The 57,671-nt window shown below is 66.8% G+C and carries 46 protein-coding genes (2 of these 46 cut by a window edge); 30 read left to right on the forward strand and 16 right to left on the reverse strand.

The window, feature by feature from the left end; translation table 11 throughout:
* The 4 genes in view from pgaA to QTI04_RS21290 are tightly spaced (at most 29 nt apart) and all read left to right on the forward strand, a layout consistent with a single transcriptional unit that may run on beyond the window.
* Positions 1-1,016: the final stretch of a poly-beta-1,6 N-acetyl-D-glucosamine export porin PgaA gene (gene pgaA, locus QTI04_RS21275; protein WP_286617481.1), read on the forward strand. The gene continues 1,033 nt to the left of window position 1, outside the view; only the last 1,016 of its 2,049 coding nucleotides appear in the window; its start codon lies off the left edge, out of view; its stop codon occupies positions 1,014-1,016.
* On the forward strand, positions 1,013-2,818 hold the full coding sequence (gene pgaB / locus QTI04_RS21280) for a poly-beta-1,6-N-acetyl-D-glucosamine N-deacetylase PgaB (RefSeq protein ID WP_286617482.1): 1,806 nt from the start codon (positions 1,013-1,015) through the stop codon (positions 2,816-2,818). Before pgaA ends, pgaB begins: the two co-directional genes overlap by 4 nt.
* Positions 2,819-2,847: 29 nt before the next feature.
* Positions 2,848-4,101, forward strand: coding sequence for a poly-beta-1,6-N-acetyl-D-glucosamine synthase (gene pgaC, locus QTI04_RS21285; protein WP_286617484.1), 1,254 nt, complete (start codon positions 2,848-2,850; stop codon positions 4,099-4,101).
* A gap of 16 nt (positions 4,102-4,117) precedes the next feature.
* On the forward strand, positions 4,118-4,630 hold the full coding sequence (locus QTI04_RS21290) for a PgaD family protein (protein ID WP_286617486.1): 513 nt from the start codon (positions 4,118-4,120) through the stop codon (positions 4,628-4,630).
* Positions 4,631-4,645: 15 nt separating this feature from the next.
* Here QTI04_RS21290 and fabI read toward each other — a convergent pair whose 3' ends face one another.
* The 5 genes from fabI to QTI04_RS21315 are packed head-to-tail and all read right to left on the reverse strand — an operon-like array spanning position 4,646 to position 10,447.
* A complete protein-coding gene (gene fabI / locus QTI04_RS21295) occupies positions 4,646-5,434 on the reverse strand; it encodes an enoyl-ACP reductase FabI (RefSeq protein ID WP_286598172.1) in 789 nt (262 codons plus the stop codon).
* Positions 5,431-6,618 (reverse strand): acetate/propionate family kinase, encoded by a 1,188-nt coding sequence (locus QTI04_RS21300; protein WP_286598173.1) that lies wholly within the window; start codon positions 6,616-6,618, stop codon positions 5,431-5,433. The genes fabI and QTI04_RS21300 overlap by 4 nt, the downstream gene beginning before the upstream one ends.
* Before the next feature lie 58 nt (positions 6,619-6,676).
* Complete coding sequence (locus tag QTI04_RS21305) at positions 6,677-7,642, reverse strand: phosphate acetyltransferase (protein WP_286617609.1); 966 nt, start codon at positions 7,640-7,642, stop codon at positions 6,677-6,679.
* Positions 7,643-7,655: 13 nt separating this feature from the next.
* Positions 7,656-9,875, reverse strand: a complete 2,220-nt coding sequence (locus tag QTI04_RS21310; RefSeq protein ID WP_286617487.1) for a TerB family tellurite resistance protein — start codon at positions 9,873-9,875, stop codon at positions 7,656-7,658.
* Positions 9,875-10,447 carry a GNAT family N-acetyltransferase gene (locus QTI04_RS21315; protein ID WP_286617489.1) on the reverse strand — a complete coding sequence of 191 codons (573 nt, stop codon included), beginning with the start codon at positions 10,445-10,447 and terminating at the stop codon, positions 9,875-9,877. Before QTI04_RS21315 ends, QTI04_RS21310 begins: the two co-directional genes overlap by 1 nt.
* Before the next feature lie 120 nt (positions 10,448-10,567).
* Between QTI04_RS21315 and QTI04_RS21320 the strand changes: the two genes are divergently transcribed.
* From QTI04_RS21320 to QTI04_RS21370, 11 genes are all read left to right on the forward strand, one after another.
* Positions 10,568-10,813, forward strand: coding sequence for a hypothetical protein (locus QTI04_RS21320; RefSeq protein WP_286598177.1), 246 nt, complete (start codon positions 10,568-10,570; stop codon positions 10,811-10,813).
* Positions 10,814-10,822: 9 nt separating this feature from the next.
* Entirely contained in the window at positions 10,823-11,869 is a 1,047-nt protein-coding gene (locus QTI04_RS21325) for a hypothetical protein (protein WP_286598178.1), read from the forward strand.
* Positions 11,870-11,893: 24 nt separating this feature from the next.
* On the forward strand, positions 11,894-12,292 hold the full coding sequence (locus QTI04_RS21330; protein WP_286598179.1) for a response regulator: 399 nt from the start codon (positions 11,894-11,896) through the stop codon (positions 12,290-12,292).
* Positions 12,293-12,509: 217 nt separating this feature from the next.
* On the forward strand, positions 12,510-14,570 hold the full coding sequence (locus tag QTI04_RS21335; protein ID WP_286617490.1) for an ATP-binding protein: 2,061 nt from the start codon (positions 12,510-12,512) through the stop codon (positions 14,568-14,570).
* 42 nt (positions 14,571-14,612) lie between these two features.
* On the forward strand, positions 14,613-16,874 hold the full coding sequence (gene pflB / locus QTI04_RS21340) for a formate C-acetyltransferase (protein WP_286617492.1): 2,262 nt from the start codon (positions 14,613-14,615) through the stop codon (positions 16,872-16,874).
* Between the two features lie 18 nt (positions 16,875-16,892).
* Positions 16,893-17,750, forward strand: a complete 858-nt coding sequence (pflA, locus tag QTI04_RS21345) for a pyruvate formate-lyase-activating protein (protein WP_286598183.1) — start codon at positions 16,893-16,895, stop codon at positions 17,748-17,750.
* A gap of 30 nt (positions 17,751-17,780) precedes the next feature.
* Positions 17,781-19,376 (forward strand): aspartate:alanine exchanger family transporter, encoded by a 1,596-nt coding sequence (locus QTI04_RS21350; RefSeq protein ID WP_286617493.1) that lies wholly within the window; start codon positions 17,781-17,783, stop codon positions 19,374-19,376.
* A gap of 27 nt (positions 19,377-19,403) precedes the next feature.
* Positions 19,404-20,399, forward strand: a complete 996-nt coding sequence (locus QTI04_RS21355) for an SLAC1 anion channel family protein (RefSeq protein ID WP_286617494.1) — start codon at positions 19,404-19,406, stop codon at positions 20,397-20,399.
* Between the two features lie 143 nt (positions 20,400-20,542).
* Positions 20,543-21,493 carry an electron transfer flavoprotein subunit alpha/FixB family protein gene (locus QTI04_RS21360; protein ID WP_286617496.1) on the forward strand — a complete coding sequence of 317 codons (951 nt, stop codon included), beginning with the start codon at positions 20,543-20,545 and terminating at the stop codon, positions 21,491-21,493.
* Positions 21,490-22,161: a hypothetical protein gene (locus QTI04_RS21365; RefSeq protein WP_286598189.1), complete on the forward strand. Its 672-nt coding sequence runs from the start codon at positions 21,490-21,492 to the stop codon at positions 22,159-22,161. The genes QTI04_RS21360 and QTI04_RS21365 overlap by 4 nt, the downstream gene beginning before the upstream one ends.
* A complete protein-coding gene (locus QTI04_RS21370) occupies positions 22,158-22,778 on the forward strand; it encodes a hypothetical protein (protein ID WP_286598190.1) in 621 nt (206 codons plus the stop codon). Before QTI04_RS21365 ends, QTI04_RS21370 begins: the two co-directional genes overlap by 4 nt.
* A gap of 17 nt (positions 22,779-22,795) precedes the next feature.
* Here the strand turns inward: QTI04_RS21370 and QTI04_RS21375 are convergent, their stop codons facing one another.
* A complete protein-coding gene (locus QTI04_RS21375; protein WP_286598191.1) occupies positions 22,796-24,499 on the reverse strand; it encodes a SulP family inorganic anion transporter in 1,704 nt (567 codons plus the stop codon).
* Between the two features lie 186 nt (positions 24,500-24,685).
* Between QTI04_RS21375 and ppk2 the strand changes: the two genes are divergently transcribed.
* Positions 24,686-25,552 carry a polyphosphate kinase 2 gene (gene ppk2 / locus QTI04_RS21380; RefSeq protein WP_286598193.1) on the forward strand — a complete coding sequence of 289 codons (867 nt, stop codon included), beginning with the start codon at positions 24,686-24,688 and terminating at the stop codon, positions 25,550-25,552.
* Positions 25,553-25,566: 14 nt separating this feature from the next.
* Here the strand turns inward: ppk2 and QTI04_RS21385 are convergent, their stop codons facing one another.
* Together QTI04_RS21385 and QTI04_RS21390 are read right to left on the reverse strand one after the other, a co-directional pair.
* Positions 25,567-26,028, reverse strand: a complete 462-nt coding sequence (locus tag QTI04_RS21385) for a universal stress protein (protein WP_286598194.1) — start codon at positions 26,026-26,028, stop codon at positions 25,567-25,569.
* Positions 26,029-26,171: 143 nt separating this feature from the next.
* A complete protein-coding gene (locus QTI04_RS21390) occupies positions 26,172-26,759 on the reverse strand; it encodes a BRCT domain-containing protein (RefSeq protein ID WP_286598195.1) in 588 nt (195 codons plus the stop codon).
* Positions 26,760-27,007: 248 nt separating this feature from the next.
* Between QTI04_RS21390 and QTI04_RS21395 the strand changes: the two genes are divergently transcribed.
* Complete coding sequence (locus QTI04_RS21395; protein ID WP_286598197.1) at positions 27,008-27,571, forward strand: YSC84-related protein; 564 nt, start codon at positions 27,008-27,010, stop codon at positions 27,569-27,571.
* A 69-nt stretch (positions 27,572-27,640) separates the two neighbouring features.
* On the opposite strand, the gene QTI04_RS21400 is transcribed toward QTI04_RS21395, so the two are convergent.
* Positions 27,641-28,624 carry a tripartite tricarboxylate transporter substrate binding protein gene (locus QTI04_RS21400; RefSeq protein ID WP_286598198.1) on the reverse strand — a complete coding sequence of 328 codons (984 nt, stop codon included), beginning with the start codon at positions 28,622-28,624 and terminating at the stop codon, positions 27,641-27,643.
* A gap of 77 nt (positions 28,625-28,701) precedes the next feature.
* Here QTI04_RS21400 and QTI04_RS21405 point away from each other — a divergent pair, with 77 nt between their 5' ends.
* Positions 28,702-29,586 (forward strand): LysR family transcriptional regulator, encoded by an 885-nt coding sequence (locus QTI04_RS21405; protein ID WP_286617497.1) that lies wholly within the window; start codon positions 28,702-28,704, stop codon positions 29,584-29,586.
* Here QTI04_RS21405 and QTI04_RS21410 read toward each other — a convergent pair.
* Genes QTI04_RS21410 through QTI04_RS21430 form a run of 5 tightly spaced genes read right to left on the reverse strand, consistent with a single transcriptional unit; the run spans position 29,574 to position 34,537 of the window.
* Positions 29,574-30,437, reverse strand: coding sequence for an amidohydrolase (locus QTI04_RS21410; protein WP_286617499.1), 864 nt, complete (start codon positions 30,435-30,437; stop codon positions 29,574-29,576). The two genes, QTI04_RS21405 and QTI04_RS21410, sit on opposite strands and share 13 nt — an antisense overlap.
* Positions 30,434-31,567: an NAD(P)/FAD-dependent oxidoreductase gene (locus QTI04_RS21415; RefSeq protein WP_286617500.1), complete on the reverse strand. Its 1,134-nt coding sequence runs from the start codon at positions 31,565-31,567 to the stop codon at positions 30,434-30,436. Before QTI04_RS21415 ends, QTI04_RS21410 begins: the two co-directional genes overlap by 4 nt.
* Positions 31,567-32,748 carry a CoA transferase gene (locus QTI04_RS21420; RefSeq protein WP_286598202.1) on the reverse strand — a complete coding sequence of 394 codons (1,182 nt, stop codon included), beginning with the start codon at positions 32,746-32,748 and terminating at the stop codon, positions 31,567-31,569. Before QTI04_RS21420 ends, QTI04_RS21415 begins: the two co-directional genes overlap by 1 nt.
* Positions 32,745-33,608: a CoA ester lyase gene (locus QTI04_RS21425; protein WP_286617501.1), complete on the reverse strand. Its 864-nt coding sequence runs from the start codon at positions 33,606-33,608 to the stop codon at positions 32,745-32,747. Before QTI04_RS21425 ends, QTI04_RS21420 begins: the two co-directional genes overlap by 4 nt.
* The gene (locus QTI04_RS21430) at positions 33,605-34,537 is read right to left on the reverse strand and encodes a dihydrodipicolinate synthase family protein (RefSeq protein ID WP_286617502.1); all 933 of its coding nucleotides are present in this window, start codon (positions 34,535-34,537) and stop codon (positions 33,605-33,607) included. Before QTI04_RS21430 ends, QTI04_RS21425 begins: the two co-directional genes overlap by 4 nt.
* 144 nt (positions 34,538-34,681) lie before the next feature.
* On the opposite strand from QTI04_RS21430, the gene QTI04_RS21435 reads away from it, so the two are divergent.
* The 5 genes from QTI04_RS21435 (at position 34,682) to QTI04_RS21455 (ending at position 41,584) form a co-directional block, all read left to right on the forward strand.
* The gene (locus QTI04_RS21435; protein WP_286617504.1) at positions 34,682-35,677 is read left to right on the forward strand and encodes a tripartite tricarboxylate transporter substrate binding protein; all 996 of its coding nucleotides are present in this window, start codon (positions 34,682-34,684) and stop codon (positions 35,675-35,677) included.
* Positions 35,678-36,042: 365 nt separating this feature from the next.
* A complete protein-coding gene (nirB, locus tag QTI04_RS21440) occupies positions 36,043-38,574 on the forward strand; it encodes a nitrite reductase large subunit NirB (RefSeq protein WP_286617505.1) in 2,532 nt (843 codons plus the stop codon).
* Positions 38,575-38,594: 20 nt separating this feature from the next.
* Entirely contained in the window at positions 38,595-38,936 is a 342-nt protein-coding gene (gene nirD / locus QTI04_RS21445; RefSeq protein ID WP_286598211.1) for a nitrite reductase small subunit NirD, read from the forward strand.
* Between the two features lie 90 nt (positions 38,937-39,026).
* On the forward strand, positions 39,027-39,839 hold the full coding sequence (locus tag QTI04_RS21450; protein WP_286598213.1) for a formate/nitrite transporter family protein: 813 nt from the start codon (positions 39,027-39,029) through the stop codon (positions 39,837-39,839).
* 8 nt (positions 39,840-39,847) lie between these two features.
* Positions 39,848-41,584 (forward strand): bifunctional protein-serine/threonine kinase/phosphatase, encoded by a 1,737-nt coding sequence (locus QTI04_RS21455; protein WP_286617506.1) that lies wholly within the window; start codon positions 39,848-39,850, stop codon positions 41,582-41,584.
* A gap of 73 nt (positions 41,585-41,657) precedes the next feature.
* Here QTI04_RS21455 and QTI04_RS21460 read toward each other — a convergent pair whose 3' ends face one another.
* Positions 41,658-42,182: a hypothetical protein gene (locus tag QTI04_RS21460; protein ID WP_286598215.1), complete on the reverse strand. Its 525-nt coding sequence runs from the start codon at positions 42,180-42,182 to the stop codon at positions 41,658-41,660.
* Positions 42,183-42,286: 104 nt separating this feature from the next.
* Between QTI04_RS21460 and QTI04_RS21465 the strand changes: the two genes are divergently transcribed.
* The 5 genes from QTI04_RS21465 to QTI04_RS21485 all read left to right on the forward strand — a co-directional run bounded on the left by QTI04_RS21465 (position 42,287) and on the right by QTI04_RS21485 (position 48,911).
* Complete coding sequence (locus QTI04_RS21465) at positions 42,287-44,200, forward strand: winged helix-turn-helix domain-containing protein (RefSeq protein WP_286617508.1); 1,914 nt, start codon at positions 42,287-42,289, stop codon at positions 44,198-44,200.
* 98 nt (positions 44,201-44,298) lie between these two features.
* Positions 44,299-45,213, forward strand: coding sequence for a DUF3883 domain-containing protein (locus tag QTI04_RS21470; RefSeq protein ID WP_286617510.1), 915 nt, complete (start codon positions 44,299-44,301; stop codon positions 45,211-45,213).
* A 27-nt stretch (positions 45,214-45,240) separates the two neighbouring features.
* Positions 45,241-45,687 (forward strand): DUF411 domain-containing protein, encoded by a 447-nt coding sequence (locus QTI04_RS21475; RefSeq protein ID WP_286598218.1) that lies wholly within the window; start codon positions 45,241-45,243, stop codon positions 45,685-45,687.
* A 234-nt stretch (positions 45,688-45,921) separates the two neighbouring features.
* The gene (locus tag QTI04_RS21480; protein WP_286599250.1) at positions 45,922-47,370 is read left to right on the forward strand and encodes an ATPase domain-containing protein; all 1,449 of its coding nucleotides are present in this window, start codon (positions 45,922-45,924) and stop codon (positions 47,368-47,370) included.
* Positions 47,367-48,911 (forward strand): ATP-binding protein, encoded by a 1,545-nt coding sequence (locus QTI04_RS21485; protein ID WP_286617511.1) that lies wholly within the window; start codon positions 47,367-47,369, stop codon positions 48,909-48,911. Before QTI04_RS21480 ends, QTI04_RS21485 begins: the two co-directional genes overlap by 4 nt.
* 88 nt (positions 48,912-48,999) lie before the next feature.
* Here the strand turns inward: QTI04_RS21485 and QTI04_RS21490 are convergent, their stop codons facing one another.
* Complete coding sequence (locus QTI04_RS21490; protein WP_286617513.1) at positions 49,000-49,500, reverse strand: hypothetical protein; 501 nt, start codon at positions 49,498-49,500, stop codon at positions 49,000-49,002.
* Positions 49,501-49,728: 228 nt separating this feature from the next.
* Here QTI04_RS21490 and QTI04_RS21495 point away from each other — a divergent pair, with 228 nt between their 5' ends.
* Together QTI04_RS21495 and QTI04_RS21500 are read left to right on the forward strand one after the other, a co-directional pair.
* Positions 49,729-55,527 carry a HAMP domain-containing protein gene (locus tag QTI04_RS21495; protein WP_286617514.1) on the forward strand — a complete coding sequence of 1,933 codons (5,799 nt, stop codon included), beginning with the start codon at positions 49,729-49,731 and terminating at the stop codon, positions 55,525-55,527.
* Positions 55,518-57,671 carry the 5' portion of a response regulator gene (locus QTI04_RS21500; RefSeq protein ID WP_286617516.1) on the forward strand. Its footprint extends 75 nt past the window's final position, so 2,154 of the gene's 2,229 nt are visible here — the first part of the coding sequence; its start codon is at positions 55,518-55,520; its stop codon lies off the right edge, out of view. The genes QTI04_RS21495 and QTI04_RS21500 overlap by 10 nt, the downstream gene beginning before the upstream one ends.

Raw genomic sequence — 57,671 nt, forward strand, 5'->3', positions numbered from 1 at the left:
GCGTGCAGCAGGTGGATTCGGACACGCGCCGACATCGCCTGCTGCGGGCCGAGGAGCGCCTGGCGCCGCTGCTGGAGCAAGGCGCGGACATTCCACGCGTGCAGCAGGTGCGGCGGGAACTCGACGCCGCAATGGGCCCCAGCGTGCGATTCGAGCTGGGAGGCAGGCACACCGACAGCCAGGCACTTCAAGGGCCCGGAAACGGCGGGGAGGTCAGCCTTCAGGTCGAGTCCTCGACCTTTGGGGGCACATGGCGGCTCATCGGCCTGGCCGACAGCAGCTCCGACTCACTGGAGGAAGGGCGCGCCAAGCGCCATCGCGTCGGCGGCGGGGTGCAGGCGCGCTGGCCCGATTGGAAGCTGAATGCGTTGGCATGGTCGCAGACGGGCTCCCTGAACACTTCCGGCGGTTCGCTCGCCGCCCAGTGGGAGCCCACCGATCACTGGACCTTCCTGGCGGACGCCGCGAAGCATTCGCCGGACACCCCGTTGCGCGCAGACTTCCACGGCATCACCGCGGATGCGGTGCGCGGCGGCCTGCGCTATGCGTGGAACGAATCGACGGAGGCGGGCCTGAAGGCGCAGTACATGGACTTCAGCGACGGCAACAAGCGGGATCAGGTGACGATCGACGGCACTCTCAAGCTGCTCGATCGGCCGCACCTGGACGTCACGCTCAAGCCGCGCGTCGAATGGCAGCGCAACAGCTTGCTGGTCACGCCGTATTTCAATCCGAAGGAGTCATGGCTGCCTTCCATCGAGGCACAGGTGGAACATGTCATGTGGCGCGTCTACGAGCGCACACTCCTGCAGCGGCTGCGACTGACCGTGGGCATGTTCGAGCAACGCTTCTTCGGCGGAAACGCGGTGGGCGGCGCCGCGTATGAACAGACTTGGCGCCACGATCCCTGGACCGAGCTGACCTGGGGCATCGAGTGGGCGAGCAACGTGTACAACGGCCAGCGCGAGCGCACCCTGAACGGCTACCTGAAGCTTGAACACAGGTTTGGAAGATGAGCGCGAACCATGTCATGAACACCGCGATGTACGCGCTGGCGCGCGTGCTGTTGCTGGTGGGCGTGTGCATTGCGGTGCGGCCCGCCTTGGCGCAACAACCATCGTCGGTGTCGGCATCGACGCCGACCTTCGCAAGTGTCGCCCTCCATGACGTGGTCGATTCCAAGGGGGAACTCGACGATGACGCGGTCACCACCGACCGCTTGGTGAGCTTCTTCGACTGGCTGGTCGGCAACGGATGGACCGCGGTCTCGCTCGATGACATCGCGCGCGCGGGTCGCGGCGAGGACGCGCTGCCGGCCAAGGCCGTGCTGATCACTTTCGATGATGGCTACCGGAGTCTGTACACCCGCGTCTATCCGTTGGCCCTGGCCTACGGCTTCCCGATCATCGCGGCGCTGGTGGGCAACTGGATGGAGCCGCCCGCAGGCTCGATGGTGAAATACGGCAGCCGCATGGTCCCGCGCGAGCGCTTCATCACCTGGGATCAGGCGCGCGAGATGCAGCGCTCGCGGCTGGTTGAATTCGCGCTGCATAGCCAGGCGCTGCATGCTGAAGTCGTCGGCAACCCGCAGGGCAACACCATGCCCTCGGCGGTGACGCGCAGCTACGTTCCCGGCGTTGGCTACCAGAGCGAAGCCGACTTTGCAGCAGCATTGCGCGCCGACCTTGCGAGCGGGCGCGCCATGCTGCAGCGCGAACTGGGCCGCGCGCCGCGTGCGTTGGCCTGGCCCTACGGTCGCTACAACGCCCTGGGCACGCAATCGGCGCGCGACCTGGGCTTCGAATTTGCTCTCGTGCTCGACCGGGGGCCCGCATCCTTGAACGAGCCTTTGAGACTGGTCCGCTACCTGCCCACCTACAACCCGCCGCTGCTGGAACTGGCGCAGAGCCTGCGGCCCGATCCGAACGAAAGACGCGTGGATCGCCTGGTGTGCCTCGACCCGGCCGCCTTGTGGGCCGGCGATGAGGTCGCCAGCAATGAACGCCTGGGTCGCGCGATCGAACGCGTGCGCGCACTGGGCGTGACCGGCCTCGTCGTCGATGCGGTACGCCACGACGCGCAGGGGCGAATCACCGCCGCCTGGTTTCCGACAGGCGAACTGCCGCTGGCGGGAGACTGGCTCTCGCGCGTTGCGTGGCAAATGCACACGCGCGCCGACGTGAAGGTCTACGCCCGTCTGCCTCACCGCCGGGCGCTCGCCGCGTTGGGCGACGAAGCGCGCGTGCAGCGCCTCTATGAGGATCTGGGCGCACTGGTGCCATTGGACGGCTGGCTGCTCGAAGACACCGGGCCGCTGGCGCAGCCGGTGCGCTTCGACGATCCGCCGCCGCTCTTCGAGCATCGTCCGGGCATTCCCCTGAGTTGGTCCGCGTGGGTGGTGCGCGAACGGCGACGTTCGATGCTCAAGGCGCTTGGCCGCACCGACGGGCCGGACGCACTGGGGTGGAGGGCTTTCGCCGCCCTGGATGCCGCCCGACCCGGACTGGAGTTGCTGTGGCTCGCGCCGACGCGCGCCGTCGCCGCGCCGCACCCGCTGGCAGAAATCAGCCTGGTGCCAACTGGCTTCGGCGATCCGGTCGCTGACAACCGCCTCGCGCGTGTCGATCCCACGCTCTTGAGCTGGTTCACCGGCTCCGCACCGCCCGATGCACGCCTGCTCACCCGCAAGGCCGTCGACTTCCAGCGCCACGGCGGCGTCTCGCTGGGCTGGTGCCCCGACGATCCGGTCGCCGACATTCCTGCAGCGGCCGTCGCGGCGCCCGGGGTGTCGGCGTCCATCTTCCCGCTGCGACGTTGACGCGGGAGCTCACTGCGAGAGCGAAACCAATGAGCCTTCACGACGTCATCTCCACTTTCTGCTTCGGCTATCCATTCGTGATGGCGTTGTACTGGATGAGCGGCGGCTTGCTCTACGTCTGGCTGCGCGGCCGCCATGAACCGCGGCCGGAGGACCCGCCGCCGCTTGCGGACTACCCGGGGGTGTCGGTGCTGGTGCCCTGCCATAACGAGGAGCGGCAGCTGGCCGAGACTTTCGGGGCACTGTCGCGAATCGACTACCCGAACTTCGAGGTCATCGCGATCAACGACGGTTCCACCGACCGGACCGGCGCATGGCTTGAAGCCCTGATCCCGCAGATGCCGACGCTGCGCGTCGTACACCTGGACAGCAACCAGGGCAAGTCCACTGCGCTGAACGCCGGCGCACTGGCCGCTCGACACGAGTTGCTGGTATGCATCGACGGCGATGCGCTGCTCGAGCCGCACGCGCTGACGTGGATGGTGCGTCGCTTCCAGACCGACGCAAGCATCGGCGGGCTCACCGGCAATCCGCGCGTACGCAACCATGCAACGCTCCTGGGACGCCTGCAGGTCGGCGAGTTTTCGTCCATCGTGGGGCTCATCAAGCGAGCGCAGACCGTGTACGGATCGCTCTTCACTGTCTCCGGGGTCATCTGTGCCTTCCGCAAGCGCGCGTTGCAGGACGCCGGCTGGTGGTCGCGCGAGGCGCTGACGGACGATGTCGATGTGAGCTGGCGCATCCAGCTCGCCGGCTGGCGCCTGGCCTTCGAGCCCAAGGCGATGTGCTGGATCCTGATGCCGGAGACTCTGCGCGGACTGTGGCGCCAGCGTGTGCGATGGAGCGAGGGAGGGACAACGGTCATGATCAAGGTCCTGCCATCGCTGTTGCGCCGCCCGCGCCTGTTGCCGGTATGGGTCAACTTCGTGGTGGCGATCGCCTGGGCCTACGCGGTCGGGATCGGCTTTCTGTTCTGGGTCGCCGTTCCGCTGTTCGCACATTGGGGACTGAGCTTCCCGGAATTCTGGCCGGCCTTCGGCCCCTACCCGCGCGACTGGGGCCAGATTCTCGCGCTGACTTTCCTCGCGCAGGCCGTGACCAGCGTGGCGATCGACGAACGCTTCGAGCGCGGGATCCACCGGTCGTTGTTTTGGCTCGTCTGGTACCCCCTGGTGTTCTGGGTTGTCCAGGCCCTGGCGTCGATCGTCGGGGCCCCGCGAGCCATCTGGCATCTGGGCCGGATGCGCGGCACCTGGGTCAGCCCGGACCGGGGCCTGCGCTGACCTTCAGGAGGATGCAATGAATCGAGAGACGCCTGTCGACACCACTCAGCGAGACGGCGAGCCCCCGGTCGGGCCGGCGCCGCCGCAGCAATGGCCGCCCCGAATCCCGCGGACGCACGCGCCGTGGTGGATGCGCATGCGAGACCTGGTGCTGACCATCGCGGTCTGGCTGGCTTACCTGTGGATCCTTCGCAAGCCGATCGTGATCGTCATTGGCTGGTTCAGCCCTGGACTGGAGGCGTTCCTCAGGAAAAAGATCGATATCGCGTTCACGGTGGACCTGCGGCCCTACGTCTGGATTGCCGCGGTCCTCGTGGCCTGGCTCGTCTTGTCAGGAGTACTCCGTCGACGAGACCTGTCACGGCAGGTGGACGCCGAGCACAACGTGCCACCGTTGCCTCCCGAGCAGCACTTCGCGATCGCGGGTGTGCTCGTGTCGAAACTTCCGGTGTGGCGCGAGTCGCGCTGCCTGCGTGTGCACTTCGATGAAGGTCGAATCACGAGCGTGACGGTGACGCCGTCTTCGTGACTCACCCGGGCACCATCACCCCATGATGTTCACGCCGCCATCGACGAACAGCGTCTGCCCGGTCAGCCGCCGCGCATACGGCGTCGCGAGGTAGGCGCAGGCAAAGCCGACATCGTCGATGTCGACCAGTTCGCCCACCGGCGCGCGGTTCGCGGCCTCGGTGAGCAGCAGGTCGAAATCCTTCAGGCCCGAGGCGGCGCGCGTCTTGAGCGGGCCGGGCGAGACCGGATGCACGCGGATGCCCTTGGGGCCGAGTTCGTAGGCGAGGTAGCGGCATGTCGCCTCCAGCGCCGCCTTCACCGGACCCATCACGTTGTAGTTGGGCACCACCTTCTGCGCGCCGAGGTAGCTCATCGCGATCATGGTGCCGCCCTCGGTCATCAGCGGCGTCGCGAGCCGCGCCATCCGTACGAAGGAGTGGCATGACACGTCCATCGCACGCCCGAAGCCCTCCGCCGAGCAGTCGAGAAGACCGCCCTGCAGGTCGGCCTTCGGCGCGAACGCGATGGAGTGCACGAGGATGTCCAGCCGCCCCCACTGGTCTTCGATGGTCTTGAACACGGCTTCGAGTTGCCCCGGTTGCTCGACGTCGAGCGGCAGCACGATGGGCGCGTCCAGCTTCTTCGCCAGGGGCTCGACATGCGGGCGCGCCTTCTCGTTGAGATAGGTGATCGCCAGTTCGGCACCGAGGCTGCGGAATGCGTTCGCACATCCGTAGGCAATGGAGTATTCGTTGGCGATGCCCACCACGAGCGCCTTCTTGCCGGCGAGGACGGGGTTGTGCTGAGGCGACATGGATCTCATCCTCGTGCGAGCAAGTCCCGCGTGTGTCGGGCGATCATCAGTTCTTCATTGGTTGGGATCACCCATGCGGCGACGCGGCTGCCCGGCTTGCTGATGCAAGGCCCCCGGCTCGCGTTGGCATCGGGGTCGAGTTCGATGCCGAGCCATGCGGCCTGCCGGCAGATCCGCTCGCGCACCACGGTGGCGTGTTCGCCGATGCCCGCGGTGAAGACGATGGCATCGAGTCCACCCAGCGCGGCCGCGAGCGATCCGAGTTCGCGGCCGATGCGGTAGATGAAAAGGTCGACCGCCACCTTCGCCTGCGGCCGGTCGGATTCGAGCAACTCGCGCATGTCGCTCGACACGCCGGAGACGCCGAGGAGGCCGGACTGGCTGTAGATCAGCTTCTCGATGGCGCGCGCATCCATCCCGCGCTCGTCCATGAGGTAGAGAATCACGCCCGGGTCCAGCGCGCCGCAGCGCGTGCCCATCGGCAGGCCATCGACGGCGGTGAAGCCCATGGTGCTGGCGACGCTGTGGCCGGCCAGCAGGGCACACATGCTCGCGCCGTTGCCGAGGTGCAGCACGACCGTCTTCCCGCTCGCGGCGCGCGCATCGAACTTCGGCAGCACCGATGCGATGTATTCGTACGAGAGCCCGTGAAAGCCATAGCGCCGCACACCTGCGTCGGAGAACTCCTTCGGCAGCGCGAACATCTGCGCCACCGGCGGGTTGGAGCGATGCGCGGCGGTGTCGAAGCAGGCGACCTGCGGCAGATCGGGGGCGCGCTGGAGCAGGGCGCGGATCGGCTCCAGGTTGTGCGGCTGGTGCAGCGGAGCGAGCGGAACCAGCTTCTCGAGCCTCGCCACCACTTCGCTGTCGACCCGCACCGGCGCCGCATAGTCCATGCCGCCGTGCACCACCCGGTGGCCGACTGCGGCCAGCCTGTGCTCATGGCCGTGCGTGGATCGCAGCCACTCGACGATGTGCACGATGGCGCCATGGTGGTCCAGCTTCGCGTCGGCATCCCAACGCTTCTCGGCGACCTGCTTGCCGGCCGCGTCCTTCCCCACGAAGCGCGGCGCGGCGGTGTACAGACCCGAGACCTGCCCCCCGGCGACAAAGGGCAGATCGCCCATGCCCGCGAACAGCGAGAACTTGAGGCTCGACGAGCCTGCATTGAGAACGACGATTGCATCGCTCATTCGGTAACCTCCTTGCTTCGCACTGCGGTGCGAGCGCCTTCGGGCGGCCGGGCGGCGCTCATGCAATCACCTTCGCCGAGTTCTCGCGCCGCGCATGCACGACCATCACCGCGACGGCGCACGAGGCGAGGCGGGCGGTCACTGAATCGGCGCGGCTGGTGAGAATGATCGGCACCTTCGCGCCCAGCACGATGCCGGCCGAGTCGGCATGCGCGAGAAAGCTCAGGCTCTTGGCGAGCATGTTGCCGGATTCGAGGTTGGGCACGATCAGCACGTTCGCCCGCCCGGCGACCGGCGAGACGATCTTCTTGATGCCTGCGGCCTCCAGGTCGATCGCGTTGTCGAGCGCCAGCGGCCCATCGAGGATGCCGCCCGTGATTTGCCCGCGGTCGGCCATCTTGCACAGCGCCGCGGCCTCGACCGTCGAGGGCACCTTGGGATTGACGGTCTCCATGGCCGACAGGATGGCCACGCGGACCTCGGTCTGGCGCAGCGCACGCGCCAGGTCGATCGCGTTCTGCACGATGTCGACTTTCTCTTCGAGCGTGGGCGCGATGTTCACGGCCGCGTCGGAAATGATCAGCGCGTCCTCGTGCGAGGGCACGTCCATGACGAAGCAGTGGCTGATGCGGCGCGCGGTGCGCAGGCCGGTGTCCTTGCGCACCACGGCGGCCATGAGCTCATCGGTGTGCAGGCTGCCTTTCATGAGGGCCTCGGCCTTGCCGGCCTGCACCAACTCGACCGCCTTCGTGGCGGCGGCATGGCTGTGCGGCGCGTCCACCAACTCGCAGCCTGAAAGATCGAGCTTGTTCTCCTTTGCCACGGCTTCGATCTTCGCCCGCGGCCCGACGAGGATCGGCCGGATCAGGCCCAGCCGTGCGGCATCGAGCGCGCCGGAGAGCGAACTCGCGTCGCACGGATGAGCCACCGCCGTGGCCACGGCTTCGAGCGATCTCGCGAATTCGATGAGGCGGTCGTACTTGTCGTGACTCATGGATAACCTCCGTGTTTCGGGCTTCTCAATGCGGTGCGGGCGCTCATGCGGCCCTGCGCGGCCGCACCGGCGCATCGAGGGACAGGATGCTCGCCACGCGGCGAAAACGCTCTTCCTGGTGCGCCGTGGGCTTGCCGCGCGCACTCGCCACTTTCCGCGCCGCCTCGAAGCCTTTGCGGCGCTGATGCATCTCGGGCACGAGCCCGGGCAGGGCGGCGATGGCGCGCTCCTCGTCGAGCGCGACCACGAAGGCCTGCCGTTTCATTGCGGCCTTGACCGCTGCGAGCGATGGACGGTGCTCGGGCTCCATCTCGTCGATCATTCGCCGCATCAGGTTGTAGGGACGCTCGTCGACCACGTTTTCCTCCCGGCGCACGTACAGCAACAGTCGTGCCCACGCATCCACCACGGTGCCGGTCTCGAACTGGGATTCGATCTCCTGCCGCTTGAGTCGCTTGAGTTCGTCCTGTTCCCAGGTGGCCGATTTCGGCCCGCGCCGGCCCAGCGCATCGCCGCCGAGGCCGACTGCCGCGGCCAGCCACGGCGCCTCGTAGATCGCTTTGAACATGCGCTCGGACATCTCGTCGCGCACGTCCCGCACGCGGTCGAGCGATTGCTCGATGCGGCCGGAGACTTCGCGCTCGGCCTTCGTGAAAGGGTTGTCGGGCGCGGCAGCTCGGCGGTTGGCACGCACGTTCTCGGCCATCGCCTGCACCCAGAACATCCATGGATTGAGGTTCGACAAACCCCAGCGCTCCATGCGCGAAGGGTTGGCGGCGCGAGCCGCCTCGGCGCTCGCTTCGCTCGTCATGGCCTTGACCAGCGGCGAGGCGAAGGTGTCGTAGAGCCCTTGGTTGATCTGGGCCACCCGGTCGACCACCTCGAAGGCCTGTTCGTCCTTGCGCCCGTCATCGAAGGCGAGGATGTCATCGATGGTGCGCGGCACGAACTGGATCAGGTAGCGGCCTTCGAGGTAAGCGAGCCCGGGCATGTCGGGCTGCGTGTCCTGGATCACCGCCTCGTAGAGGCCGGGCGGCAGCGTCTCGATGAGGTCGAGCGCGCTGGCCAGCTCGGAGGTCTCGCGCTTGGCCACGCCGGCTGAGACGAAGATGCCCAGGTGGCCGATCTTTTCGTGCAGGCAGTAGACGATGGTCTGCTCGTTCAGGCGGATCTCGTCCACGCTCGCATAGGCATCGGGAATCCAGTTGAGCGCCTGCTGCGGTGGCGTGATGTTGTCGCCCCAAGACGCGAACACGACGATCGGCGTGCGGATGTTGCGGATGTCCACGCGATGCTTGCCGTCGAAGGACTCGACCTCACCGGCCGAGAGCTTGTTGCCGACGAAGAGGTTCTTAGTGATCCACTCCATCTCCTCCTTGTTCATGAGGAAGAGACCGCCCCACCACTTCTCGAATTCGAGAAAGCGCTCCCGCTCGGTGTCCACCTGCGCATACAGGTTGTAGAGCTTGGACCAGTAGGTGTTCGAGGGATTCAGGCTCTCGAAGTTGTTGACCAGATAGGCGCCGTCGAACTTGCCGTGGCCCAGGTCGCCGGCGAGCGAGGCCAGCCAGGTGCCGCCCATCAGACCGCCCGAATAGCGCATCGGGTTCTTGCCCTCGACGCCGGCCCAGTACGACACGGGCGAGCCGGCCAGCAGGATCGGGCCGACCTGCTGGGGTGCCAACGCCGCGAGCATGATCAGCGCCCAGCCGCCCTGGCAATTGCCGATCACGAAGGGCTTGCCGTCGGATTCGGCATGCAACTCGTTGACCTTCTTCATGAAGGTGATTTCGGCGGCGCAGACCGATTCGATGGTCTGGCCCGGCATCGGGTACGGAAAGAACATCACGAAGTAGCAGGGGTGGCCGTGCTGCAGCGCGATGCCGATCTCGCTGTCCATCTTGAAGCCGCCGATGCCCGGCCCGTGGCCCGCGCGCGGATCGATCACCACGAAGGGCCGCTTCTTCGGGTCGGTCTTGGCGTGGCTCGCATCGGGTTTGATGCGCACCAGCGCGTAGTTGGCGGGCTTCGGAAGCTCGCGCGCGTCGAGCACCATGTCGTAGTCGAAGACGAGGACCGGCGGCTTTCCAGATTTCGTGTGTTCGAGATATTGGTTGCCGCGCTCGCGCAGCACGTCCATGGTGAGGATGCTGCGCTGCCAGGCGTCGATGCCGTACTCGGCGGCGGCCTGCGCGGCCTTCATCGGCCACAGCGCGGACAGTGCGGAACGGGAGAGGTCGGGGGGAGGGGATTTGCTGGCCATCAATGCGCTCCTTGGATCGAAGGGCCATCGTCCTCGCCCTTTGTTTCAGAACCGTGGCGGCAATCCATGTGCACGTGGGTCACGCTGCCTTCGCGCTTCAGTTGCAACGGCAGGCCGCTGGCCTTGAATACTGCCAGCATCGGCGTATTGTCTGCGAGCACTTCGGCCTTCAATGTATCGAGGTGCGACGCCTTGGCGATCAAGGCCAGATGGCGCATCAGCAGCTTGCCGATGCCCAGCCCCTGGTGCGGATCGTCGACCGCGAAGGCCATCTCGGCGCATCCCGGCTCCGACACGATGTAGCGACCGCCGCCCGCGATCGCCGGCTGGCCGTTTTCCTCCAGTTCGGCGGCCAAGGCAACGTGGCTGACGAAATCCACCTCCATGAAGTAGGCAATCTCGCGCTCGCTGAAGCTGTGCTTGGGCGAAAAGAAGCGGCGATAGATGGAGGCCTCGCCGATGCGGCCGACCGCCGCGAGCATGGATTCGCGATCCGAAGGCTTCAGTGCGCGGATGCGCACGGGGCGGCCGTCGCGAAGGGTTTCGAGCGCAAGGTACTCTGCTGCGTTCATGGGTCGGTCCGGGGGGTGCGCGTCAGCTTGCGCCTTCGCCGCCGGGTGTGGGAATCCAACCAAAGTAGGATTTTCGCCCCGTCGGCCAGGGAATAGCGTTGGGGCACTGGAGGACGACACATGCAGCAAGTCCACATCGTCATAGGCAACCTCCCCGACGACGTCACCGAGGAAGGCATCCGCGAAGCGCTCAGCGCCTTCGCGCAGCCGGACAAGATCCGCCTGGCCAACGAGTCCGGCACCCCGACCGCGCTCATCGACGTCGATCTTCCGCGCGCACAGGCCGAGTCGCTGGCGCAGCGCATCAACGGCCGCTCCTACCAGGGCCGGGTGTTGCGGGCATGGGTGCCCAAGATGGACTGGTAGCGAGCCTCCATGGACCTGTCCGCGCTGTTCGACCGCGTCGCCTCGGGCCTGTTCGGGCGCGATGGCGCGAACGCCGGGGACGCGGCGGAGAAGCAGCTCGTCGCCGACATGACCGAGCTCGTGGTCGAGACGGTGGACCCGCGCATGCGCCTCCAGGCGCGGTATGCGGACAAGCTCGAAGGCTGCGTGCGCAAGACCATCGCGCATTTGCGCGCCATCGGCCGACAGCCGATGGACCCCTTGCTGCTCTCCCGCGCCGCCTGGAACGAGGACCCCCGGCTGAACGCCTTCTTCGCCTCGGCCGACGACGTGCCCGACTTTCTCGGTCGGAGCAAGGAGCTTCGCGACCACTTCGGCGTGCCGTCGCACCACGCGCTCGGCGAAGCCTATGCGCTGCTCGCGATGAAGAAGGAGGAGCGCACCGTGCTGGGGCACCAGCAGGACGGCGACCGGGTGCTGCACGACGTGCCTCAGGTCACGGTGAGCTTCTCGGGGCACCGGTTGTTCGCGCCCTCGGCCACGTTCGAAGCGACGCGGCTGGAGGTCGGGCGCCGCATCATCCGCCGTCTCGCGCAACTCGCACTCAAGCGCATCGTCGACCTGGACATGAAGGCGGCGGAGCTCGGCGAGCGAAAGGCCTGGCTCGCGGCGCGGCTGCGGCTGGTGAAGCTGGCCGTCGACGGCGCGGCCGGCCTGCTGGAGGACACGGCGGAGACGCGATCGCAGATCGCCGCGCTGGAGCGCGAGCTCAGGGAGACCGTGCATGACTTCATCGAGACGAAGGCCAGCGTCGCGACGCTCGACAGCTTCAGGAAGCACATCGAGGCCGTGTTTGGCCACCCTGAGCAGTATGTGAGCCTGCATCAGACGCCGATGCGCCTGAGCCGGATGGGCGTGCGGGTGGATGGCGACCACCCGGGGCCCGTCAACGACTTCGTGCTGTCGGAGCTTGCGATCGGCGAGGGCGTCAATGCCGTGATTGCCATCGTGCGCTGCCCGCTCGCCGAAATGCCGCCCGAAGCGGACCTGCTCGCGAACGCCGAGCGCTACATCTAGGTGCGGGACCGGGAGTGACGCCAAATGCCGAAGCCAGCCGCCCTGCGAATCGTCTACGTGGTGGACGGCGACGCGTCGGTGCGCGAGGGGCTGTCGCGCTTGATGGACTCGGCGGGCCTGGAAGCGCGGCCCTGCGCCTCGGTGCCGGAGTTCCTGGGCCAGGCGCGCGGCATGGGCGTGGCGTGCGTGCTGCTCGACGTGTGGGGCGCGCGCGAGTGCGAAGCGACGGTCCGTACCGCGTTGCATGCGGTCGCGAAGGTGCTGCCCGTCATCGCGCTGTCATCGAGCGACGACCCGATCGCGCGCCGGCTGGCAAAGGAGATGGGCGCGCAGTCCTTCTTCCGCAAGCCGGTGGATGGAGCGGCGTTGCTCGATTCGATCGAATGGGTCATGCAGGGCGATGGCCACAGTGCGCCAATGTGAGGTCGCCATGCCCTCGAATCGCCGCTTGACAGGGGCAAATCCGCCAGACGAAGATGGGCGCGCAGGCTGGCGTGCGCGTTCTGCAGGATGCGGAAGAGCGAGGCTGGCCAGGATGCTCGTCCTTTCGCGGATCTCCTCTCCGCATGGCCATCGCGGCCCGGGATGCGCCGACAGCCAGCAATGCACAGCAACCCGCGGACAACGCGAGGAGGAATCGATGCGCCGAGCACGGGCAAAGTCGTCTGCGTCTGCCGAGACCGCGGAAAGACGCGCGGACGCGGAAGTCGTTCTGCTGGAGCGGCTCGCCTTCGAGCGCCTGCTGGCCGACCTCACCGAGCGCATTGCCGACATCGCGAGCAACGACTTCCTCGCCCGGACCGAGGGCGCGCTGCGCCGCCTGGTTGCGTTCCTGGGCTGTGACCGCTGCACCTTCTCGGAATTCGTCGGCGGCGACTACCTGAACGTGCTGTGTTCCGTGGGCCCGGACGACTTCGAGGCGCTGCCGCGCGGCCGATTCCGGTTTCCGCTGCCGTGGTTCCTCGACGAGCTGCGCGGCGGACGCATCGTGGCGATGTCGAACCTCCCGGACGATCTTCCGCCCGAAGCGGTCGAGGAGGCCCTGCATTGCCGGCGCACCGGTTTGCGCTCGCATCTCTCGATTCCACTGCGCATCGGCGGCCGCGTGACCAGCGTGCTTTCCGTCGCCGCCGTGCGCCAGGCGCGCACCTGGACACCCGAGATGGTCTCGCGGCTCAAGATCGTCGGCGAGGTGCTCGCCACTGCGCTCGCGCTCGCCCGTTCCGAGGAAGAGGCGCGGCAGCTCCGCCGCCGCGTCTGGCATGCCGACCGTGTGCAGCGCGTGAGCGCACTCACCGCGGCCATCGCGCACGAGCTCAACCAGCCGCTGGCGGCCATCCTCAGCAATGCGCAGGCCGGGCTGAAGTACCTCGAGCGCGACGGCGCGACCCCCGGCGCGATCAAGGACATCCTCGAAGCCGTGGTGCGCGACGACAAGCGTGCGGCGGAAACCATCCGCACCATGCGTGCGCTGATCCGGCAGGACGAAACCCAACGCGAGCGCGTCGACCTGGCGTCAGCGCTCGGCGAGGCGAAGAGTCTGGTGGAAAGCGAGTTCGCGGGGCACGGCGTCCGCATCGATACGCGCCTCGACAAGGGCTGCTGGGTCGTGGCGGACAAGGTGCAGATCGAACAGGTGGGCCTCAACCTGCTGTTCAACGCGGCCGCCGCCGTGCAGGACGGCCTGCCGGCGCAGCGCCTCATCCGGATGCAGGTTTCGAAGTCCGGCGAGTCGCGCGTCACGGTGTCGGTGCGCGATGCGGGCAAGGGCATCGCGCCGAAGGATCTCGAATCGATCTTCGAGCCTTTCTGGAGCACACGGCAGGAGGGGTTGGGCCTGGGCCTCGCGATCTGCCGCTCCATCGTCGAAGCGCACGGCGGCCGGATCTGGGCCGAGTCGAACGCGGAAGGCGGAGCGACCTTCACCGTCGAGCTTCCCGCAGCGGCCGGCAAGCCAGAGGCACCGGACAGCCCGCGCGAGGCGGACGTGCCGGCCGGCACCTCGGCATGCGAGGGCCTGGGCGGGGAGGCGCTCGTCTGCGTCATCGACGACGATGCGGCGGTGCGCGGCAGCCTCCTGCGCCTGCTCGATGGCGCGGGATGGGCAGGGGCTGCCTATGCCTCGGCCGACGAGTTCCTGGGCAACCCGCCGGGCGGCGATGTGGCCTGCATCCTGCTCGACATCCAGATGCCGGGGGTTTCCGGTCTGCAGCTTCAGCAGCGCCTGCTGGAGCGCGGATGCTCGCCCTCGATCATCTTCCTCACTGGACACGGGAACGTGTCGGCCGGCGTCGATGCGATGAAGCTGGGCGCCGCGGACTTCCTGGAGAAGCCGGTGGACGGCGAAGTCCTGCTCGCTGCCGTGCGCCGGGCGGTCGAGCGCCATGCCGGCGAGCGCAGGCACGCGCTCATGCAGGAAGCGCTGAAGGAGCGGGCTGCCCGCCTCTCGCCGCGCGAGCGTGAAATCCTGGCGCATGTCGTCCGGGGCCGGCTGAACAAGCAGATCGCGGGCGACTTGCTGATCGCGGAGCAGACCGTCAAGCAGCATCGCGGACGGGTCATGGACAAGATGGGCGTGCGTTCCGTCGCCGAGCTCGTGCTGGCCTGCGAGGCTGCAGGGCTCCTTTCGGATCCGCCGTCGTCATCGGGATCGTCCGAAGGAAACATCGATTCACCGAAGCGGGCTGCAACTCCGCTCTGAAGCGGATCACGACGCCTGGAGCGTCATAACTAGGAGACAAGCATGGAGACTCAATTCGCATTCGACCTTGCGAGCAAGAAAGTCGAGGGCGCCTGGCGCGGATTCACGCCCGGCCTGTGGCAGGACCGCGTCAACGTCCGGGAATTCATCCAGCGCAACTACACGCCCTATGAGGGGGACCACAGCTTCCTCCAGGGAACCACCGCACGCACGGAGGCGTTGTGGGAGACATTGAAGCCCCTGCTGGCACAGGAGCGGGAGAAGGGCGTGCTCGGTGTGTCGCAGGTGCCGTCGAGCATCACCGCGCATGCGCCCGGCTACATCGACAAGGCCAACGAGATCATCGTCGGGCTGCAGACCGATGCACCACTGGTGCGCGCGATCATGCCCTTCGGCGGTTGGCGCGTGGTGGAGGACAGCCTGCGCGCCTACGGCTACGAGCCCGACCCGAAGCTGGTCGAGGTCTTCACCAAATACCGCAAGACGCACAACGTCGGCGTGTTCGACGCCTACACGCCCGAGATCCGCAAGGCGCGCTCGTCGCACGTGATCACGGGCTTGCCCGATGCCTATGGGCGCGGCCGCATCGTCGGCGACTACCGCCGGGTCGCGTTGTACGGCGTCGACTTCCTTGTCGCCGACAAGGAGCGCGAGAAGCACGAGCTGGACGAGCGGCACTCGACGGAGGACACCATCCGATTGCGCGAGGAACTGTCCGAGCAGATCCGCTCGCTCAAGGAACTGAAGGAGATGGGATCGAGCTACGGCTACGACATCTCGGTGCCGGCGGCTAACGCGCGCGAGGCCGTGCAATGGACCTACTTCGGCTACCTCGCCGCGATCAAGCAGCAGAACGGCGCGGCGATGTCGGCCGGGCGGCTCTCGACTTTCTGGGACATCTACTTCGAGCGCGACCTGCGCGAAGGCACGCTGAACGAATCTCAGGCGCAGGAGATCATCGACGACCTGGTCATCAAGTGGCGGCTCGTGCGATTCCTGCGCGCGCCGGAATACAACCAGCTTTTCTCCGGCGACCCGGTGTGGGTCACGGAGGTGGAGGGCGGCATGGGCGAGGACGGCCGAACGCTGGTCACGAAGTCGGCCTTCCGCATGCTGCACACGCTGAACAACCTCGGCCCCGCGCCGGAGCCCAACCTCACGGTGTTCTGGTCGCCGCGGCTGCCCGAGGGCTTCAAGCGCTTCGCGATCAAGATCTCGATCGACACCAGCTCGATCCAGTACGAATCCGACGACCTCATGCGACCCAAGTGGGGCGACGATTGCGCCATCGCCTGCTGCGTTTCCGCGATGCGGCTGGGCAAGCAGATGCAGTTCTTCGGCGCGCGGGTCAACCTGCCGAAGACGATGCTCTATGCCCTCAACGGCGGGCGCGACGAGCTGACCGGCGAGCAGGTCGGGCCCATGCTGGCGCCGGTCACGGGCGACCTGCTCGACTATGACCAGGTGATGGAGCGCCTGAGCCCGATGCTGGACTGGCTGGCGAAGACCTATGTCAATGCGCTCAACGTCATTCACTTCATGCACGACAAGTACTGCTACGAGGCGATCGAGATGGCGCTGCACGACCGCGACGTGCTGCGCACGCTGGCCTGCGGCATCGCCGGCCTTTCGCACGCCGCGGACAGCCTCTCGGCCATTCGCTACGCGAAGGTGCGGCCGATACGCGACGAGCGCGGGCTCATCGTCGACTACGAGACCACGGGCGAATTCCCGTGCTTCGGCAACAACGACGACCGCGTCGACGACATCGCCCGCACGCTGGTGTCGATGATGATGAACAAGATCCGCATGTACCCGAGCTACCGCAACGCGCAGCACACGCAATCGGTGCTCACGATCACGTCCAATGTGGTCTACGGCAAGGGCACGGGCAACACGCCGGACGGCCGCAAGAAGGGCGAGCCCTTCGCGCCGGGCGCCAATCCGTCCAACGGGCGCGACACGCACGGCGCGCTTGCGGCGCTGATGTCCGTGGCGAAGATCCCGTACGACGACGCGGAGGACGGCATCTCGCTGACGCTGTCGGTCGTGCCCTCGGCGCTCGGCACCGAGAGCGAGCGCATCACGCGCGGCAGCGATGCGCTCGATGCCTACTTCGTGAGCGGCGGCTTCCACGTCAACATCAACGTGCTGAACCGTGAGACGCTGCAGGATGCGATGGCGCATCCGGAGAATTACCCGCAACTCACGATCCGCGTGTCCGGCTATGCGGTGAACTTCATCAAGCTGACCAAGGAGCAACAGCTCGACGTGATCAACCGCACCTTCCATGGCGCGATGTAGGCCACCCGAGAGCGCGCCATGACCCAGTCATTGACCGGCAGCCGGTACGAGTTGCACGTCGCGAAGAAGGGGGCTGCGGAGTCGAAGTCGCAGGACTACTACACGATCCATCCGGCCGACCTCGAAGAGTCCGGCGACCCCGGCGAGGACATCGTCGGCTACGTGCACTCCTGGGAGGTCGGCAGCACGGTGGACGGGCCGGGCATCCGGTTCGTGGCCTTTCTCACCGGCTGCTTCCTGCGCTGCCAGTACTGCCACAACCCGGACACCTGGCACCGGAACAACGGGCGGCCGGTCTCGGTCGGCCGTGCGATGCAGGAGATCGGCAAGTACGCACAGGTGCTGAAGATCAGCCGTGGCGGGATCACGCTCTCGGGGGGCGAGCCGATGGTGCAGAAGGCCTTTGCCATGGAGATATTCCGGCGCTGCAAGCAACTCGGATTGCACACCTGCATCGACACCGCCGGGCGCCTCGGCGAGCGCATGACCGATGAAGAGCTGACGCAAATCGATTTGCACCTGCTCGACATCAAGTCCGGAGACCCCGCCATCTACGAGCAGGTCACGCGCCAGCCGCTGCAACCGACGCTGGACTATGCGCGGCGCCTCTCGGCGCTCGGGCGGCCGATGTGGGTGCGCTTCGTGCTCGTGCCTGGCCTCACCGACGGCTACGACAACGTCGAGAAGGTGGCCGACGTCTGTGCCGAACTCAAGTCGCTGGAGCGGGTGGAGATCCTGCGCTTCCACCAGATGGGGCGCGACAAGTGGCAGCAGCTCGGGCTCGAGTACCCGCTGCGCGAGGTCGAGCCGCCTTCGGCGGAACTGTCCGAGCGCGTGCGCGGGCAGTTCCGAAGCCGTGGCCTGACGGTGTACTGAACGCTGACAACAAGAAGAAGGAGAAGAATCATGGAGACCTTGAGCAACGTTCTGGCGCAGCAGCCGATGATGGCGCTGTTCCTGACCATCGCCATCGGCTACCTGCTGGGAGAGGTCAACATCAAGGGCTTCTCGCTCGGTGTGGGAGCCGTGCTTTTCGTGGCGCTCTTCATGGGCTGGCTGTCGCCCAAGTCGGCGCCGGCGCCCATGGTGGGCACGCTGGGGCTGGCGCTCTTCCTGTACGCCGTGGGCGTGCAGTACGGCAAGCAGTTCTTCATTGGCCTCACGAGTTCGTACGGGCAGAGGGCGAACCTGATCGCACTGTCCGGCGTGCTCCTGGCCGGCGTGGTGAGCATGCTGTTCATGAAGATGTCGAACCTCCCGCTCGGGCACGCGCTGGGGCTGTTCGCGGGCGCCGGCACCAGCACGCCGACCCTGCAGGCTGCCATCGTGACGCTGGGCAACGACGACCCGGCGGTCGGCTACTCGGTGGCCTATCCGCTGGGCGTGGCCGGGCCGATCCTGTTTCTCTACGTGACCTTCATGCTGCTCAAGCCGAAGATCCAGGCGCCCACGGGGGGCGCGATCGAGATGCTGGAGATTGCGCCGGAGGAGTCCGCGCTGAAGGGCAAGACCATCGGCGACCTGCTCTCCGGATTGCCCGCGGGCATCGAGATCGCCGCGCTGCGGCGGGCGCATCACAACCTGCCGGCCTCGCACACCATGGCGCTGGCTGCGAACGACGTCCTGCTGGTCACGGGACCGAGCCGCGAGGTGCTCGAGCAGGCGGCGCGGCAACTCGGCGAGGTCCATGCCGGCCGGATGATGGGGGATCGCCGCGACCTGGATTACGTCCGTATCTTCGCTTCACGAGCGGCCGTGGTCGGCCGCTCGCTCGGCGACCTGAAGCTGCCGGAAGGCAGGCCCAACGTGGTCGTGCAGGTGCGCCGCGGGGACGCCGATATCCTGCCGCGGCCCGACCTGGTGCTGGAGTTCGGCGATCGCGTCGGCCTGCTCGCGCATCGCGATGACTTCGCCACGCTCCGCAAGTTCTTCGGCGATTCGATCAAGGGCACGGCGGAGTTCAGCTACATCTCCATCGGGTTCGGCATGGCGTTGGGCTTCCTGCTCGGCGCGATCAACTTTCCCCTGCCCGGCGTCGGCAAGCTCGCCCTGGGCCTTTCGGGCGTGCTGATCGTTGCGCTGGTGCTCGGCAGGCTGCGCCGCACCGGTGGTCTGAACTGGACCATACCGCTGTCGGCGAACCTGGTGCTGCGAAATCTGGGTCTGACGCTGTTCCTGGCGCAGGTCGGCATGGCGTCGGGACCGAAGTTCGCGGCCACGGTCTCGCAGACGGGCTTCCTGATGCTCGGGCTGGCGGCCATCGTCGTGGTGGCGCTCGTGCTGCCGATCCTGGTGCTGGGGCTGGGCGTGTTCAAGATGCCTTTCGACGAGGTGGCCGGCATCGTGGCGGGCGCGTGCGGCAACCCGGCCATCCTGGCGTATTCGAACAAGCTGGCGCCGACGGACAAGCCGGACATCGGCTACGCGATGATCTTTCCGGGGATGACCATCATCAAGATCCTCTTCGTGGACATCGTGCCGGCGCTGGTCGGCGGCGGGTGAGCGCCGCAGCGTCATGACGACGTGCCCATGAATGAACCACTTGAGACGAACAACGCCGGCAATATGGCAGGACTGGCCTACCTGCCGGTCAGCCTGTTCGGCTCGGTCATGGGCTTGTGCGGTCTGGCGCTGGCGTGGCGGCTCGCGGCGATCGAGTTCGGCCTGCCCAGGTGGGTGGGCGAGGTGCTTGGCTATGCGGCGGCCGTCGTCTTCGCCGCCCTGGTTCTCGCCTATGCGATCAAGTTCCTCAAATCACCCAACGCAGTGCGCACCGAATTCGCGCATCCCGTCGCGGCGAACTTTTTTGCGACTCCGATCATTTCGCTGTTGCTCCTGCCGGCAGTTGTTGCGCCCTATGCGCTCGCGTTGGCCAAGGTCCTTTGGGTCGCCGGCACCATGGCGATGCTGGGATTCGCTTGGTTGATCGTGAGCCGATGGATGAGCGTTCGGCAACAAATCGCGCATGCCACGCCCGCCTGGATTGTCCCGGTCGTCGGAACGCTCAATATTTCGATCGCCGGCGTTCCTTTGAACCTGCCCGGCTCGCATGCTGTGTGCGTATTCGCACTGGCGGTGGGCCTGTTCTTCGCGGTGCCGCTCTTCACGCTGATCCTCTCCAGGGTGATCTTCGAGGAGCCAATGCCCCAGCCGCTGCAGCCTTCATTGATGATCCTGGTCGCACCTTTCGCCGTTGGCTTCTCGGCTTATCTCAATGTTGCGGGACAGCTCGATCTTTTCGCCGAGTTGCTCTTCTACCTTGCAGTCTTCATGCTCGCGGTTCTGCTGCCCAAGCTGGTGCGCCTGCGCAGTTGCTCGCCCTTCCATACTTCGTGGTGGGCCGTGAGCTTTCCATTGGCGGCAATGACGCTCGCTGCGCTGAAGTTCAGCATTGAACAGCCGTCATGGCTGGCACAAGCGTTCGCACTTGCAATGCTCGCTTTCACGACTCTCGTGATTCTGTCGCTGGGCTTTCGTACGAGCATGGGCATGGCTCAGGGCGAACTGCGCGCGTTGACGCTCTGACCATACCTTGAGCGTCCTGCAAGCGGAAAGGAGACAAGCATGGAAATTCAATTCGCGTTGGATCTGGCGAGCGAGAGAACCGAGGGCGCTTGGCGCGGATTCACGCCGGCGCTGGTCGGAGGGCGAGACAGGGAGAAGACTGAATGACCGCACTGGTGGTCGCCGAGCACGACCATGCCGCTGTCAGGTCGGCGACCCTGAATACCGTCACCGCCGCGTTGGCATGCATGGCCGGTGACGTCCATGTGCTTGTCGTCGGTTCGAACGTGGGAGATGCAGTCAAGGCGGCAGCCGGGATCGCGGGTGTGAGCCGGATCGTCGCCGTCGACAGCCCATTCCTCGCCGACAACCTGGCCGAGAACCTGGCCGCCCAGATCGTGTCGATGTCGCAGGGCTACAGCCACATCCTTTTCGCGGCAAGCGCCAACGGCAAGAGCGTTGCCCCTCGCGTGGCTGCATTGCTGGACGTGGCCGCCATCAGCGAGATCACCAAGGTCATCGCACCCGACACCTTCGAGCGGCCCATCTATGCGGGCAACGTGATTGCCACGGTGCGCAGCAGCGACGCCATCAAGGTGATGACGGTGCGCACGACCAGCTTCGATGCGGCTGCCGCAACCGGCGGCAGTGCCACCGTGCAGAACGACGAAGGGGTGGCCGACTCCGGCAAGAGCAGATTCGTCGGCCGGGAGATCCACCGGAGCGAGCGCCCGGAGCTGACGACGGCGCAGGTCATCGTCGCCGGGGGGCGCGGCCTGGGCAGCGCCGACAAGTTCAAGGAAGTACTGGCGCCGCTGGCGGACCGATTGAACGCGGGCCTCGGTGCGAGCCTGTCCGCCGTCGATGAAGGTCACGCGCCCAACGACTGGCAGGTGGGTCAGACCGGCAAGATCGTGGCGCCGCAGCTGTACATCGCCTGCGGGATTTCAGGCGCGGTCCAGCATCTGGCCGGCATCCAGGATTCCAAGGTGATCGTGGCGATCAATGCGGACGAGGAGGCCCCGATCTTTTCGGTTGCGGACTACGGGCTGGTGGCCGATCTGTTCATTGCGGTGCCGGAACTGGTCGCCGCGCTGGGGCCGGGGCCGCGATGACCGGAACGACGTTTGCCGCCGAACCTGCGCGCGAGCCGCTGCTGAGTCCGGTAGACCGGATCTCGGAGATGCTCTTCGGCCTGCTCATGGCGCTCAGCTTCACCGGTGCCGTGTCGGTGACGGAGGCCGGGCGCGAGGAAATCCGCGTGATGTTCGTCGCCGCGCTGGGCTGCAACCTGGCATGGGGGCTCGTCGACGCCGTCATGTACCTGGTGCGCACGGTCGCGGACCGTGGCAGATGGCTCACGCTCGTGCACTCCGTGCGGGGCGCCCCGGATGCGCAGGTGGGCCGCGCGGTGCTCGGTCGCTCGCTGTCGCGCGACATGGCCGGCCTGGTCTCCCCGGCGGAGATCGAAGCCATCCGCGGCCGGATGCTTGCGCTGCCTTCCGTGCCGGCGCAGCCCACGCTGGGCTGGAATGACCTGCGCGCGGCGTTGGCGGTGTTCGTCTTCGTGGTGGTGGCGACCTTTCCGGTGGTGCTGCCTTTCGCGCTGATGCAGGACGTAGCGACGGCAAAGAACGTGTCGCGCGCCATCGCGCTGGCCATGCTGTTCCTTGGCGGGCTGGGTCTTGGGCGCTATGCAGGTTACGGCAGCTGGAAGGTTGGCATCCTGATGGCAGGGCTGGGCACGGTGCTCGTGGGCGCCATCAAGGCGCTCGGCGGATGACAGCCGGATCGCGGGCACTCGCCGCGCTCGGGGCTTTCATCGCCACGGCCGTGCACGCCGGCGAGGGCGAAGCCACGCCGGCCTGGGAGTTCGCGGCCACGGCGTACCCCACGATCGTTCGCGGCGGAGGCAACTACACGTCGGCGGTCATGGTGGCCCAGCGCGCAGCGCTGCATCTCGAGGCGCGGGTCAACTACGAATCGGTCGGCGCCCGTTCGGCCTTCATCGGCTGGACCTTCGCCGGCGGGGAGGAACTCACCTGGGAACTGACGCCCCTGCTCGGAAGCGCCTGGGGCACCACCAAGGCTTTCGTGCCCGGCATGGAAGCGAGCCTGGGCTGGCGGCGGTTCGACTTCTACGTCGAGGCCGAATACGTGCGCTTCCGCGAAGAGAGCAGCCGCTATCTCTATGCCTGGAGCGAACTTGGCTACCGGCCGGTGGAGTGGCTTCGCGTGGGGCTCGCCGCCCAGCGGACCCGGGCCTATGGCGGAGATCGCGACGTCCTGCGCGGACCGTTCGCGCAGGTGACCTGGCGCCAGGTCACCGTCGGCGGCTTCTGGTTCAACCCGGGGTCGAAGGACCAGGTCTTCGTCGCGTCGATCAGCGCCGTGTTCTGAAGTGTCGGCGCGATGGTTCATCCGCCCGGCGCGATGCCTTCGAACTCGTCCAGCACGTCCATCGGCGTGCTCCGCCGGCCGAAGTAGCCGACGCGCTCTTCCAGGCCTTCGCCGCGCAGGATGTCACGCGCGAGGGCGTGCGCCGAGGCCATCCGCATGGCGATGCCGGCCGCCTGCAACTGCGCGTGCAGCCGGCCGAGCATGCGGGCGCCCGCCAGGTCGATGTTGGCCGAGGTCGACAGGTCGCACACCACCAGCCGTATCGGCTCCGCCGACGCGCGGACCTTGGCGAGCACCACGTCCTGCACGTGTTCGACATTGAAGTAGAGGAGGGCGGCCTCCACGCGGAACACCAGTGCACCGGGGATCGGTTCGTTGTCCGGATGGCGCTCCATGTCCGAGAGGCCGCGCGTGCCGGGAATACGCCCGAGGAAGGCGACGTGAGGCTGCGCCACGCGCCGGATGAGCAGCAGCAGGGACGCGATGGCGGCAAGCATCACGCCCTTGAGGATGCCCAGCACCAGCACACCGGCAAAGGCGATCATCGCCACGCCGAACTCGTAGCGGCTCGAGCGCCACAGCGCGCGCAACTGAGGAATGTCGACGAGGCCCTTGACCGCCACCAGCACGATGGTCGCCAGCACCACGTTGGGCAGGTTGTGCAGCAAGGGCGCGAGGTAGACGAGGCAGATGGCAATGGTGATGGAGGCGAAGACGAGCGCCAGTGGCGTCTGCGCGCCCGCCTTGTCATTGACGGAAGACTGCGACAGCCCGCCTGCCACCGGATAGCCCTGGGCGAAGGCCACGGCCACGTTCGCGGCGCCGAGCCCGAGCAGTTCCTGCCGCGCATCGATGGCGAAGCCGTGTCGCTCGGCCAGTGTGCGCGCTGCGGACACGCCTTCGACGTAGGCCAACAGCAGGCAGGCAAAGGCCAGGGGAAGCACGTCGTCCACGTCGCGCAGTCGCAAGTTCGGTGTACGGATGTCCGGCAGTCCCGTGGGCACCTCCCCCAGCACCGGCAGGCCGAGCCCGGCCAACGGCGTCGCGGACAGCACGACGATCGAGAGCGCCACCACGGCCAGCGCGACCGGCCGGCCTGGCAGAAGCTTCTCGCCGGCCAGCAGCAAGGCGAGCGAAGCCAGTCCGAAGCCGAGGACCGCGAGGTTCGTGCCCGGGAGTTGGCCCACGAGCACCACGACCCGCTCGAAGAAGTGTTCCCCGCCGCCCTTGACGCCGAACAGTTTCGGCAACTGGGTCATGGCGATCGTGAGTGCAGCGCCGGCCTTGAAGCCGAGAAGAATCGTCTCGCTCACGAAGTTCATGAGCGAACTCAGGCGCAGGATCCACGCGATGATGCTCAGCCCCGCCATGACCAGCGCCGTGAGTGCCGCGAGGTCCATGGCGCGCGCCGCATCGCCACCGGCCATGGCGGCCGCCATCGTCGGCGCAATGAGGATGGAGATCGCCGATGTGGGGCCCACCGCGAGTTGGCGCGACGAGCCGAACAGCGCATAGAACAGGCCACCGGCGAGATAGCCGTACACGCCGCAGTGCGGCGGCAACCCGGCCAGCATGGCGTAGGCAAGCGAAACGGGAATCGCATAGGCAGCGAGCGTGACGCCCGCCACGGCATCGCGCCGCAGCCATGCGGCGCGGTAAGCGGGCAGCCATTGGGAAGGCGGAAACGCCGCGCGCCATCCGCCGACAGGCGCGGGGGGCATGGACGCGTCTGCCGGGACATTGGCGGTTTTCTCGGTGAGGTGCGACATGCGGCCAGCGTGAACGACCCTGGGGCATGAGCTTGCCCCGTGGGACAGAGGCGTGGAAATCCGACCAAAGTAGGATTTGCGCCCTCGGAGCGCTGCGTTACCTTGATGGGCACAACATAGAAGAGCGAGGTGGATGCCATGCAGCTGAAGCACCGATCGACGGACAAGCAGGAGAACGGGGCGGTCGCCGTCCGCGATGAACCGAAAGCCAAGGAGGCCGAGCCGTCCAAGGGCAGGCTCAAGCGCAGTCAGTACGACAAGGAACTCGAGCGCCTGCATGTCGAACTCGTCAAGCTGCAGCAGTGGGTGGTGCACAAGGGGCTCAAAGTCTGCATCGTGTTCGAAGGGCGCGACGGCGCGGGCAAGGGCGGCACCATCAAGGCGATCACCGAGCGCGTGAGCCCGCGGGTGTTCCGGGTGGTCGCGCTGCCGGCGCCGACCGAGCGCGAGAAAAGCCAGATGTACGTGCAGCGCTACCTGCCGCACCTGCCGGCCGCAGGCGAGGTCGTGATCTTCGATCGCAGCTGGTACAACCGCGCCGGCGTGGAGCGGGTGATGGGCTTCTGCACGGAGGAGATGGCCCAGGAGTTCCTGCGCGCGGTGCCGCTGGTGGAGCGGGCCATCCTGGATTCAGGCGTCATCCTGCTCAAGTACTGGCTCGAAGTCAGCCCCGAGGAGCAGACGCATCGCCTCGAGGCCCGCATCCATGACCCGCGCAAGATCTGGAAGCTTTCGCCGATGGACATCAAATCCTACGGCCGGTGGAATGACTACTCACGTGCGCGCGACGACATGTTCGCGGCGACTGACACCGAGTTCGCCCCTTGGCACGTCGCGAGGTCGGACGACAAGCGCCGCGCGCGCCTCAACATCATTTCCCATTTCCTGAGCCATGTTCCTTATCGCGAGGTGCCGCGCGAGAAGGTGAAGCTGCCCAAGCGAAACAAGATCAACGGCCGTCGCGAGTCCACCCATCCGGTGAGGTACATCGAGGAAAGGTACTGAAGGGAAGGCGGCCCCTAGCCATTCGTGCTGGTTTCGGGGGCCTGGACCAGCAGGACTGGCATGGTCGCCATGCGCGTGACGTGCTGCGCCTCGCTTCCCCACAGGATGCGCTCGATGCCCTTGCGGCCGCGCGTTCCAGCCACGATGAGTTCGGCCTTCCAGGCCTGCGCGTCGTCCGCGACCAATTCCGACAAGCTCATGGTCAGCGACGTGAGCAGCCTCGTCTCCACCTTGGCGCCGCTGCGCTCGGCGCGTTCGCGGCCTTGCTGCAGAAGCCGCTCTCCTTCCGCCTTCATTTGGGGCAGCAGAGAGGCGTAGGAGGCGTGCGATGCATGGCCCGGCCTGAGCTTGAACGTGTTGAGCGCATGCACGAGCCGCAGCGTGGCGCCGTGCAGCAGGGCCAGGCGCACCGCCTCGTCGAGACCGGCCAGCGAGGTGTCGCTGCCGTCGAGGGGGACAAGGATTCGCTGGTACATGGTTGGCCGTCCTCGACAATGACTGTGTTCAGGCATTGACCTTCGTCAACTGCATCCATCGTGACGCTTCGGGCATTGGCTTGCAAGCCAGGGCGTTCCGGTGGTCAGTCGGCGTCGTGCGTTGGAGCGCGATGCGCGCCCGGTCAGGGCATCGCTCTTCCTGCGACGCATTCGAGCCAGCGTCGCTCCGAGATGATCGCGATAGCATGTCCAGCCTGCTGCAAAGCCAGGGCGTCCTTGATCGTCTGTGCGAGCGGCGTCTCAGTCCAGTTCGGCGGCACCTTGGACCCGATAACGAGGTAGCGCACGTTCCGGCTGACTGCAGCTGCCGGCCACCCGCCGGCCCGTTCCAGCAGTCGCTCGCATGCTGCCCTCGTTCCATGGAGGAACTCGCCCGCCAGACAGACCAGCGAGTCGCGCAGGGTGATCTCGATCGCGTTGTCCATCGGAAGCGCGAAATCGGCCGCGCCGTCCGTATCGTTCCACACGAAATCGCCAGCCGCCAGTTGCTTGAGTGTGGTCATCAGGTAGGCGCGCTCGTCTTCACTGACGTGTCCGTCGGCCAGGACAGTTTCGATCGCGCGGCTGACGGCATGGCCAGGCCACACCCGCGCGACGTCGGAGTTCTCGGCAAGCCACACCTTGAGGAACTCGATCTCCAGATCATGAAGATCACCATCCGCGACCATGGTCTCCACAATGCCCAAAAGCTGTTCGATGGCTTGACGCATGGCTGGCTTTCCTGTCAGGGATGGGCTCAGAGGGCACTGCACCTCCGAGGATGAAAGGCAATGTAGCCCTGCGAAGGATTGCCGGGGACCTGTGGCCAGAGCACATTTTCGCCCACTTCAAAGGGGAGGCCCAAGTGATTGCCATCATCCGGCCGCACCGTGACCGATGGGCAACTCGACACCGCCGCGGCTTGACCATCTCCATCAGCGGCGCACAATGGTCTGCCAACGACTGCAGGAGAGTTGTCATGGATAAGCGAACTTTCTTGGCAGGTGGGCTCGTCGCCGTCCTCGCCGCGGCATGCACCACCACCTCCACCTCGAGCGGCGATCCAGTGGCCAAGCGCGCCAGCATCAATGCATCGGTCGACAGCGCACTGTCCAAGCTCTACGCCCAGGCGCCGGGCTCGCGCGAAATGACGGGCAAGGCCAAGGGGGTGCTGGTGTTCCCTGATGTGGTCTCGGCCGGGCTGGGCGTTGGCGGCTCCTACGGGCAGGGTGCGCTGCGCGTCGGCGGCAAGACCGATGGCTACTACAGCACCACTGCGGCATCGGTCGGGCTTCTGGCCGGCGCCGACTCCAAGGCTGTTTTCGTGCTCTTCATGACGCAGGAATCGCTGGACAAGTTCCGCGCGAGCAAGGGGTGGACCGCCGGCGCCGATGCCTCGGTCACCATGCTCAAGGTCGGCGCCTCGGCAGCCGTCGATACGCAGACCATGCAGCAACCCGTCGTGGGATATGCCCTGAGCAATGCCGGGCTGATGGCCAACCTCAGCCTCGACGGCACCAAGGTCAGCAAGCTCGATCTTTGATCCGGGCCGGGCGGCGGGCGGCGGGCGGCGGACGTCGATCATGTGTTCCGCCGCGAAGCGCGGCCCGCTTCAGTCCACCGTGATGCCGTTGGTCTTGACCAGCGCGGCCCAGCGTGCAATCTGCGACTGCAGGAAGGCGCCGAATTCTTTCGGCGTGTTGCCGACGGGCTCGATGCCCATGGACAGCAGCCGGCGACGGGTCTCCGGCTGATGGGTGGCGTCCCGCACTGCGGCGGACAGGCGCTCGATCACTGCCGGTGGCGTGGCCGCGGGCACGAAGAAGCCGTTCCACTCGACCACCTCGAAGTTCTTGAAGCCGCTCTCCATCACGGTGGGCACGTCGGGCAGCGCTTCCATGCGCTGCGCGCCGGTGGTTGCGAGCGCGCGCAGCCGGCCCGACTGCACGTAGCTCAGGCCTGACACCGGGTTGGCGAAGTAGGCCGAGACCTGGCCCGCCAGCAGATCGGTGATGGCCGGCGCGCCACCCTTGTAGGGCACGTGCAACCAGTCGATGCCGGCGTCGCGCTTGAGCATCTCGGCTGCGAGGTGCGCCGAGCCGCCGGCGCCGTAGGACGCATAGCTGAGCTTGCCCGGGTTTGCACGCGCGTAGGCGATGAATTCCTTGAAGGTCTTGTAGGGTGCCGAGCTGGGCACCACGAGGATGTTGGGCATGTTGATCGCCTGCGACACCGGCACGAGGTCCTTGACCGGGTCGAAGGGCAGCTTGCGCAGCACGGCGTTCACCGCGTAGGGGAAGGTGTCGAAGAGCACGGTGTAGCCGTCGGCGGGCGACTGCAGCACGGCCGTGGCAGCGATGATGCCGCTGGCGCCAGGCCGGTTCTCCACCACGATCGGCTGACCCAGCAGCGTGGACATCGGCTGCGCCAGCAGACGGGCATTGCCGTCGGCGCCACCGCCCGCTGCGTAGGGAACGATCAGGCGGATCGGCTTGGATGGAAAGGCCGGCGCTTGCGCCGCGGCGGGCAGCGCGGCAAGTGCCACTCCGCCCAGCAGCAACTGCCGGCGAGCGGGCGAAAAAACTCTCACGGTCATGCTCGTCTCCTCTGGTTTCTGAGCCAATAAAAACTTCTGCAGAATGCAAGACTTGCCCCCGAGACCAAGAAAAACTCATGAAGCTTCAGTTTCTCCAGACCCTGGTCGCGGTGCTGCGGCACGGCTCCTTCGCGGCAGCGGCGAAGGAAGTGAACCTCACGGCCAGCGCCGTGAGCCTGCAGATGCAGCAACTCGAGGCCTACTTCGGCCAGCCGCTCTTCGACCGCTCGGCACGGCAGGTACGGCCCACGGCTTTCGCGGCCGAGGTCGCGGGCACGATGCAGCAGACCCTCGATGCGCTCAAGGCGCTGCGGCTGCGCGAGGACTCGGTGGTCTCGGGCCGCATTCGCCTGGGCACCATCGAGTCGGCGCAGGTCAGCCTGCTGCCGACGGCGATGCAGGTGCTGCACGACCGGGCGCCCGCGCTGGAATTCGAGATCACCCGCGGGGTTTCTGCCGCGCTGCTGGACGACGTGAAGGCCGGCCGACTCGACACGGCAGTTCTGGTGCGGCCGAAGTCCGGCGGATCGAGCCGGCTGAAATGGTTTGCGCTGGCCACCGAGACCTTCGTGATGATCGCGCCGCCGCATGCGCGGCGCGGCTCGCCCGTCGAGATGCTTCGGCGGCACAACTGGATCCGCCTCGACCGCGTCACCACCGGCGGCCACATCGCCGCGCAGTACGTCAACCGCATCGCGCCGCGCACGCGCTGCACCTTCGACCTGCCCGGCACCGACGCAGTCGCGGCCATGGTGTCCGCCGGGCTCGGCGTCTCGGTCGTACCGGCCCTGCGCCAGGAAGTGTTGCAGGCCTACCCGATGCTCCAGATCCCGCTCGGCAAGGACGCGCCGGTGCGTCACATCGCGATGGTGTGCCGCCCCGCCGATGCCGAAAGCAGGCGCGTGCAGGCCGTGCTGGAAGCTTTCGAGATCGCGGTGCGCCGGCGCCATCAGAAGCTGTAGAGGGCCTGCGGGTTGTCGACCAGCACGCGTTGCCGCAGCGCCGCGTCGCGCACCCAGCCGCCGATGCGGTCGAGCAATGCGGCGTCGTCCGGCTTCACCGCCTTTTCGGTGGGATGGGGCCAGTCACTGCCCCACACCAGCCGCTCCGGTGCATGCGCGAGCAGCGCTTCGGCCACGCGGGCGCGGCTGTCCTCGGTGCCGGGCATGTCGTCGAGGTAGGGCGCGGAGAGCTTCACCCATGTCCGGCCACGATCGAGCAGGCGGCTCACAACGGCGAAGGCGGGGTGCGCTGTCCCTTCGGGATGCGGCATCCGTGCGAGGTGGTCGAACACCATCGGGCAGGGAATTCGATCGAGCAGGTCCGCGTGTGCCGCGATCTGGTCCGCACGCCAGTGCAGTTGCACGTGCCAGCCCAGAGGCTCGATGCGGCGGGCGAGTGGCTCCACCATGTCGAAGCGCGTGACCGCGGTCACCGGGTCGAAGAGCGTGAAGCGGATGCCGCGAATGCCGCCTTCGTCCAGCGTGCGCAAGGTGGCGTCGTCCACGTCCGGATGCAGCACGCCAACGCCGCGCGCGTCGGCCGCGCCGAGTTGCCGGATTGCATCGAGCGTGACGCTGTTGTCGGTGCCGTAGACCGTTGGCGTCACCACCACGGTGCGTGTCGTGCCGAGGCGGGCCTGCACGCGCCGGTAGTCGCTTGCGCAGGCCTGCGCGAGCACGCGTCCCGGGTCGCCGATCGACGGAAATCGCCCGTCGTAGATGTGGATGTGCGAGTCGCAGGCCAGCGCTGGCACCGCCAGCGCCGGTGGCGCGGTGCCGGTGGTGTGGGGAATCGTTTCGTCCTGCGTCATCGCTTCGCTTCGGCTTGTTGTTCGACGATCTGGCGCACATGCTCGCCGATCGCGAGGGAAGCGGTCAGCCCCGGAGACTCGATGCCGAACAGGTTGACCAAACCTGCGACGCCGTGCTGACTCCCGCCCTGGATCACGAAGTCGGTCGCCGTGTTGTGCATCGATGATCCCGGTCCCGCGAGGCGAGGGCGGATGCCGGTGTAGCCGGGCTGCAGGTCGTCGTCGCGCAGCCCGGGGTAGTAGCGGCGGATCGCGTCACGGAAGGCCGGTGCGCGTGATGCGTCGAATCGATAGTCGACGCCGTCGCGCCATCCGAGGTCGGGACCGAACTTGCATTGCCCGCCCAGGTCGATCGTGACGTGCGCGCGCAGGGCGCCTTCGCGGCCGGTCGGGTAGACGAGACGGTTGAAGGGCGACTTGCGACCCAGCGTGAAGTAGTGGCCGACGGCGAAATGCAGCGGCGGAATCAATGTGGCCGGCATGCCCGCGATGGCGCCCGCAACGCGCTGCGCGCCGAGGCCGGCAGCGTTGATCACGTTCCTGCAGCGCAGGCGCGTGTCTGCCGATGCGCCGACCTGCAGCACGATGCCGTCGGCGGTGGCTTCACCCGCCACGACGGGGCTGCGCAGCGCCAGCGTCGCGCCATGCCGCTCGGCATCGCCGAGGTAACCGAGCATCAGGCCGTGGCTGTCGACGATGCCGGTGGAGGGTGAATGCAGCGCACCGACGCAGCGCACTTCGGGCTCCATGGCGTGGGCTTCTGCCGCATCGATGAGTCGCAGGTCCGTCACGCCGTGCGCCGAACCCAACTCGATGTAGCGGCCCAGTTCGGGCAGCTCGGATTCATGCGTCGCCACGATGAGCTTGCCGATGCGCCGGTGACCGATGCCGCGCTCGGCGCAATAGGCGTAGAGCGCTGCTTTGCCCTCAACGCACAAGCGTCCCTTGAGCGAACCCGGCGCATAGGAGATGCCGGCGTGGATCACCTCGGAATTGCGCGCGCTGGTGTGCGTGCCGATGGCGCCTTCGGCTTCGAGGATGACCACCTCGCGGCCGGCCATCGCGAGTGCGCGTGCGATGGCGAGCCCCACGACGCCTGCGCCGATCACCGCGCAATCGATCTCGTCCATCAGGCCGGACCCTTGGCACTTGCGTTGGCGCCCGGATCACCGAGCGCCAGCCTTTCGTTGTGCTGGCCCAGCGTCGGCGCCGCGAATGGCTCGGGGCCGGGCGTGCGGCTGAAGGCGACGGCGCGCGTGAAGCCGCGGTAGCTGCCCAGCGTCGGATGCGCGAAGTTCGCGACCATGTCCTCGGCCTCCACCTGCGGGAAGTCGAACATGTCCTCCACCGTGCGCGCCGCCGCGCACGGCACTTCCTCCCCGAAGATGCGCTCCCATTCGATCGCGCTGTGCGCGGACAGCGCGGCGTGCAGCAGGGGCACGATCTCCTCGTGGTGCTGCGCGCGCTTGCGCACGCTGTCATAGCGTTCCGAGAGCAGCGACTGCAGGCCCGTTTTCTCGCACAGTGCGCGCCAGAAGTGCGGCGTGTTCGCCGAGATGTAAAGATGGCCTTCGCGCGTGGGATGGATGCCGGTGATGCCGCCCGAGCGCATGTCGCGCCCGACCTCGCGCGGCTCGCCCTCGGCCCAGACCAGGCGCGCGGACTGCATCGCGAGCGCGGAGCGCAGCAGCGAGACGCCGACCTGCTGGCCGACGCCGCTCTTCTCGCGCTCGTAGAGCGCCGACGCGACGCCGGCCGCCACCAGCGCCGCGGCGTAGTAGTCGACTACCGAGCCGTAGAGGATCTGCGGTGGCTGGCCCGGCTGTGCCTGCATCGCGCACATGCCGGTCATGGTCTGCAGCACCTGGTCGTAGCCCGCCTTGTCCTTCAGTGGCCCGGACTCCCCGTAGCCGGTGACGGTGCAATAGATGAGTCGTGGATTGATCGCCTTCAGCGTCTCGTAGTCGATGCCCAGGCGCGCGGGCACGCTGGGCCTGAAGTTGTGGACCAGCACGTCGGCGTCGCGCACGAGCGCGCGCAAGGCATCGAGGTCCGCGGGCTGCTTGAGGTCGAGCACCACGCCGAGCTTGCTGCGGTTCACGCCCAGGAAGGCGCGGCTCTCGGCCTCCAGCGTGGAGGGGTACTTGCGCAGGTTGTCGCCCGCGGGCGGCTCGATCTTGATGACTTCGGCGCCCTGATCCGCCAACAGAGAGCAGCCGTAGGGTCCGGCGATGTAGGCGCTCAGGTCGAGCACGCGCAGGCCGGTGAGCGGGCCCGCAGCCATGGCGTGGCCGGTTGTCGAATCGTTCATGGCACCAGTCCCAGCCGCCGCGCGCTCGCCACGATGGCCCGGGCGCGCGCCTCGAAAGGTGCGTCGATCATGCGGCCGTCCACGACATAGGCGCCGACGCCGCCGGCCGTCGCCGCGTCGGCCGCCTCCACCACTTTCAGCGAATGCGCGATTTCGGCATCGGTCGGCCGGAAGGCCTCGTTCGCGAGCGCGACCTGGCTCGGATGGATGCAGCTCTTGCCGAGGAAGCCCATGCGCCGCGAGAGCGCGGCTTCCTCGCGAAATCCGTCGACGTCGCGCACGTTCGCGAAGGCGCTGTCGTAGGCATAGACGCCCGTCTCGCCGGCCGCCATGCGCACGGCGAACATGGCCTGCCGCACGGCGGAGGCTTCGCGCCGGTCGATCCCGAGCGGCTCGAAGAGGTCGCCCAGGCCCATCTGCAGGCCCACCACGCGCGGATGCGCGGCGGCGAGCGCGGCGGCCGCGCGCAGCGCCTTCGGCGTCTCGATGTTGAGCAGCAGGCCGATCGGCGTGACGACGCCGTTGTCGCGCTCGGCGCGGTCGAGGGCTTCGGCGGCGGCCTGCACGTCGCCCGGGCTTTCGGGCTTGGGCAGGTTGATCACGTGCACGCCGGGTTGCGCGACGGCGGCGACGTCGGCGGCGAAGTGCGGCGTGTCGAGGCCGTTCACGCGAACGATCCAGGTCTTGCCGCCCGTGGCGCCGCCGCCCTGGAGAAAGCCGCGCACCGCATCGCGTGCCTCGGCCTTGCGGGCCTCGACCACGGCGTCTTCCAGGTCCAGGCAGATTCCGTCCGCATCGCTCGCGGCGGCCTTGGCGAAAAGCTCGGGGCGCGACCCCGGCACGAAGAGCTTGCTTCTCATGCCAGCTTCGCCCGTGGATCGTGGCGCGCCAGGCGGCCGAGCAGGTGATCGACTTCGGCGCGCGCGGCCGGCGTCAGGACGGCTGCGGGCTTGCGCTGCGCAGCCGAGGTGAGAAGTCCCCGGCGCTGCAGCACGTACTTGCGCACGGCCAGCCCGACGCCCGGCTGCTGTTCGTAACGCAGGAGCGGAAGATGGGCGTCGAAGAGGTCGTGCGCCTCCTCGCGCTGGCCGGCGGCCGAGAGCCGAACGACGTCGCACAGCATGTCGGGGAAGGCGTAGCCGGTGTTGGCGCCGTCCGCGCCACGCTCCATCTCATAGTCGAGGAAGAGGCCGTTGTTGCCGCACAGGATCGGCAGGCGCCGCATCGAGCCATCCTTCTCGAAGGCCCGCAGCGCCGAGATCTTCTCGAGGCCCGGCCAGTCCTCGTGCTTCAGCATCGCGCACGAGGGAATCTCGGAGACGATGCGGCGGATCACCCCGGGCGTCATCTGGACCGAGAAGGTGAGTGGGTAGTCCTGCAGCACGAAGGGCACGTCGGCGCCGATGGCGTCGGCCGCCTGCTTGAAGTAGCCGACGATCTGGTCGTCGGTGCGCAAGGTGTTGGGCGGCGCGATCATCACGCCGGCCGCGCCGTGTTCCATCACCTCGTGCGTCAGCGCCCGCATGGCCGCGAAGCCGGGCGCCGAGACGCCAACGACCACCGGCAGGTTCGGCGCGCGGCGGATCATCTGCCGCGCGACTTCGACGCTTTCCTGGTGCTCCAGCTTGGGCGCTTCGCCGAGTTGGCCGAGAACGGTGATGCCCGTGGCGCCGCACTGCAGGTAGAAGTCCGTCAGGCGGTCGATGGATGCGGTGTCGATGCGGCCGTCGTCGAAGAACGGCGTGGGGGCGATGGGGTAGACGCCGCGGGCGTCGCTGGGCAGTCGCATGGTGGCTCTCCTGTGAGAGCGCAGTGTGCCCCCGCGTGAGGGAGTCGAGCACAAGAAAAACTTGGGAATCGAATAACAAAACTTCGTCAAAGAGGCCGACAGTTGTTCTTAGGATCGTCCGCAACACCGAATATGGAGACAAGCATGCCCGTTTCATTCCTCACCCCCCGGCGCCACGCGATCTCGGTTATCGCCGCGATCGCCGCCCTCGCGCTGCAACCTGCCGCCTTCGCGCAGGGCGATGCCTTCCCCGGCAAGCCGATCACGATCGTGGTGGGCAGCGCAGCGGGCGGCTCGAACGACGTGTTCGCACGCGCCATCGGCAAGCGCCTGTCGGATTCGCTCGGCCAGCCGGTCGTGATCGACAACAAGCCGGCCGGCGGCGGCGTGATCGCCAACGCCACGGTGGCGCGCGCGCCGGCCGATGGCTACACGCTGGTGGTGCTTTCTTCCACCTTCACCACCGGCGCCGCCATCCGCACCAACCTCAACTACGACGCCGTCAAGGACTTCAAGCCGGTCGCGATGCTGGCCAAGGGGCCGCTGCTGGTCACGGTGAACAAGGACTCGCCCTACAAGACCATCCAGGATCTGGTGGCCGCGGCCAAGGCGAACCCCGGCAAGCTGAACTACGGCACCTCGGGCGCGGGCAGCATCAACCACTTCGCGACCGAGTTGTTCGCGGGCGCGGCGGGCATCAAGATGACCCACGTCCCCTACAAGGGCATGGGCCCGGCGACCACCGACCTGCTGGGCGGTCAGATCGACGTGCTGGTGGCGAGTGCGCCCTCGATCCTCACGCAGGTGCGCGGCGGCAAGGCGCGCGCGCTGGCGGTCACAACTGCGGCGCGTTCGCCGGTCGCGCCGGAACTCGTGTCGCTCGAGGAGTCGGGCTACAAGGGCAGCGCGCTCGACCTCTGGTGGGGCGTGCTGGCACCGGCCGGAACGCCGCAGGCGGTGGTCGACAAGCTCAATACCGAGATCAACAAGCACATCCAGTCGAGTGAGATGAAGGCCTTCTTCATCAAGGAAGGCGCGGAGCCGGCACCGATGAAGCCCGACGAGTTCGCGAAGTTCATCGCGGCCGAGATCGAGCGCTGGAAGGGCGTGGCCAAGGCCGCCGACATTCGGCCGGAGTGAGCCGCTCCGGGCGTTGGTGCGCCGCACCAAACCGGAGACTCGTGCGCCAGAACGGCGCACGCCTTTCGTTCTGACAGTCGGACGGGGACTGATTTCGGTGCCGAGCCGGGCCAAAGAGCCCCGGATCTGCATGGCACGGAGATTGCGTTATCTCCGTCACTGCTCCGTGGCGCTGATGCCGCGGGGCGGTGCCTCCGCTAATGACGGCGGGAGTCGAGCGAACCGAAAGCAATGACGCTGGCGGTTCGCCTGTTCCAACCCGATTCGCATCCGTTCCACGCGGGGGCACCACTGCAACAGGCTGATTGGCAGCCTGTCCGGTGGCCTGTACCCCGTCACGAGACCGGGTGTGTGCAGGACCCGAAATGAAGATTGCAGTGATTGGCCACGGTATGGTGGGCCACAAGTTCCTCGAGCAACTCCACGAGCTCGGCGTCGTGGATGCGGAAGTCACGGTGCTGTGCGAGGAGCCTCGGCCCGCGTACGACCGCGTTCATCTGTCCGAATTCTTCTCCGGCAAGACCGCCGAAGACCTCTCGCTCGTCGAGCCAGGTTTCTTCGAGCGCACCGGCTACACGCTGAGGCTGGCTGCCAAGGCGGTCGCCATCGAGCGGCGCGACAACACCATCACCACCGCCGACGGCGAAGTGTTGCACTACGACAAGCTGGTGTTGGCCACGGGATCCTTCCCCTTCGTGCCGGCGGTGCCGGGCCGCGACCGGCCTCACTGCTTTGTCTATCGGACCATCGAAGATCTGGAAGCCATGAAGGCCTGTGGCGCGCGCTCCAAGACGGGCGTGGTCGTCGGCGGTGGCCTGCTGGGCCTTGAATGCGCCAAGGCGCTGCGCGACATGGGTCTGGAAACCCATGTCGTCGAATTCGCGCCGCGGCTGATGGCCGTGCAGGTGGACGAGGGCGGCGGGCGGGCGCTGCGCAACAGCATCGAGGCCCTGGGCGTGCACGTGCACACCGGCCGCAACACGGTGGAAATCGTCGATGGCGCGACGGCACGGCACCGCATGGTCTTCACCGACGGCACCCACCTGGAGACCGACATGATCGTGTTCTCCGCCGGCATCCGCCCTCGCGACGAACTGGCGCGCCAATGCGTGCTCGCGGTCGGGCCGCGCGGTGGCGTGGCGGTGGACAGCCACTGCCGCACGAGCGACCACGACGTCTATGCGATCGGCGAATGCGCCTCGTGGAACGAGCAGACCTTCGGTCTCGTCGCGCCGGGCTACGACATGGCCCGCGTGGCCGCGAAGCACATCGCCGGGCAGGGCGACGCGGCCTTCACCGGCGCCGACATGAGCACCAAGCTCAAGCTCATGGGCGTGGACGTGGCGAGCATCGGCGACGCGCACGGCAAGACCCCGAAGTCACGCTCCTACCAGTACATCAACGAGCACAAGCAGATCTACAAGAAGATCGTCGTCAGCGAAGACGGCAAGCAACTGCTTGGCGCGGTGCTGGTCGGCGATGCCGCCGAGTACGGCACCCTGCTGCAGATGGCCCTCAATGGCATCACGCTGCCGGCCGATCCGGAGTTCCTGATCCTGCCGTCGAGCGACGGCAAGGCGAAGCCAGGCCTCGGCGTGGACTCGCTGCCCGACAGCGCCCAGATCTGTTCGTGCAACAGCGTCACCAAGGGTCAGATCTGCGCGGCAGTCGGGGAGGGTGCGTGCACCGTCGCCGAACTGAAGGCATGCACCAAGGCCGGCGCCACTTGCGGCGGCTGCGTTCCACTGGTCGGCCAGGTGATGAAGGCGGAAATGGCCAAGCGCGGGCTGGCGGTCAACAACCATCTCTGCGAGCACTTCGCTTACTCGCGCCAGGAGCTGTACCACCTGGTTCGCGTCGGCGAGATCAGGAGCTTCGACGAACTGCTGGCCAAGCACGGCAAGGGCCTGGGCTGCGACATCTGCAAGCCCACGGCTGCGAGCATCTTCGCGTCGTGCTGGAACGAATTCGTCCTCAAGAAGGGCCTGGCGGGGCTGCAGGACAGCAACGACTACTTCCTCGGCAACATTCAGAAGGACGGCAGCTACTCGGTCGTGCCGCGCATGCCCGGCGGCGAGGTCACTCCTGAAGGGCTGATCGCCGTGGGACAGGTGGCGAAGAAGTACGGTCTCTACACCAAGATCACTGGCGGCCAGCGCGTGGACCTCTTCGGCGCGCGCGTGGAGCAACTGCCGTCGATCTGGGAAGAGCTGATCGCCGCCGGCTTCGAATCCGGCCATGCCTACGGCAAGTCGCTGCGCACGGTGAAGAGCTGTGTCGGCTCGACCTGGTGCCGCTACGGCGTGGACGACAGCGTGGGCCTCGCCGTCGAACTGGAGAACCGCTACAAGGGCTTGCGTGCACCGCACAAGATCAAGTTCGGCGTGTCGGGCTGCACCCGCGAATGCGCGGAAGCGCAAGGCAAGGACGTCGGCATCATCGCCACCGACAAGGGCTGGAATCTCTACGTGTGCGGCAACGGCGGCATGAAGCCGCGCCACGCCGAGTTGATCGCCACGGACCTCGACAAGGCCGGGTTGATTCGCCTGATCGACCGCTTCCTGATGTTCTATGTGCGAACGGCGGACCGCCTGCAGCGCACCAGCACGTGGCGCGAGAGCCTCGAAGGCGGGCTGGACTACCTGAAGGGCGTGCTCATCCAGGACACCCTCGGACTGGGCGCTGAACTCGAAGCCCAGATGCAGCACGTGGTCGACACCTACCAGTGCGAGTGGAAGACCGCGGTGACCGACCCGGCCACGCGACAGCGCTTCCGCTCCTTCGTCAACAGCGAGAAGCCGGACGAGCACATCGTGTTCGTGGAGGAGCGCGGCCAGCGTCGGCCCGCCCGCGTGGAAGAACGCGCCGAAGCCGCCACCGACGTGGCCAGCGTCTGAACGCCCCGAGGACATTCCAGATGACCACAGAAACTCTTCATTGGACGGCGGTCTGCGCCGCCAGCGACATCCTGCCGAACACCGGCGTATGCGCCCTCGTCGACGGCGTGCATGTCGCCATCTTCCGCGTCGGCCAGGATCAGGAGCTCTACGCCATCGACAACGTGGACCCCAGGGCGCAGGCCAGCGTGCTCTCGCGCGGACTGGTCGGCAGCATGGGCGACCGGATCGTCGTCGCCTCGCCGCTCTACAAGAACCACTTCGACCTGCGCAACGGCGAATGCCTGGAAGCGCCCGAGCACTCCGTGCGGGCGCATGCCGTGCGTTTGCACGAGGGCCGCGTGCTCGTCGCGCTCGCCTGATCCTCGCCAGGCCTTCGACGGCTTCACTGCTTCTCCTTCTCCTTCTTCTTCTTCTTCTTCTTCTTCTCTTTCAAGTCCCCAAGGAATCCCATGGCCTACCTAGCTCCCGCCGAGTTCGTCACCAAGATGGTCGACGCCGGCGAATCCAAGCTCCTGATGTCCACGCGCGACACGCTGATTCGCTCCTATATGGCCGGTGCCATCCTGGCGCTGGCGGCGGCCTTCGCCGTCACCGTCAGCGTCAACACGGGCAATGCGCTGGTCGGCGCGATGCTCTTCCCGGTGGGCTTCATCATGCTGTACCTGATGGGCTTCGACCTGCTGACCGGCGTCTTCACGCTCGTGCCGCTGGCCGTGCTGGACAAGCGCCCCGGTGCCACCTGGCGCGGCTGCTTCCGCAACTGGGGGCTGGTGTTCGTCGGCAACTTCGCGGGCGCGCTGACGGTCGCGGTGTTCATGGCGGTCATCTTCACCTTCGGGTTCAGCGAAGCTCCCAATGCGGTCGGCGAGAAGCTCGGTCATATCGGCGAAGGCCGGACGCTGGGCTATGCCGCTCACGGCGCCGCCGGCATGCTGACGCTGTTCATCCGTGGCGTGATGTGCAACTGGATGGTGTCCACCGGCGTGGTCGCCGCGATGATGTCCACCACGGTGTCCGGCAAGGCCATCGGCATGTGGATGCCCGTGATGATCTTCTTCTACATGGGCTTCGAGCATTCGATTGTCAACATGTTCCTGTTCCCCACCGGCTTGCTGCTGGGCGGCAAGTTCACCCTGATGGACTACTTGATCTGGAACGAGATCCCGACGGTGCTGGGGAACCTGGTCGGCGGCTTGACCTTCGTCGGCTTGACGCTGTACTCGACCCACTACAAGACGGCGCCCAAGCGCGCCCTGAGCTGAGCGGCAGCTTGCAAAAAGCCTTGCGCGTGACCCTCGGCCAGCATTCGCTGGCCGGGCCCGGTTCGGTCAACCAGGACTTCCACGGCGCCATGCTGCCGGAGGGGTCGCTGCGAAACTCCAAGGGCATCGCGGTCGCGCTCGCCGACGGGATCGGCTCCAGCCGCGTGAGCCAGGTGGCGAGCGCCGCGGCGGTGCGCGGCTTTCTCGACGACTATTACGCAACCTCCGATGCCTGGTCGGTGCGCCGCTCGGCCCAGCGGGTGCTGAGCGCCACGAACTCGTGGCTGCACGCCGAGACGATGCGCAGCGACGCGCGCTTCGACAAGGACAGCGGCTACGTGTGCACCTTCAGCGCGCTGATCCTCAAGGGCCGGGATGTGCATCTGCTGCATGTCGGCGATGCGCGAATCCTTCGCCTGCACCCCAACGCCCTGGAACAACTGACGGAAGACCACCGCATTCATCTGTCATCGGCCGAGTCGTACCTGGGGCGCGCGCTGGGAGCGGGCCCTCATGTGGAGATCGACTACCGCTGCTGGGAGGCGGAAGTCGGCGAGGTCTACGTGCTGGCCACCGACGGCGCCTACGCGCATCTCGACGCCGAAGCGGTGCACCATGCGCTTGCCCGATGCGGCGATGACTTCGATGAGGCCGCCCGCCTGCTGGCGGCTGCAGCGCATGCGAAGGGCGGCGACGACGACAGCACCGTCCAGCTCCTGCGCATCGATCAACTCCCAGCGGCGGACGTGGCGCAATTGCAGCTGCAGCGCGAGGGCCTGGCAATTCCCCCACCGCTGGCGCCGCGGGCCAGCTTCGAGGGCTTCGCGCTCGTCCGCGAACTGCACGTCAGCTCGCGCAGCCATGTGCACCTGGCCGTCGACGAGGCGACCGGGCAGCAGGTGGTGCTGAAGCTGCCTTCGGTCGACTTGCGCGACGACCCGGACTACCTGGACCGCTTCGTTCTCGAAGAATGGGTGGCGCGGCGAGTCGACAGCATCCACGTGCTCAAGGCCAGCCCGATCGACCGGGCGCGCGGCCACCTGTACGTCGCGATGGAATACATCGACGGCCAGACGCTGGCGCAATGGATGGTCGACCATCCCGCGCCTGCGCTGGACAGCGTGCGCAGCATCGTCGAGCAGTTGGCCAAGGGGCTGCAGGCGCTTCACGGCAAGGAGATGCTGCACCAGGACATCCGCCCCGAGAACGTGATGATCGACCGCACCGGCACCGTCAAGATCATCGATCTCGCATCGACGCATGTGGCGGGTCTGGTCGACGGCGCGCGCGAGAGCCGTGCACTCGCCATCGAGGGCACCTTGCAGTACACCGCGCCGGAGTACTTCGCCGGTCATGGTGGCAGCGCACGATCGGATCTGTTCTCGCTGGCGGTCATGGCCTACCAGATGCTCACGAAGCAGTTGCCGTACGGCCTGCATGTCTCGCGGGTCCGGTCCAGCGCAGACACGCATCGCCTGCGCTACGTGCCGGTGCGCCACTTCCGGCCCGACCTGCCCGAGTGGGTCGATGCCGTGCTGCAGAAGGCGTTGCACCCGGACCCGGTCAAGCGGCAGGAAGCGGTGTCCGAGTTCGTGCACGACCTCCGAGTACCGGGGCAGGAGTTCCTTCGTCCGAGGCTGCCGCCCCTGATCGAACGGCATCCTGTGCTCTTCTGGCAGTGCACGACCGTGCTGCTGGCCGCGGCCGTGCTGTTGCTGCTGGGGCTGCGCTTCGCCGGGCAGTGACCCGGCAGGCCCGGGCGGTCAGCTCGGATGCAACTCAGCGTCACGAGGAGCGAGGCCGTCTCGAGCGCGGGTTCTACCAGGTCACGCGCGAACCCGAATCCGTTGCGCAGTACGACGCGGTCACGTTGCCGGCTGCGTCGATGATCTGTCCCGCGATCGTGCCCGTGTAGCTGTTGCCGTCCGCGGACAAGGTTCGGGTGACCTTGGCCTTCTGCGTGCCGGCGAGCGTGCCGTCCGGGTTGAATCGCATGAACACAAGCGTCAAGGTGTAGTCGCTTCCGGACTCGCGCTTCCAGGTTCCGAATGCAGAGCCCTGCGAGGTCGGAGGGCGGGAGTTGTCGAACGAGGCCGTGCCGCCTGCGTTGAACATTCCGAATCCCTTGAAGCTGGCCAACGCTGCGCCGGTGTTGCAGTCCTTGCCGGTCGCCGTCGAGTCCCACACGCCGACGATCGGGTCTGGCGCGACGATCGTTTCGCCCGCTGCAAAGGCGTTGCCGAAGCCACCTCCGCCGCCGCCGCAGGCCTGGATCATCAGCATGGTTGTCGCGACCGATGCGCTGACAAGCGTGAATGTGTAGAGCGCTTGAGACTTGGCCATGAGGGACTCCAGGAGTTGGATGGGGTGCCTTCACCATGGCGGCATTCGGCGCGACCGTCATTCAGCAAGCTTGAAAGATTCCTGAAAAAGCCTGAAATTCGGCCATGACCGACCCAGACGCCTACGAGTTCGGCGGGTTCGTACTGCAGCCGGCTCAGCGGCGGGTGCTGCGCGGCGATGGCACGTCGGTCGAACTCACGCCGCGCCTGTTCAGTGCGCTCCTCTTCTTTGTGGAGCATCCGGGCGACCTGCTCTCCAAGGAAGTCCTGTTGCAGTCGCTCTGGCCAGGACTGGTCGTCGAGGAGAACAATCTCAGCCAGGTGGTGGCGGGCTTGCGGCGGGCCTTGGGTGACGACGCTCAAGGCCGCCGCTTCATCCAGACCGTGCCGCGGCACGGATTCCGTTTCGTTGCACCTGTGACGAGGCCCGTCGCGCTGCCAAGGGAGATCGCTCCGAACGAGAGTACCGCGGCGTCTCCCGATCCGGCGCCTGCGGATACGTGGCACCGCCGCCCATTGCTCCTTACTCTCGGCGCGGGTGCGGCCGTTGCACTCGGCGGAGCGGGCTGGTGGGCCTCGCGCCATCCGCTGCGGGTTGCCCGCTCGACCGCCACGCTCGCGGTGCTGCCTTTCAAGCCGCTCGCGGCAGAAGGCCGGGATGAGTTGCTTGAACTCGGCATGGCCGACAGCTTGATCTCCAGGCTTTCCACTGTGCCGGGCCTGGTCGTGCGGTCGACCGGTTCGGTGCGGCAGTATGCAGGTCCCATGCAAGACCCGGTGCGCGCCGCAAGGGAGCTCGAGGTGAGCTGGATCGTCGACGGCTCGCTGCAGCGGCGCGGCGAGTGGTTACGCACCACTGCCCGGCTGCTGCATGCGTTCGACGGCGTGGCCGCATGGAGCGGGAGCTTCGACGAGAAGTTCACCAACGTCTTCGACGTTCAGGACCAAATCTCGAACAGGGTGATGCAGGCTCTGTTGCCCGTGCTGCATGCGGGACTGGGTACCCCTCCGAGACCTCTCGACATCGGCGGCACGCGCGACAAGGATGCCTATCAACTCTACCTGGCGGCCCGATGGCGGGCGCAGGGAGGACGGGCTCGAGAGGTCGAGAAGGGCCTGGCGCTGCTCAACCAGGCCATTAGCATCGATCCCTCCTATGCGATGGCCTGGGTGGAGCTGTCCCAGGTCCATCGGCGCAAGTTGTGGAACTCCGATGGTTTGGCCTCCGAGGTGTTCGAGCCCGCCGATGCTGCGTTGCGGCGAGCGCTGCAGTTGGTCCCGAATTTGGCGGAGGCCCATGCCGGCCTGGGCTTCAGCCGCTTCTGGTTCGACTTCGATTGGCCCGGCGCCGAACAGGCATTTCGGCGCGCGCTGACCCTCAATCCCAATACTGCGACCGCGCATTGGGGTCTGGCACTGCTGCTCCTGAGCCAAGGCCGCCTCGCCGACGGATTCGTCCACTTGCGAGCAGCGCGCTCGCTCGACCCGATGTCCCCGGTCTACAACACGCTGGAGGCGGGCCTTCTCTGCGCCGACGGGCAGTTGGAAGCAGCGCGCATGCGCCTGAACCGTTCGCTGGACATTTCGCCCGATCTTTGGCTGACCCATCTCGCTGCGGGCTTGCTACACCTGGCTGCACAGCGCCCGGAACAAGGCATCGCCGCCATCCGACGCGCCGTGGCGTTGGCCGACGGCACGACCCGGCCCCGGTCAGTGCTCGGAGTGCAACTGGCGCGCCTCGGAGAGATGGAAGAGGTTCGATCGATACAGCGGCAACTGTTGACCGAATCCAGAGAGCGCCACGTCGCCCCGACCACCATTGCATCGTTGCATGCGGCATTGGGTGAAGTGGAGCCGGCCCTCGCGGCACTGGAGCAGGGCTTCAGGTTGCGGGAGACACGGATGGTTTTTCTCAAGGACGATCCGCATTGGACGAGCCTGCGCGCCGAGCCGCGCTTCGTGGCGCTGATGAAAGCCCTCAAGCTGGATCGCTACGGACCGGGCCTGTCGCCGATCTGAGCTTGCCCGCCAAGAACATTGTTGCGATTCCGCCGAAGGCCCCGATGCGCTTCGCGGCATACTCGAAGTGGTCACAACTCACCCCTGAATCCTTCCGAATGGACAAAGAAGTCGTCCCCGCAGTCCTTGCGATCATCAATGAAAAGCGCCTGCTCGGCGAGAAGCGAACCCCCGTCGAGATCATTGCCAAGATGGGCGTGTTCGAGGCCCGCGAAAAAGCGTCCGAGCAAGCCTGGCTCGCCACGGGCGACAACATCATCGCCACCATCTGGGCGGAGTTCGTCAGCATCGGAGCCGGCGGGCGCTGGTTCTGTCTCGAATCCCTGGATACGCATCACCGCATCGGCGGCGGCGACCGGAGCGCCCTGCAAATCCAGCGTGCCAAGGATCGACTCCAACTGCTCAAGCGCGCGCTGGACGCGGGGCAGGGGGTGAGGGCCGTACTGCAGACGAACCGCGTTGCCATTGCCGACATGGAGACCGACAGGGCTGCCAGGGTGTCGACGCGAGTGCCGGACGACGAGGAATGGCACATTGCCACATGGGATGCCGATCAGAAGATGGCGATCCTGGTTCGCGGTCCCCGCGGCTGGCTGCCGACGGAAGAAGAGATCGAAGCCGCACGGGCGCGGGGCAATATCCCCGTTGTGGCACAAGCGGGCCCATCCGGCCAACTGTCCCCGGAAGACGTGCAGGCGGCCGCGATGGACTACGTCACGCGTCACTTCGCGGGCTACGGATACAAGGCCGAGAACGTCGCGAATCAGAAGCTCGGCTATGACATCGAGGTGTCGGACAAGAAGGGCAACACCTTGCTCAAGCTCGCGGTGAAGGGAACCGCTCCTGGAATGGCCAGTTTTCAGCTCACAAGCGACGAGCGCTCTTGTGCCAAGCGGGGAGATCCGTGGCGGCTTGCGGTGGTCACCGACGCCGTCGGCCCTGCGGCGCAGCACAAGCTCTACAAGCCTGCCGAGATCGACCAGGCGCCCGGGCTCGAACCGCTCCTTCAATAGCACCGCGATCTCACCACAGGACGGCCCATGAAACGACGCTCCCTCCTTGGCTTGCTGGCCGCGGTGCCGCTGGCCCAGTCCCTGACGGCTCGCGCGGCGACGCAGGTTCAGGTCTACAAGAATCCCAGTTGCGGGTGCTGCACGGCGTGGGTCGACCACCTCAAGGCGGCTGGCTTCGCGGTGTCGGTGACCGAAACCGACGACACCGGACCCCTGCGCAAGCGCCTGGGCGTGCCGAACCGCCTGGCCGGCTGCCACACGGGCGTCGTCGAGGGCTACGCGCTCGAAGGACACGTGCCTGCGGCGGAGGTTAAGCGCCTGCTGGCTTTGAAGCCGAATGCCGTGGGGCTGGCTGTCCCGGGCATGCCGGTCGGTTCGCCCGGCATGGAGTACGGCGACCGCAAGGAGTCGTACCAGGTCATCCTCATCGGACGCAACGCCCGCGACACGGTGTTTGCCAGCTATCCCCAGTGACCTGAGCCGGAATCCTGGGGCTGAGACGCCCCCCTCCCGACACGGCTGGAACCTACAGCCGGATGGGCACCAGACCGACCGAGCCGACGGAATTGCCGTCTATCCTCGGGGCAGCTATTGTTCGCCGTCCATGAGGTATCCATGCCCCCCAATGCTCAAGTCGTCGCAAAGGTCGAACAACGCGCCGGGGACGGGTCGACGACCTGCAACGCAGAGTCGCACGCCTTGTTGAAGATGGGCGTTCCCGGTCTGGACGACATCCTCGGCGGCGGGTTGACGCCGCACCGTCTCTATCTGCTGGAAGGTGCGCCCGGCGCAGGCAAGACCACCGTCGCGATTCAGTTCCTGCGCGAAGGCGCCGCGCGCGGCGAGGCGGTGCTGTACGTCACGCTGTCGGAGACCAAGGCCGAGCTCGACGGCGTGGCCCGCTCGCATGGCTGGGACATGCGGGGCATCGAGGTGCGCGAGATGCTGCCGCCGCAGGACGCGCTCGAGCCGGACGAGCAGTACACGATGTTCCACCCCTCCGAAGTCGAACTGAGCGAGACCACGCTGCGCATCCTCGCGGACGTCGACGTCATCAAGCCAACGAGAGTGGTGTTCGACTCGCTGTCGGAACTGCGACTGCTGGCGGCCGGCTCCTTGCGCTACCGGCGGCAGATCCTCGCGCTCAAGCAGTTTTTCACCGGTCGTCTGTGCACGGTGTTGCTGCTCGACGACCTCACCGCGACGGAGCAGGATCTTCAGGTGCAGAGCATCGCGCACGCCGTCATCCGGCTGGAGCAACTGAACCCTGACTATGGCGCGGCGCGGCGGCGGCTCGTGGTCACCAAATACCGCGGGAAGGAATTCCGTGGCGGGTTCCACGACTACAAGATCGCTCGTGGTGGCCTGCAGGTGTTTCCCCGGCTCGTCGCGGCGGAGCACACCACAACATTGCTGCAGACGCGCATTCCCAGTGACCTGCCTGCGCTCGACGAACTTCTCGGCGGCGGTCTGGAAAAGGGCACCAGCACGCTTTTCGTGGGTGCGCCCGGCACCGGCAAGTCCAGTGTCTCGGTGCAATTCGCCATCGCGGCCGCCCGGCGCGGCGAATGCGCGGCCCTGTTCATCTTCGACGAGAGCATCAACACGCTGCGCACGCGTTGCGAAGGGATGGGGATGGACATCGGGCCGCACATGGATTCGGGGCACATCCGTGTGCGTCAGGTCGATCCTGCGGAGCTGTCGCCGGGCGAGTTCGTCCACGAGATACGCTCCGCCGTCGAGGAGCACGGCGCGACGGTGATCGTGATCGACAGCCTCAACGGCTATCTCAACGCCATGCCGGACGAGCGCTTTCTCATCGCGCAGCTGCATGAGCTGCTGACCTATCTCGGGCAGAACGGAGTCGCCACCATGCTGGTCGGAGCGCAGCACGGGCTGATCGGCATGCAGATGCAGACGCCGGTCGATGCGAGCTACCTGGCCGATGCGGTGGTGCTGCTGCGCTACTACGAGTTCGAAGGCGAGGTGCGGCAGGCGATCTCGGTGCTCAAGAAGCGCGGGGGCGCACATGAGCGCACGATCCGCGCGTTTTCGCTGACCTCCGAGGGCGTGAAGGTCGGGGCGCCGCTGCGCAATTTCCGCGGCATTCTCACGGGGATCCCGGTACCGATCGACGGGGTTCGTTCGCCATCGTGAGCGAGGTGCCTTCCGAGCTGGAGTACCGCATCCTGCTGCGGACGGCGACTTCGAGGGACGCCATGATGGCGAGCGCCGTGCTGCAGCGCGCCCAGTTCGACCCGGCCATCTGCGCCGACATGGCTGACCTGTTGCGCGAGATGTCTGTCGGTGCCGGTGCCGTCATGCTGGCTGAGGAAGTGATCGCCGGGCCGGCCATGGCGGAGCTGAAAGTCGCGCTGGCTTCGCAGGGGCCATGGTCCGACTTGCCCGTGATCGTGCTGGCGCGACAGGGGGCGGACTCGCGGGCCATCGCGGACGTGATGGATGAGTTCGCGAACGTCACCGTCATCGAGCGACCGATGCGTGTGGCGTCCCTGGTGAGCGCGGTGCGCACCGCCTTGCGCTCGCGCCGCCGGCAGTATGAGTTGCGCAGGCTGCTGGACAGCTTGCGCGACGCCGACCAGCGCAAGACCGAGTTTCTTGCCACGCTGGCGCACGAGCTTCGCAACCCGCTGGCGCCCTTGAGCACTGCCTTGTCGCTGCTGGCGCGCAAGAAGCCGTCGGCGGAGGAGTCCGTCAAGTACTACGAGTTGATGGGCCGCCAGGTCGAGCACATGGTCCGCCTGGTGAACGACCTGATGGAGGTTTCGCGCATCACGCGCGGAAAGATCGAGCTGCAGGTGCGCCCCGTGCTGCTCGACGCGGTGATCGACGACGCGATCGAGCTGAGCCGGCCGCTGGTCGAACGGGCCGGCCACACGCTGTCCGTCGAGCTGGGCGGCGAACCGCTCGTCATGCGCGGTGACGCGGTGCGCCTGACCCAGGTGTTCTCGAATTTGCTGAACAACGCGGCCAAGTACACGCCATCGGGCGGGCGCATCACGGTCGTCGCACGCCAGCTCGACCGGCATGCGGTGGTCGAGGTGGGCGACACGGGCACGGGCCTGTCGCCGGACATGCTCAAGTCCATCTTCGACATGTTCGTGCAGGTGAGCGGAACGTCGAAGGCGGCGCAGGGCGGGCTCGGCATCGGCCTCACCCTGGTGAAGAGCCTGGTCGAGCTGCACGGCGGGAGCGTGGAGGCGGCCAGCGAGGGCCTGGGCGAGGGCGCGACCTTCACCGTGCGCCTCCCCTTGGCGAAGACGACTTCGCCGGCCAGGCCGCGCGCGATCGCGTCGCAGGACGGGTGGGCGCCTTCGATCGAAGGCGTGGTGCTCGTCGTCGACGACAACCGCGATGCGGCCGATAGCCTGGCCGAACTGCTGGGAACGATGGGCGCCGCCACCCTGGTCGCGTACGGCGGGGAGGAAGCGCTGCAGCTCGCGAGGTCGAACGACATCGACATCGCCGTGCTCGACGTCGGCATGCCCGGCATGGACGGCTGCGACCTGGCACGGCATCTTCGAGCCGAACCCGGCGGCGCGCAGATGATGCTCATCGCGCTGACGGGTTGGGGCCAGCAGGGCTACAAGGAACGGATCGCGGCGGCGGGTTTCGACCACCATCTGCTGAAGCCCCTGAGCCTGCCGGAGTTGATGACGGCGCTCAGAGGCGGGTGAACCGCAGTCTCGCGCTCCCCGGCGAGCCGATCAATTGAGCCGCTGCCCGCCGGCCGCATCGAACAGGTGCGCCTCGCCGCGGCTCCCGCTACTTCAGCTTGGCGTCTTCCTGCTTGGCTTCGGCCATGGCCTCGGGCTCCAGTTCTTCCGCGTAGCGGTTGAGCCGCACGAAGATGCCCCATCCGGCCAGGATCACCCCGACGGAGCACAACGTCGCGGCCGCGTAGAGGAGGAGCGAAGGCGCTTCACGCGCCTTGAACGTCGCAACCAGCGCTTCGACCGCGACCGCCACGACGATCACGACCATGAAGCGCGAGAGGAATCTGCGCACGCGAGTGGGGGCGCTGATGTGCGCATCGCGGATGACCTCCTCTTCCGCGATGGTCTGGGAGATCTGCAAGGCGACTACCGCCGCCGCCAGCAGCCCCATGGCCTCGATGATGGATTCGGCCGCGGAGGCGTCGAGCCCGCCGGCGAACGCCGTCCAGGCCACGCGCGCGGCGATCACGATCAGCATGAGCGCCGCCAAGGCGAAGAGGGCGGCCATGAACGCATGGACCGCCGAATAGAGGCCGAGGAGCAGTTTCATGGTCGCAGATGGTAGGGGGCAGAGCGCTCTTTAGGCCCTTTGTTTTCAATCTGTAGTCCCCCGCCTACGCATCAAAGTGCCGGGCTCCGACAAGTCGCCTGGGGGTGAACTCCATAGGCCGGAATACGATCTTTCGCCGCAGGGGGCTCGGACTGCGAAGGAGGGGGCGCGTAACCCCGCAAAGGCCTCATTGCGTTCCATTCAACGCGCGTTTCCATCGAGGCATTCATGAACGTCATCGACCAGGTTTCCCCCTCGGACACCGTGCAGCACATGGTGGTTTTGCTCGATGCGATGACCCGGCTGCGCAAGGGAGATCCCAAGGTTCGGCTTCCTGCGCATTGGGACGGCCTCTCCGGGAAAGTCGCGGACACCTTCAACGGCCTGGTCGAGCAGAACGCCATGCTGGCTTCGGAGCTGACGCGTCTGCGGCAAGTCGTCGGCAAGGAGGGCAAGCTCAAGCAGCGGGCGGTGATGCACGAGGCGCGTGGTTTCTGGGGTGAGTCGATCGCCTGCGTCAATTCCCTCATCGACGACCTGGTGCATCCGACCAGCGAGGTCGCGCGGGTCATCGGCGCCGTAGCGCAGGGCGACCTGTCCAAGAGCATGGCGCTCGAGGTCGAAGGCCGCGAACTCGAAGGCGAGTTCCTGCGCACCGCCAGGACGATCAACAAGATGGTCGAGCAGCTCGGCAACTTCTCGGCCGAAGTCACGCGTGTGGCGCGCGAGGTGGGCACGGAAGGCAAGCTGGGCGGGCAGGCCAAGGTCAAGGGCGTGGCCGGCACCTGGAAGGACCTGACGGACTCGGTGAATTCCATGGCCGGCAACCTGACCGACCAGGTGCGCAACATCGCCGACGTCACGACGGCCGTCGCCAAGGGCGACCTCTCCAAGAAGATCGACGTCGACGTGAAGGGCGAGTTCCTGACGCTGAAGAACACCATCAACACGATGGTCGACCAGTTGCGTTCGTTCGCCTCCGAGGTCACTCGCGTGGCGCGTGAAGTTGGCACCGAAGGTTCGCTCGGCGGGCAGGCGCGTGTCGAGGGCGTGTCGGGCACCTGGAAGGACCTCACGGATTCCGTGAACTCCATGGCGGGCAATCTCACCAGCCAGGTGCGCAACATCGCCGACGTGACCAAGGCGGTGGCCGCCGGCGACCTGTCCAAGAAGATCACGGTGGACGGCAAGGGTGAAATCCTGGAGTTGAAGAACACCGTCAACACGCTGGTCGACCAGTTGCGCTCGTTCGCGGCCGAAGTCACGCGGGTGGCGCGAGAGGTCGGCACAGAGGGCAAGCTGGGTGGGCAGGCCGACGTGCAAGGCGTGGCGGGCACCTGGAAGGATCTGACGGATTCGGTGAATTCCATGGCTGGCAACCTGACAAGCCAGGTCCGCAACATCGCCGACGTGACCAAGGCCGTGGCGGCGGGTGATCTCTCGAAGAAGATCACCGTCGACGTGAAGGGCGAGATCCTCGAACTCAAGGCCACCATCAACACGATGGTGGACCAGCTGCGCTCCTTCGCGGCCGAAGTCACGCGCGTGGCCCGCGAGGTGGGCACCGAAGGCAAGCTCGGCGGGCAGGCCGACGTGCAGGGCGTGGCCGGCACCTGGAAGGACCTCACGGAATCCGTCAACTTCATGGCGGGCAACCTCACCAGCCAGGTGCGCAACATCGCGGACGTGACCAAGGCCGTGGCGGCGGGTGACCTTTCCAAGAAGATCTCGGTCGATACCAAGGGCGAGATCCTGGAGCTGACCAACACGATCAACACCATGGTGGACCAGCTGTCGTCCTTCGCTGCCGAAGTGACGCGCGTCGCGCGCGAGGTGGGCACGGAGGGCAAGCTCGGCGGCCAGGCCGATGTGCAAGGCGTGGCCGGGACCTGGAAAGACCTCACCGAATCGGTGAACTCGATGGCGTCCAACCTGACCTCGCAGGTGCGCAACATCGCCGACGTGACCAAGGCCGTCGCGGCAGGTGACCTTTCCAAGAAGATCACGGTCGACGTGAAGGGCGAGATCCTCGAACTGAAGAACACCGTGAACACCATGGTGGACCAGTTGCGTTCGTTCGCCGCAGAGGTGACGCGGGTCGCACGCGAGGTGGGGACCGAAGGCATCCTGGGCGGGCAGGCCGACGTGCAAGGCGTCGCCGGCACGTGGAAGGACCTCACGGAGTCGGTCAACTTCATGGCGGGCAATCTGACCTCGCAGGTGCGCAATATCGCGGAGGTGACCACTGCCGTGGCCGCGGGCGACCTGTCGAAGAAGATCACCGTGGACGTGAAAGGCGAGATATCGGAGCTCAAGAACACCGTCAACACGATGGTGGATCAGTTGCGGTCCTTCGCTGCCGAAGTGACCCGCGTCGCGCTGGAGGTGGGCACCGAGGGCATCCTGGGCGGGCAGGCCGATGTGCAGGGCGTTGCCGGCACGTGGAAGGACCTCACGGACTCCGTCAACCTGATGGCCTCCAATCTCACCTCGCAGGTGCGCAACATCGCGGACGTGACCAAGGCGGTAGCGGCCGGGGACCTCTCCAAGAAGATCACGGTGGACGTGAAGGGAGAGATCCTGGAGCTGAAGGCCACCATCAACACCATGGTGGACCAGCTGTCGTCCTTCGCCGCGGAGGTGACCCGCGTCGCGCGCGAGGTGGGCACCGAAGGGCGGCTGGGTGGACAGGCCCAGGTGCGCGATGTGTCCGGCACCTGGAAGGACCTCACCGAAAACGTCAACTTCATGGCCGGCAACCTGACGAGCCAGGTGCGGGGCATCGCGAAGGTGGTGACGGCGGTGGCCGACGGCGACCTGAAGCAGAAGCTGACCGTGGAAGCCAAGGGTGAGATCGCTGCGCTGGCAGAGACGATCAACAGCATGACGGACACGCTCGCCACCTTTGCCGATCAGGTCACGACGGTGGCGCGCGAGGTGGGTGTCGAAGGCAAGCTCGGCGGGCAGGCGAAGGTGCCCGGCGCGTCCGGCACCTGGAAGGGCCTGACCGAGAACGTCAACCAGCTCGCCGCCAATCTCACGACACAGGTGCGCGCCATCGCCGAGGTCGCGACGGCTGTGACGCAGGGCGACCTGACGCGGTCCATCACGGTCGAGGCGCAAGGGGAAGTCGCCGCGCTGAAAGACACGATCAACGAAATGATCCGCAACCTGAAAGACACGACCCAGAAGAACACCGAACAGGACTGGCTCAAGACCAACCTCGCCAAGTTCAGCCGGATGCTGCAGGGGCAGAAGGATCTGCTGACGGTGGGGCAGCTGATCCTTTCCGAACTGGCGCCGGTGGTCGGCGCGCAGCAGGCGGAGTTCTATGTGCTCACGAACAGCGGCGGCTCCGCCAAGCTGAAGCTCTTCGCGAGCTATGCGTCTGGCGGCCAGAGCTCGCACGGCAAGGAGATCGACATCGGGCAGGGACTGGTCGGCCAGTGCGCGATCGAGAAGTCGAAGATCCTGCTGACGAACGTGCCGAGCACCGCCTTCAAGGTGGCGACTGGGCTGAGCGAAGGCGCGGCGATGGATGTGATCGTGCTGCCGGTAGTGTTCGAGGACGAAGTGCGCGGCGTGCTGGAGCTGGCATCGCTCGAACGATTCAATCCGGCGCACCAGGCCTTCCTCGACCAGCTGACCGAGTCGATCGGCATCGTCATCAACACCATCTCCGCGAACATGCGAACGGAGGACTTGTTGACGCAGTCGCAGTCGCTCGCGGAAGAACTCCAGAGCCGGCAGCAGGAGCTGCAGCAGACCAACGAGGCGCTGCAGGAGAAGGCCCGCCTGCTGGTGCACCAGAACCAGGAGGTCGAGCGCAAGAACCAGGAGGTCGAGCAGGCCCGCCAGGCGCTGGAAGAGAAGGCCGAACAACTCGCGTTGACCTCCAAGTACAAGTCCGAATTTTTGGCCAACATGTCGCACGAGTTGCGCACGCCGCTCAACAGCCTGCTGATCCTGTCGGACCAGCTGTGCAAGAACGGCGATGGCAACCTCACGCCGCGCCAGGTCGAGTTCGCGAAGACGATTCATCTTTCCGGCAACGACCTGCTGATGCTGATCAACGACATCCTGGACCTGTCGAAGATCGAGTCGGGCACGGTGGCCGTGGAGGTGAGCGAAGTGCGGCTGGAGGAACTGCGCCGCTCCGTCGAGCGCAGCTTCCGCCACGTGGCCGAGTCCAAGCACGTGGACTTCGAGATCAATGTGGTAGAGCCGCTGCCGGAGACGATCGTGACCGACGTCAAGCGGCTGCAGCAGATCATCAAGAACCTGCTTTCGAACGCGTTCAAGTTCACGCATCGCGGGTCGGTTTCGCTGTCCGTCAGGCGGGTCGAATCCGGCTGGTCGCGCGACGCCGAGGAACTCGGCCGGGCCAGCCATGTGCTGGCGTTCGCGGTCTCGGACACGGGCATCGGCATTTCCGCCGACAAGCAGCAGATCGTGTTCGAGGCGTTCCAGCAAGCCGACGGATCCACCTCCCGCAAGTACGGCGGCACCGGGCTGGGTCTGGCGATCAGCCGCGAGCTCGCACGACTGCTGGGTGGCGAGATCCGATTGATCAGCACGCCGGCGCAGGGGAGCACCTTCACGCTCTACCTGCCCCAGAGCTACAGCCCTTCGCGCAGCGCGCGTTCGGTGCGAACGGGCGTCATCGACGCCGAAGTCGTGAGCAGGCCGGTGCGCAACCGCCTTGTCGATGCGCGGCCCGTCGCCTCGCCGGACATCGCGACCGTTGCAGGGACTGCCGACACTCCTCCAGCGGAGGACGACCTGGCCTCTCTGAACGTCGCAGGCGACGATCGTGACACGACGCTGGCTGGCGACGACGTCGCCCTGATCGTCGAGAACGACCTGGCCTTCGCCGAGGTTCTCATGCAGGCGGCGCGTGCCAGCGGCTTCAAGGCCCTGGTCAGCCCCAGCGGCGCGGGTGCGCTGACACTGGCGCGTGACTATCGCCCGAGCCTTATCACGCTGGACATCCACCTGCCGGACATGGACGGATGGCGCATCCTGGAGCGGCTCAAGAGCGATCTCGCGACGCGGCATGTGCCGGTGTGCGTGGTCTCCACGGACGACTCGCGTGCCCGGGCACTGCGTTCGGGTGCGCTGGGATTCCTTTCCAAGCCCCTGCAGTCGATCGACGAGGTCGAAGCGGCAATGGACCGCTTGCACCGCTATGTGCATAGCGCATCGCGCAAGTTGCTGGTGGCCGTATCCGGGGATTCGGCGGTACGCGAAGCCTGCCGCATGGCGTTCGACAGCGGTGCCGTCGACGTGGTGTGCGCGGACGGCGCCGACGAGGTGCGGCGAGAACTCGCCAGGGGCGACGTGGATTGCCTGATCACCGACGGCGGTGTGGCTGGCTTCACCCGACTGGATCTCGTCGATCCTCTGGAGCAGAGGTCGCCTGTCCAGCAACTCCCCGTGATCGTCTACGACCCGCAGGTGCCCGCGCATTCGCGGGCCGACGGAATTCCCGGGCTGGATTGGCGGCACGGGCAGGGCGAGGGCGCGTGGCGGAACGTGGAGACGCTGGATGAGCTCATCGAGGCTGGCACCTTCTTCCTGCACCGTCCGACCGCCGCCATGTCGGAGACTGAGCGCCGCGCGGTGGAGGCGGTGAACGATGTCTCGGGCAGCCTGGCCGGCAAGAAGGTGCTGATCGTCGACGACGACATCCGGAACATCTTCGCGCTGGCGACCGTGCTGGACCAGCAGGGCATGGTGATCGTTTCGGCCGAGAACGGCCGCGATGCGATCCGCCTCGTTCAGGAAGATGCCGAGATCGACATCGTCCTCATGGACATCATGATGCCGGAGATGGACGGCATGGAAACCATGCGGGAGCTGCGGCGCCTGCCGCGGGGCAAGCAGTTGCCGCTGGTGGCGGTCACCGCCAAGGCCATGAAGGGCGATCGCGAGAAGTGCATCGAAGCCGGCGCCTGGGACTACCTCTCCAAGCCGGTGGATACCGCCTATCTTCTCGTGGTGTTGCGAGGCTGGCTATGCCAGTGAGCCTTCCCGGCACGGCGATCCCGACCCCGCTCGGGCCGACCGACCGCGCCAACATCCTGATCGTGGACGACCTGCCCGAGAAGTTGCTCGTGTTCCAGACCGTCCTCGAGGATCTCGGGCAGAACCTCGTGCTGGTCCGCTCGGGCGAGGAAGCGCTCAGGGAACTGCTGCAGCGAGAGTTTGCGGTCATCCTGCTCGACGTGAACATGCCGGGCATGGACGGCTTCGAGACCGCGGCGCTGATTCGCCAGCATCGCCGCAGCGCCCACACGCCCATCATCTTCATCACCTCCTACGCCGACGAGATGCAGACCGCGCGCGGCTATTCGCTGGGCGCAGTCGACTACATGTTGTCGCCGCTGGTGCCGGAGATCCTGCGCAGCAAGGTCGGCGTGTTCGTGTCGCTCTACCTGATGCAGCGCGAGGTCCAGCTCCAGGCCGATGCGCGCGCGGCCATGATGGCCGCCGATGCCGCGCGGCGGGTCGCAGAGGAGAGTGACAGGCGCTCGGCGTACCTCGCTCATGCGAGCCGGGCGCTGAGCGTGTCGCTGGAGATCGACGTCGCGGCGGCCCAGTTGGCCGAAATGCTGGTGCCCGCGGTTGGCGCAGCCTCCGTCGTGCTGCCTTCGGACCCGGACTTCTCGCCGTGCAAGGCGGTGGTGGCCGCGCGAGCGCGATCGGGCGGTCGGCCGATCGTTTCGAGGATCGACGGGGCACTCGACGGGCTGCTGGCTGCGGCGCTCGGCAACGCCATCGAACAGGGATCCTTCGTTTCCCTGGCCCCGGGGGGGCTGGGTGCATTGGATGCCGGCTCGCTCGGCCTCGCCGGCAGTGCGGCATCGCTGCCGCCGATCCGTTGGGCGGGCGCGATGCCCTTGATCTTCGGCGGCAGGGTGTTGGGTGCGTTGCTGGTCCTGTCGGGAAATGATCCGGTCGAGCAGGCCGGCGCCGACAAGGCATTGCTCGAAGAGCTTGCGGTGCGTGCGGCGGCGGCGTTCGAGAACGCGAGGCTCTACGGGGTGCTGCAGCGCGAGATCGCCGAGCGGAAGGCCGCGCAGGAGGAACTGCAGCAAGCCGACCAGCGCAAGGACGAGTTCCTTGCCATGATGTCCCACGAACTGCGCAACCCTCTGGCGCCCATCCACACGGCGGTCGAAGTGATCCGGAGAGTCGCGGCACCGAACCCCAAGGTGTCGTGGGCACTGGACATCGCGAACCGGCAACTCCAGCAGATGACCCGTCTCATCGAGGAACTGCTGGACGTCACACGCATCAGCCAGGGCAAGATCACCTTGAAGCGCGAGTCGATGGACCTCAACAAGGTCATCGCGCACAGCGTGGAGACGATCCAGCCGGCGATCAAGAGCCGCCACCAGACCCTGAGCGTGAACATCCCGGAACGACCCGCCTGGCTGCACGGCGATGCGGCAAGGCTCACCCAGGTGATTGCCAACCTGCTTCACAACGCATCGAAGTACAGCCCCGAAGGCACGCACATCGCCCTGACGTCGACGATCGAGGATCGCGAGGTGGTGGTGACGGTCAGCGACCAGGGCATTGGCATCGATGACGAACTGCTCCCTCGCATATTCGATCTGTTCGCACAGGGGAAGCGTGGACTCGATCGCTCACAGGGCGGTCTGGGCGTCGGGCTGACCTTGGCGCGGAGGTTGACCGAGATGCATGGCGGGCGCATCGAGGCCATCAGCTTCGGCAAGGACAAAGGCTCGGAGTTCAGGGTGCGCTTGCCCTGCATCACCCTGGTCCGCCAGGAGGCCAAGGCGGCGCAACCGGCGCAGGCCGTCGGCGAAGGGCCGGCGCAGCTGATCCTCGTCGTGGACGACAACCATGACGCCGCGCATGCGATGGCGACGGTCCTGGAAACGGACGGACATACCGTGCTGACCGCCTCGGATGGCGAGGAGGCCTTGGAGGCAGCTTCAGTGCACTGCCCGACAGTCGTGGTCCTCGATATCGGACTGCCCTTGCTGAATGGCTACGAGGTGGCCCGGCGACTGCGCCAGATGCAACAGACGGAGAACGTGTTGCTCATTGCGCTGACCGGCTATGGGCAGAAAGAGGACCGGCAGACTGCATTCGAGGCCGGCTTCAATCATCACTTCGTCAAACCCGCGGATGCGACT

Origin of the sequence: Variovorax sp. J22R115, from assembly GCF_030317005.1 — a bacterium.
Classification (GTDB): domain Bacteria; phylum Pseudomonadota; class Gammaproteobacteria; order Burkholderiales; family Burkholderiaceae_C; genus Variovorax.

Excerpts from the sequence above, each read along its gene's own strand:
- pgaB (WP_286617482.1), top strand. The coding sequence starts at position 1,013 with ATGAGCGCGAACCATGTCATGAACACCGCGATGTACGCGCTGGCGCGC.
- pgaC (WP_286617484.1), top strand. The coding sequence starts at position 2,848 with ATGAGCCTTCACGACGTCATCTCCACTTTCTGCTTCGGCTATCCATTC.
- QTI04_RS21290 (WP_286617486.1), top strand. The coding sequence starts at position 4,118 with ATGAATCGAGAGACGCCTGTCGACACCACTCAGCGAGACGGCGAGCCC.
- fabI (WP_286598172.1), bottom strand. The coding sequence starts at position 5,434 with ATGAGATCCATGTCGCCTCAGCACAACCCCGTCCTCGCCGGCAAGAAG.
- QTI04_RS21300 (WP_286598173.1), bottom strand. The coding sequence starts at position 6,618 with ATGAGCGATGCAATCGTCGTTCTCAATGCAGGCTCGTCGAGCCTCAAG.
- QTI04_RS21310 (WP_286617487.1), bottom strand. The coding sequence starts at position 9,875 with ATGGCCAGCAAATCCCCTCCCCCCGACCTCTCCCGTTCCGCACTGTCC.
- QTI04_RS21315 (WP_286617489.1), bottom strand. The coding sequence starts at position 10,447 with ATGAACGCAGCAGAGTACCTTGCGCTCGAAACCCTTCGCGACGGCCGC.
- QTI04_RS21320 (WP_286598177.1), top strand. The coding sequence starts at position 10,568 with ATGCAGCAAGTCCACATCGTCATAGGCAACCTCCCCGACGACGTCACC.
- QTI04_RS21325 (WP_286598178.1), top strand. The coding sequence starts at position 10,823 with ATGGACCTGTCCGCGCTGTTCGACCGCGTCGCCTCGGGCCTGTTCGGG.
- QTI04_RS21330 (WP_286598179.1), top strand. The coding sequence starts at position 11,894 with ATGCCGAAGCCAGCCGCCCTGCGAATCGTCTACGTGGTGGACGGCGAC.
- QTI04_RS21335 (WP_286617490.1), top strand. The coding sequence starts at position 12,510 with ATGCGCCGAGCACGGGCAAAGTCGTCTGCGTCTGCCGAGACCGCGGAA.
- pflB (WP_286617492.1), top strand. The coding sequence starts at position 14,613 with ATGGAGACTCAATTCGCATTCGACCTTGCGAGCAAGAAAGTCGAGGGC.
- pflA (WP_286598183.1), top strand. The coding sequence starts at position 16,893 with ATGACCCAGTCATTGACCGGCAGCCGGTACGAGTTGCACGTCGCGAAG.
- QTI04_RS21350 (WP_286617493.1), top strand. The coding sequence starts at position 17,781 with ATGGAGACCTTGAGCAACGTTCTGGCGCAGCAGCCGATGATGGCGCTG.
- QTI04_RS21355 (WP_286617494.1), top strand. The coding sequence starts at position 19,404 with ATGAATGAACCACTTGAGACGAACAACGCCGGCAATATGGCAGGACTG.
- QTI04_RS21360 (WP_286617496.1), top strand. The coding sequence starts at position 20,543 with ATGACCGCACTGGTGGTCGCCGAGCACGACCATGCCGCTGTCAGGTCG.
- QTI04_RS21365 (WP_286598189.1), top strand. The coding sequence starts at position 21,490 with ATGACCGGAACGACGTTTGCCGCCGAACCTGCGCGCGAGCCGCTGCTG.
- QTI04_RS21370 (WP_286598190.1), top strand. The coding sequence starts at position 22,158 with ATGACAGCCGGATCGCGGGCACTCGCCGCGCTCGGGGCTTTCATCGCC.
- QTI04_RS21375 (WP_286598191.1), bottom strand. The coding sequence starts at position 24,499 with ATGCCCCCCGCGCCTGTCGGCGGATGGCGCGCGGCGTTTCCGCCTTCC.
- ppk2 (WP_286598193.1), top strand. The coding sequence starts at position 24,686 with ATGCAGCTGAAGCACCGATCGACGGACAAGCAGGAGAACGGGGCGGTC.
- QTI04_RS21385 (WP_286598194.1), bottom strand. The coding sequence starts at position 26,028 with ATGTACCAGCGAATCCTTGTCCCCCTCGACGGCAGCGACACCTCGCTG.
- QTI04_RS21390 (WP_286598195.1), bottom strand. The coding sequence starts at position 26,759 with ATGCGTCAAGCCATCGAACAGCTTTTGGGCATTGTGGAGACCATGGTC.
- QTI04_RS21395 (WP_286598197.1), top strand. The coding sequence starts at position 27,008 with ATGGATAAGCGAACTTTCTTGGCAGGTGGGCTCGTCGCCGTCCTCGCC.
- QTI04_RS21400 (WP_286598198.1), bottom strand. The coding sequence starts at position 28,624 with ATGACCGTGAGAGTTTTTTCGCCCGCTCGCCGGCAGTTGCTGCTGGGC.
- QTI04_RS21405 (WP_286617497.1), top strand. The coding sequence starts at position 28,702 with ATGAAGCTTCAGTTTCTCCAGACCCTGGTCGCGGTGCTGCGGCACGGC.
- QTI04_RS21410 (WP_286617499.1), bottom strand. The coding sequence starts at position 30,437 with ATGACGCAGGACGAAACGATTCCCCACACCACCGGCACCGCGCCACCG.
- QTI04_RS21415 (WP_286617500.1), bottom strand. The coding sequence starts at position 31,567 with ATGGACGAGATCGATTGCGCGGTGATCGGCGCAGGCGTCGTGGGGCTC.
- QTI04_RS21420 (WP_286598202.1), bottom strand. The coding sequence starts at position 32,748 with ATGAACGATTCGACAACCGGCCACGCCATGGCTGCGGGCCCGCTCACC.
- QTI04_RS21425 (WP_286617501.1), bottom strand. The coding sequence starts at position 33,608 with ATGAGAAGCAAGCTCTTCGTGCCGGGGTCGCGCCCCGAGCTTTTCGCC.
- QTI04_RS21430 (WP_286617502.1), bottom strand. The coding sequence starts at position 34,537 with ATGCGACTGCCCAGCGACGCCCGCGGCGTCTACCCCATCGCCCCCACG.
- QTI04_RS21435 (WP_286617504.1), top strand. The coding sequence starts at position 34,682 with ATGCCCGTTTCATTCCTCACCCCCCGGCGCCACGCGATCTCGGTTATC.
- nirB (WP_286617505.1), top strand. The coding sequence starts at position 36,043 with ATGAAGATTGCAGTGATTGGCCACGGTATGGTGGGCCACAAGTTCCTC.
- nirD (WP_286598211.1), top strand. The coding sequence starts at position 38,595 with ATGACCACAGAAACTCTTCATTGGACGGCGGTCTGCGCCGCCAGCGAC.
- QTI04_RS21450 (WP_286598213.1), top strand. The coding sequence starts at position 39,027 with ATGGCCTACCTAGCTCCCGCCGAGTTCGTCACCAAGATGGTCGACGCC.
- QTI04_RS21460 (WP_286598215.1), bottom strand. The coding sequence starts at position 42,182 with ATGGCCAAGTCTCAAGCGCTCTACACATTCACGCTTGTCAGCGCATCG.
- QTI04_RS21465 (WP_286617508.1), top strand. The coding sequence starts at position 42,287 with ATGACCGACCCAGACGCCTACGAGTTCGGCGGGTTCGTACTGCAGCCG.
- QTI04_RS21470 (WP_286617510.1), top strand. The coding sequence starts at position 44,299 with ATGGACAAAGAAGTCGTCCCCGCAGTCCTTGCGATCATCAATGAAAAG.
- QTI04_RS21475 (WP_286598218.1), top strand. The coding sequence starts at position 45,241 with ATGAAACGACGCTCCCTCCTTGGCTTGCTGGCCGCGGTGCCGCTGGCC.
- QTI04_RS21480 (WP_286599250.1), top strand. The coding sequence starts at position 45,922 with ATGGGCGTTCCCGGTCTGGACGACATCCTCGGCGGCGGGTTGACGCCG.
- QTI04_RS21490 (WP_286617513.1), bottom strand. The coding sequence starts at position 49,500 with ATGAAACTGCTCCTCGGCCTCTATTCGGCGGTCCATGCGTTCATGGCC.
- QTI04_RS21495 (WP_286617514.1), top strand. The coding sequence starts at position 49,729 with ATGAACGTCATCGACCAGGTTTCCCCCTCGGACACCGTGCAGCACATG.